This window comes from Blautia sp. 2227st1_G12_2227SCRN_220401, assembly GCF_039062885.1.
GTDB classification, from domain to species: domain Bacteria; phylum Bacillota; class Clostridia; order Lachnospirales; family Lachnospiraceae; genus Blautia_A; species Blautia_A fusiformis.
The window spans coordinates 115,344-165,829 of record NZ_JBCLNI010000003.1; the positions used below are offsets into that span (position 1 = coordinate 115,344).

The window sequence follows — 50,486 nt, forward strand, 5'->3', positions numbered from 1 at the left end:
AAGAGAATGAGGTTTACCGGTGTAAGTATTGCGAGGAGAAATATAGAGGTAAACGGAATAAATAGAGTTCATATGAGCATGATTAACAAACGGACGCGTCCGGTCCCCGCTTCGATATTTGGCTGTTTCGGAGCCTAGTAATACTAAGCCTGCGAAAGACTGCTAAAAACATTTTCCAAAATCATGAACTCGCTCCTGACGTCGCTCAGACAGCATGATTTTGAAAAATAACGCAGTCTCCCGCAGACCAAGTATTACTACGGCTCCTGTAAAGGCCTGAATATCGACGCGGGGACCGGGCGCTGTGTTTTCATAGATTTTGAAATGGTGGGTTTCTGCTCATTGCTCCTCTGTTTTTTTATTGTTGACTTTTTGTGTTAGATATTTTATTCTTTTAGAAACAGATTTGCATTTCCGGAAAGGATTGTCTGTATTACATTTTTTAGTTTTTCTATTTCTATTCTTATTATAATCTACCGATTCTGGTATTTTTTCATTTTATCAAGTTTACATACACATAGCTGTTGCGCAAAGGAAAATGTATTGTCTGTTTTTATTTTTTCTGTTATATTGTAATCAGACAATTTCTTTCTGATTTCCTTTTGCAGGAAGGATTTTTTATGACACAGAAAGAAATGATTACAAATGATAAAATCGGTTCTGCAACTGTATTTCAGCATGAAGATACGGTTCTAAAGACTGCCGCTCAATTCTTTGCCGAGGAGCTGATTCCTTATCTTGGCATTGATGGAAAGGTTGTATCTTCTGCTCCTACAGAGTCCATTGTTCTTAATCTTAAGAAATTCTATGAAGATATCAATCTCATCATGGAAGATGGTACGTGGAAACACTTTGAATTTCAGAGTAAGAATGAAGGGATTCCCGGTTTGAAGCGTTTTCGATCCTATGAAGCTGTGACCAGTTATCAGTATGGCGTTTCTATCACCACATACGTTCTTTATTCGGGAAATATCCGAAATCCGGTCACTTCATTTACTGAAGGAATAAATACTTATCGTATTATTCCGATCATAATGAAGAATCACAATGCAGATAGGCTGATTGAAACGCTGAAAGAGAAATTTTCCTCTGAAGACATTCTTACAAAGGCTGATCTCGTTCCGTTAACACTTATCCCTCTGATGGATGGTCAACTTTCTCAAAAGGAACGATTCATTCAGGCATTCTCTCTGACCGAAAATACAAAAGATATTCCATCGGAAGATCTGCAAAAAATTGAGGCAATGCTCTACACTATGGCAGATAAGTTTCTTGAAAATGATGATTTTGAACATGTAAAGGAGTGTATTCGTATGACACGTTTGGGTCAGATGCTGTTTAATGATGGTTTTAATGATGGTTTCAACAATGGTTCCCAGAAAAAGCAGCTTGAAATTGCCCGAAATCTGATAGGAAAACTCAGTGATACTTCTATCGCTGAAACTACCGGTTTGTCTTTGGATGTGATTTTGGAGCTGAAAAAAGAAAAAACTATGAAACTATAAAAAGCTGTCATTCTTTATCAAAAAAGCAACTGGTATTTCACAGATCAGATCTGCAAAATACAGTTGCTTTTATTATGTGCTTATTATCATACACAGTCAGACCGATAAGCCGGGTTATGTCGTTGGGTGATCATCTATCTAGGCCTTCCGTTGCCAGAAGGCTCCAGCGACCTACCTGAAAGCACGACGGGCCGCCGTATGGCTTTCTTCTCGGTCTTGCTTCGAATGGAGTTTACATGTGCCCGCTCTGTTACCACAGCGGCGGTAGTCTCTTACACTGCCTTTCCACCCTTACCCCGCAAAACGGGGCGGTTTATTTCTGTTGCACTGGTCTGGGAGTTACCTCCACCGGACGTTATCCGGCATCCTGCCCTGTGAAGCCCGGACTTTCCTCGTCTGGACCCTTTCGTCTGTCCAGCCGCGATCACCTGGCCTGGCTGCGCACCTGCTATTTTAACACAGGTGTATAGACTTGTAAAGTTGGAATTTTCTTGGTCTCCTATGTCTTTTACATGGAAATCCATCCAAATGCATTTGCCACAGAACTGAAAAGAATGATCGCCGCAAAGATTGGGCAAAGATACTGGATCATAAAATTAAAGATTCTTTTTCTGCGGAAAGTACCACCTTCCTGCAGTACTTCCTCTTCAATCTTCTTTGTACCAACTACTCTGGATATCAGAAGACAGGTAGCAATCGCTGCGATCGGCATCATGACAGAGTTCGTCAGGAAATCAAAGAAATCAAGGAACTGCATTCCAATGATCTTAACACACGCCAGAGGACCATAGCCAAGAGAAGAAAGACTTCCGAGAACAACCATGATAATTCCGACAAATACTGTTGCCTTCTTGCGTCCCCATTTCAGTTCATCCTGAAAAGTAGATACTGCACTCTCAGTCAATGCAATAGAACTGGTCAAGGCTGCACAGAGAACCAGTACAAAAAACAGGATTCCAACCAGAGTTCCAAATCCCATGCTTGCGAATACCTTCGGAATCGTAATAAACATCAGTGCCGGTCCCGCCTGTAACGTATCCGGATCTCCACCGGAGAATGCAAACACAGCCGGAATGATCATCAGACCTGCCATCATTGCGATCGCTGTGTCAAAAATTTCTACATTTTGTGTAGACCCTTCAATAGATACATCCTTTTTCATATAAGAACCAAAAGTTACCAGAATACCCATTGCGATCGACAGAGAATAAAACATCTGTCCCATTGCCGCAACCACTGTCATCCAGGAGAAGTTTTTGATATTTGGTATCAGAAAATATTTCACACCTTCCAGTGCTCCTGGCCTCGTTACCGAATAAATGACAATGACCACAGACAAGAATACCAGTATCGGCATCATTAATTTGGAAACTCGTTCCACGCCATTCTGCACACCTGCATAAATGATCACCAGCGTAAGCAGTGTAAAAAACAGGAAACAGGTTTCTGTAGAAAATCCATCCGCTATAAAAGCAGAAAAATATCCGTCTTCAGCAAGAGTCTGACTGCCTCCCTTTACATACTCCACCAAGTATTTAATTACCCAGCCACCGATCACGGAATAATACGGCACGATCAGAACCGGTATGATCGCATTGATCCAACCGCCCAAAGACAGCCACTTTGATTTACCAAAAGTTCCAAACGCACCTACCGGACTTTTCTTTGTCATACGTCCCAGAGCTGTCTCTGCCACGATCATAGAATATCCAAAGGTCAATGCCAAAATGATATAGATCAGTAAAAAAATTCCACCGCCGTACTTTGCCGCCAGATAAGGGAATCTCCATATATTCCCAAGCCCTACCGAAGCACCAGCTGCAGACAGTACAAATCCAATCTTCCCGGAAAATGTACTCCTCTCATGTTTATGTTTCTCCATAATTCTTCCTTTCCCGTCACATATTTGTTTTTCATATTCTTTATGTCTTCTCAATTTCCGCTCATATGATAATACCATGCTTTTATCCCTCAGGCAAACAATATATTAAAAAAATGCAGAGCCTATATTTCCTGAATTACTGTTCACTCCATTCTCAATAACACGCTTCGCGATGCTCAGAATTTATGCTAATCACATAAATTCGCACAGTATGGCTCGGGTTTTCTGTGACCTTCGCTCACAAAAAACACCTCGCGGAATATTACCAGTGAGCAGTAACTTTCCTTCTCTGCATCTCACAACCATACTCTCCGCACATTTTATGTTTTTCCTACCAGTTGGATGCACCAGCCTGGGGGAGAGGATATCGGTTTGGGCTGCTGCGGAGGAGGGGTGATAACTACTTGGGCTGCGGGAGTCGGCGTTATTGCGGCAGGGTCAGCTGTCTGAGCCAACGGCGAGTTCTGGCCCTGCCACAATGCTTTTAGCCGACTCACGGAGTCCTAGTAGTATCCCCCGACGGAGTCCCTGCCCGGACCGATATCCTCTCCCCCAGGCGTCCGTCGTCCGCCATCCACCATCCGTCATTCTGCTACCACCACTTTCCCCAGCAGTATCCCCCTACGCAACCATCCACTCTGACGTTATCGTCCAAACATTTGTTCGTAAATTAATTTCCTACCGGAGCACCAACGTCCACTCCTGCCGATCCACAACCTCACCGATCACCCCAGCCTGCAGACCAGCCGCATCCAGCCGCTTCATGATCTCCGGCACATCCCTCTCCGGAACCGCCGCCAGCAATCCCCCAGAAGTCTGCGGATCAAACACCAGATCCTCCCGCCAGAGTACCGCCGAACTCTTCACTCCGGTTTTCTCAGCAAACTCCCGGTTCCTGTAAGCCCCACCCGGAATCAATCCCATAGAAGCAAACTCCTTCACATCCGGAAGCACCGGCAGCTTCTCCGTATCGATCACAACCGTCCGGTCACTGGCCACAGCCATCTCCGTAGCATGTCCCCCAAGACCAAACCCCGTCACATCCGTACAGGCATGAACCTCAAACTTTTTTAAAACCTCACAGGCATCCCGGTTCAGTTTCTTCATGGAAGCCAAAACCGCCTTACGTGCACCTTCCGTCACCAGATCCGCCTTGATCGCCGTATTCACGATCCCCGCACCCAGCGCCTTCGTCAGGATCAGCTTATCCCCGGTCTGCGCTCCAAAATTCTTCCAGAACTTCCTCGGATCTACAAAACCCGTCACACTGAGCCCATACTTTGGTGTATCATCCTGGATCGTATGGCCACCGGCAAGAACCGCACCAGCCTCCATCACCTTATCTGCACCACCACGCAGGATCTCCCCGAGGATCTCCACATCCATATCCTTCGGAAACGCCACAATATTCAAAGCTGTCTTCGGAGTTCCACCCATGGCATATACATCACTCAATGCATTTGCCGCCGCGATCTGCCCGAAATCATAAGGATCATCTGCCACCGGAGTAAAAAAATCCAGTGTCTGGATCAGTGCCAGATCTTCGGAAACCTTATAAACGGCAGCATCATCCGAAGTGTCTGTTCCAACCAGAAGATCCGGATCAGAGAACTTTGGCAGCCCTCCAAGAACTCCCGCCAGAGTCCCCGGTCCTACCTTAGCTGCACAGCCACAGTTTGGAGCCAGTTTTGTCAGTTGTACTTTTTCTTTCATGATCATTTTCCCTTTCCTTTAAGCCCTGTAAATCCCGTTATCCATCCGCAGCACCACAGAAAACTTTAACTTTTCCGATTCACACTCAAAAGGCTCCACACACCACAGATCCTATGCACAGAGAAATCCTAATCTTCTCATCTTTGCGCCAACCGATATCTGCACTGCATAGAGCCTTATATCTACACATAGCTTTTTTTATTCATACAATTAATTTATACATTAAAACAACTACCGCCAATAAACTCCCTCAGAAGCGAATTAAACGGAACACCCTCACTGGGCACCGACACAAAATAATCCAGGAACTTCAAAAGCCGCTTCGCCTCCTGATACTCCGGTTCACTCTTGTCAATTCCAAAAAGCAGCGGTTCCGCATAAACCTTCAGGCAGGCAAGCTCATACACAAGAGCAGAATTAAACATCACATCTGCTTCCTCCTGGAACGGAAAAATATTCTGCTCCTCGCCTCTCCGTACAGAAGGCCACCTTGCAATGGTATCCTTTGCGGAAGTTCCACGTGTACGTGCATCACGGACAATCCGGCGGATCAGCCTTCCATCCGTTGTGGGGATCCGGTTATGCTCATCAATGTTCAGCTGTGTCAACGCACTGATATAGATCTTAAACTTACTCTCTTTTGGAAGGGCATAACTCAGCTTGTCATTAAGCCCGTGAATGCCTTCGATGACCAGGATATCATCTTTTCCAAGCTGAAGCTGGTCTCCCCGGTATTCCCTGCATCCGGTCTTGAAATTAAATGTAGGAAGATCCACGGTTTTTCCCGAAAGGAGATTCAGCATATCTTCATTAAACTGCTGCGTGTCAATGGCTTCCAGACACTCATAATTCTTTTCTCCGAATTCATCCAGCGGCGTATGTTCACGATCCACAAAATAGTTATCCACAGCAATGGGATGCGGCTTCAGACCATGAGCAGAAAGCTGAATAGATAATCTGTGAGAAAAACTGGTCTTTCCGGAAGAAGACGGACCTGCGATCATTACGAACTTTACATTGCCCCTTCTCCGGATCTCCTCGGCAATCGAAGAAATCTTGGCCTCATGGAGTGCCTCCTGAATCAGCATCAGGCTCTGCACACCTTCTCTTGTGATCCGGTCATTGAGATCTCCTACAGTGGCAACATCCAGCTTATCGCCCCACTCTTCCGATTCCTTCTGCACATGGAAGATCTTAGCCTGGGGTTCAAAAGGCTCCAGCACATCCGGGTTCTTCTGCCTCGGAAGGATCAGCACAAAGCCTTCATCATAAAGCTGCAGATCAAAATACTTCACATAGCCGGTATCTGGTGCCATAAATCCGTAAAAATAATCCTCGAAATTTTCCAGGCTGTAAATATTCACTCTGGAAACCCGTCGATAACGGAACAGCTTTTCTTTATCATACATATGATGCCTGTGGAACATGGAAACAGCATCATCCGTGCTGACACTGCGTTTGCAAATCGGAAGCTTCCGTTCTACCAGTTCCCGCATCCGCACTTTTACCCGGTCAAGAAGCTCCTGATCCAGGGTAGCACTGCCTTTCATGGTAAAATAAAGAGCATTTCCAATAGAATAATGGATCACAACATGATCCACATTCTCTTTTCCAGCTACATCAAAAATTGCCTTCAAAAGAATAAAGATCGCACTTCTCCGATAGGTTTTTCGACCGGCACTGTCCTTTGCGGTTATAAATCCCAGTGTACAGTCATGCTGAAGCTTCTTGTGAAGCTCACGGAGCTTTCCGTTCTCAGTCACAAGGATCACCGGATACTCTGTTTTGCCCTCATAATCCCTTATGATCTCAGAATACGGTGTCATTTTGGGGTATTCCCTTGTTTCTCCGTTTATGGTCACTTTAATCATTGTCTGTTCCATAACGATCCCCTCCACAGGCTTATATATTTATACAGCTGCCCGATTTTTCGGACAGCCATGTGTTTCACAATTCATTTTTCCGAAACGGATAATCGTATTCCGTCCCACTACATATTCATGAATACAAACACTTTTTTGCAATCCGCTTTTACAAAACAATATATGGATTTTTCACACTGGCGCAGGTTGTCTTAAGCGCAGGGAATGCCGCATTCAGCTCCTTCTCCATAGCTTCCGCAAAAATATACTCCGTACCGTAATGTCCGGCATCTACAATCGCCAGACCATCTGCCATAGTATCAATGGCAGTATGATAATCAATATCTCCGGTCACATATACATCCGCACCGGCGGCCATTACATCACCGATCATACTCTTTCCGCTTCCTGTACAGATCGCCACAGTCTCGATCTTCCGATCCAGATCACCGTAAACCCGCACATCCGGAAGATGATTGCATTCTTTTACATATTTTCCAAACTCACCAAGAGTCATAACATGGGGAAGCTTTCCCACTCTTCCGAACCCCTCCGGCTGCTCCCCGGATCCATCGGTAACTGTAAGCACCCTTGTATCCTGAAGCTTCAGATGCTCTGCACTTAAATCTGCCATTCCGATCACATCATAATTGGTATGCATGGCAAAATACGGGATATCCTCCTTTATCAGACGGAGGATCTTTCTTCCGGTAAAGGTATGATTGTTGATCTTTTTGATCCCGGAAAAGATCATTGGGTGATGGGTAAGGATCATATCCGCACCAGCAGCCACCGCCTCATCCAACACCGGTTCCGTAAGATCCAGCGCAAGAAATACATGGGAAATCTCTTTCTGGTCATCTCCCACCAGCAGTCCCACATTATCCCAGTCCTCCGCAAATTTTTGCGGATGGTGCTCATTCAGCCATTCGATCAGTTCATATGCTTTCATATCGTTTCAGAGCTGTATGGATCAGCTCCATTTCCTCCTTTACTTCTTCCAGACGAGTTTTTGCGGAAACAGACTCTGCCCCGGAAAGACCGGCAAGTAGTTTCTTACGGATCATTTCCTCCCGTAGAAGATACTCTTTAAGGACCGGGTGACATTTTTTCAGAAGGAGAGGTCCAAACCAGGCCTCTTCCTCTGTGTAAACAGTCTTTTCTCCCGAATTGTTACGTACCGCTTTCATCATAGGATAAAATTTTCCGTCTTCTTTTATCATTTCTTCCCTTACGATCTCCCAGCCGATCTCAGAAAGAAAATGCCGGAAATGAGGAAGGTCCGACTGAGGCTGCAGGATCAGTTCCTGAAACCCCTCCCGGACCTTCGCTCCATCCTTTAATATCCTTTCCATCAGAGGACCACCCATTCCCGCGATCACCAGGGTATCACCTTCTCCCGGCTCAAGCTTCGCAAGCCCGTCGCTCAAACGGGTCTCTATGTAATCTTCAAGGCCATAACGGGTAATATTCTCCCTGGCTCTTGAAAGCGGTCCCGGACGTACATCCATGGCAATGGCTGACGGAACTGTTTTTTCACTGACAAGCCAGATCGACAGATAGCCATGGTCACATCCTACGTCTGCCAGCCGGTTTCCTTTTGTTACCATACCGGCAATGGCACGAAGACGCATGGAAAGCTGTACGGATATATTTTTATCAGTCAAGATAATCCTTCAGCTTGCGGCTGCGGCTGGGATGACGCAGCTTGCGCAGAGCTTTTGCCTCGATCTGACGGATACGCTCTCTTGTGACATTGAACTCTTTACCAACTTCCTCCAGAGTTCTGGCACGTCCGTCGTCCAGTCCGAAACGGAGGCGGAGAACCTTCTGTTCACGGTCAGTAAGCGTACTTAAGACTTCTACCAGCTGCTCCTTCAGAAGTGTAAATGCAGCTGCATCTGCAGGTACCGGAACATTATCATCCTGGATGAAATCGCCAAGATGACTGTCTTCCTCCTCACCGATAGGAGTTTCCAGAGATACCGGCTCCTGGGAGATCTTAAGGATCTCACGTACACGGTCTACCGGCATGTCCATCTCCTCAGCGATTTCCTCCGGCGTAGGTTCACGTCCAAGCTCCTGGAGCAGCTGACGGGAAACACGGATCAGCTTGTTGATAGTCTCAACCATATGCACAGGGATACGGATGGTACGTGCCTGATCTGCAATGGCTCTTGTGATAGCCTGACGGATCCACCAGGTTGCATAGGTACTGAACTTGTAGCCTTTTCTGTAATCAAATTTTTCAACAGCTTTGATAAGGCCAAGATTTCCCTCCTGGATCAGGTCGAGGAACAGCATTCCACGTCCAACATAACGCTTTGCAATGCTGACAACAAGACGGAGATTGGCCTCTGCCAGACGTTTCTTGGCAGCTTCATCCCCCTTTTCCATTCTCTTGGCAAGCTCGATCTCCTCATCTGCACTTAACAGACTGACTTTACCGATCTCTTTCAGGTACATACGGACCGGATCCTCGATGCTGACACCTTCCGGTACAGAGAGGTCGATCTTATCAAGCTCTACCTCTTCTTCATCTTCCATCCCATCCATATCCATATCGTTATCAAGGAGGAGTTCGTCACCGCTGTTTTCTGTGATACGGAGAACGTCCACACCGCTGGCCTCCAGGAAGTCAAAAACCTTCTCCATCTGATCCACTTCCAGTGGAGAGTCCTTGAAAAAGTCGCTGATCTCCTGATATTCCAGCACATTCTTTTTCTTTTTTGCAAGTTCAAGAAGCTCTACAAGTTTCTCGCTGAATTTTGCCATATTCATTTCCATAGGTGCTCTATACCTCCATATAGTGTTTATATTTTATCCTTAATTGAAAGAAATATGCAGCTGCTGCCTCTTTCTTCCAAGGTCTTCCAGTTCTTTTTTTGCTTTTATCAGTTCCTGAAGCCCGGCCATGTCTGACGGGTCCCAGGTACGGTTTTTTTCTTTGAGGCTTTCTTCCTTGATCCGCAGCAGCGCATCGGAAAAAGCCCTCTGCTGTTCTCCTTCGTTTTCCAGATGGATGGTAGCGTTAAAAAGAGATGCCACCTCCCGCTGCTCCTCACTGTCTGTAAAGGCATTGAGAAGCTTCCCCGGATTGGTCTCTCCCTCCTTATGCTGTTCAAACAGCATCTGGGCTACCTCTTTATACAGCGGTACCACAAAATCGGAAGGGGAAATGTATTTTTCCACCTGTTCAAAAATACCCGGATAATTTACAAGCCAGGTCAGCATCAGCTTCTGTGCTTTGTCTGCGGCGGATTCCTTTTTCTTTGTTTCCGGAGTCCCGGACTTTGGCTGGATCCGTTTCTCTGCAGGCGTTCCCTTCAGAGCCAGCGTGTTGACCCTTTTCCGGATATCCTCCGTGCCCACTCCATAGCGACCGTATTCCTTTACGATGGCTTCTATATAAAGATTCCTCTCCAGTTCATCGGAAAGCTCCAGAAGCATCCCGGCACACCGCTCAAAAAACTGATTCTGTCCCTGGGGTGCATCCATGGCAAATTCCTGTTCCGCAATATGTACACGAAACATAAAGCTGTCCATGGCCCGGTTCAGACGTTCCTCAAAGGCCTCCGCTCCTTCATTCTTGATGAACTCGTCCGGATCCTTCCAGGGCTTCAGGCTTACTACCCTGGACGTGACTCCCGCCTCCCGCAGGATCGGGATTGCACGAAGTGCCGCCCGGATCCCTGCACCGTCACTGTCATAAAGAAGCAGGACTTCCTTGGTGTAACGTTTCACAAGACTTGCATGTCCAGAGGTCAGTGCAGTTCCAAGCGACGCCACTGCATTGGTAAAGCCTGCCTGATGCATGGCGATCACATCCATATATCCCTCACAGAGGATCAGATAATTCTTCCTGGTGGTCCTGGCCACATTCAGCCCGTAAAGATTCCGGCTCTTATCAAAGATCTTCGTCTCCGGTGAATTCAGGTACTTGGGCTTGCCATCTCCCATGACACGACCTCCGAAACCAATGACCCGGTTGTTTACATCCATGATCGGGAAGATCACACGGTTCCAGAACTTATCATACATGCCTCGCCGCTCATCTACATTGAACAGGCCGGATTCCCGGAGAAGTTCATCACTGTAGCCCTTACCCTTAAGATATTTGTACAGATCATCACTATACTTATCCGAATATCCAAGACCGAATTTACGGATGGTTTCCTCGGAAAGACCTCTTCCTGTCAGATATCCGTAAGCCGTCTTTCCGCCTTCTCTCCGGAGCTGATAATAAAAGTACTGTGCTGCCAGCTTGTTGATCTCCAGAAGATTTGCTCTCTGTTCTGCTTTTTCTCTGGCTTCTCTGGAATACTCGATCTTCGGAAGCTCTACCCCTGCCCGGTCAGCCAGATGTGACAGCGCCTCACCAAACGAGTAATTCTCATATTCCATGATAAAATTGTATACGTTTCCTCCTGCCCCGCAGCCAAAGCAGTAATACATCTGCTTGGATGGTGTTACGGAAAAGGAAGGGGTTTTCTCATTATGGAAGGGACACAGCCCAAAATAGGAACTCCCCCTCCGTGTCAGTTTCACATACTGGGATATCACGTCTACAATGTCATTTTTCATTCGGACTTCTTCTATGATGTCATCTGAATAACGCATGCTTATCCCTCTTTTCCATTTAATAGACCTCCCAGGCTCTCGGTATATAGATCTCCCTGAATTTCTCCATGGAATACTGATCCGTCATTCCCGAAATATAATCACATACTGCCTGTTCCTTAGGTACTCCCCGGTATTCCACCAATTCCCTGTATTCCCGGGACATTGCCTCCGGATGGTCAGTATAATATCCGTACAGTTCACTCAGCATCTGGATCACTTTATCCTCTTCCTTCCTGGCAACCGGATTCTCATAGACATTCCGGAACATCAGCGCCCGAAGCTCCATCATCGCCTCAAAAACATCCGGCGACATGGAGATGCTGTCTTTCCCCATACTGTTCTCTATAATATTATGTACGAAAGTATTCAGCCGTTCTCTCGTGGTATAGCCCAGAAAAGTTCTCATTGTGACAGGAATATCATCTTCTGTGATGATCCCTGCCCGCTGGGCATCGTCCATATCATGGTGGATATAGGCGATCTTGTCAGAAAAACGTACCACCTGTCCTTCCAGTGTGAAAGGATTTCCGCTGGTGCGGTGATTCATGATCCCATTTCGGACTTCCCAGGTAAGGTTCAGCCCGTTTCCGTTCTTCTCCAGTACTTCCACAACCCGGACGCTCTGCCTATAGTGTGCAAAGCCACCCGGATGTACCTGATCCAGTGCTCTCTCTCCTGCATGTCCAAAAGGCGTATGCCCCAGATCATGTCCCAAAGCGATTGCTTCCACCAGATCTTCATTTAGGCGAAGTGCCTTGGCAATAGTCCGGGCGATCTGCGATACCTCCAGTGTATGTGTCAGCCTGGTACGGTAATGATCTCCCTGTGGTGCCAGAAACACCTGTGTCTTATCCTTCATACGGCGAAAAGCCTTACAGTGAAGGATCCTGTCTCTGTCTCTCTGATACGTTGTCCGCACATCGCATTCCTCTTCCGGGTGCTCCCGGCCTCTGGTATCTGCGCTGTGAGAAGCATAAGGGCTCAAAAGCTCCCGTTCTCTCTGTTCCATGCTCTCTCTGATGTTCATAAGCATTTCCTCCACAGTCTGACAAACAGCGGCGACAAAATACCCTCTGTTAATTATATTCTACACAAAACCACAAATTCCTCTTTTCTGAAAAAATAATTCAAAAAATATTGGAGTTACGGTCTGATCAGCCCTTAAGATGTCCAAAATTATCCTATTGTATATGAAACGAATACAAATATATCACGCAGATCTTCCCATTTCAGCTTCTCACCAGTGCAGGCATGCAATAATTTACTTTCATATAGCCAAAAACAGAGCTGCAATTCACAGCTCTGTTTTAAAGTCATGCGGAAGATGGGACTTGAACCCACACAAGCGCAATGCTTACAAGATCCTTAGTCTTGCTCGTCTGCCAGTTCCGACACTTCCGCATATCGCATTTCATTGGAAATTTCCAATGCGGAAGATGGGACTTGAACCCACACGAGCGCAATGCTCACAAGATCCTTAGTCTTGCTCGTCTGCCAGTTCCGACACTTCCGCATGACCGCATTTCCTTGGGATTTTTTATTTTCTCCCTCGCGACAAGTGATAGTATAGCAAAGTGGATCTTGTATGTCAACACCTTTTTTCAAAAGTTTTCTATTTTTTCGGTTTTTCTGTTATTTTGTCACGATTATCTTTGGTCCGGCACCCTTTGCACGGAGGAGTTTTTTGTATGCACTTACCCTGGAAGCCGGTACTTTAAATCTGCAGTTGGAACGGATCCCCTTAAATGCATTGGCTCCTGTCTTCGCTGTCGTAAGCTTTGTGCTGAAGATCGTTACATTGGAGAGTTTACTGCAGCCGCAGAAGGCTTTCGCACCTACTGTCATTATATTCGCTCCGATTTTCACTGTTGTCAGCTTCTTCGCTCCGGACATTGCAGAGGTGCCAATGGCTGTTACACGAAAGCTCTTTCCACCAATCTTTACTGTCGTCGGGATCGTAAGTGTCTTTCTTGCTGCCTTATCCGTAGCTCCGGTAAAGACTACGGTTCCCTTGCCGGATGTGTCTGCATTGGATATCTTATATTTCAGCCTGCTGACTGTATAGACTGCGTTTTTCTGAACCGTGATCCGGAATTTTTTTGTAACAGAACCGTTATATTTTCCTTTTCCTTTGATCGTAACGGATGCAGTTCCGATGTTTTTATTATTCTTCCAGGTAAGGGTGTAATCCCTTCCGTTTACAAGCTTCTTACCGCCGTAGGTTATGGTGAGTGCCTGGGTCAGCGGCTTTCCGGTAAAGGCCCCGGTCTTAAGTGCGGATATCTTTGTTTTGCTGATATTGGTAACCGCTGCAGTCTGTCCACCAATGGAAACAAATTTCACATCTTTAAAAAATACATGATATAAATTTTCACATTGATGCATTCTCTTTACATATCGTTCCGCTGCCGAGCCTGTATAACCTTCTACTGTAAAACCACCGGGAATAACTTCCTCTGCACCATTTCCCCTGTTATAACGTATTCCTAATGCCAGTCCACCAATATCTGTAACTGATTTCGGAATACGGATCTTTTTCAGCTTAAGGCAATCATGAAACGCCCCATCTTCGATCTTCGTCAGTCCCTCATGTAAGGTCACACTGGTCAGCCCGGTATTGCAAAATGTATCAGGCCCGATCTGCGTCAGACCGGCAGGTATGTCAATCTTATCCAATGATGTACAATTTCTGAATGCATCTGTCCCTAATTTATTTAACTGAGCCGGAAGCTGGATCTGTGTCAGATTTTCGCAGTTAAAAAATGCACCCTCACCCAGCTCTTTTAATTGAGGCGGAAGCTGTACCTGCTTCAGATTTTTGCAGTTACAAAATGCCCCTCCTCCTATCAGCGTCAGTTTTTCCGGAAGCTGGATATTTCTGAGTCCGGTCTCGAAAAATGCATTCCTTTCTATTTCTGTTACGGAATCCGGTAACACAATAGAACTCAGCGCACTGCAGCCCCAAAATGCTCCGTCACTGATTTTTTCCAATACTGTATTCTCAAATATCACACCCTCCAGACTGCTGCAATCTCGAAAGGCATCCTCTCCAATAGACCTCACTCCATTTTTTAATGTAACCTTTTTCAGCCCGGTACATTTTCCAAACATATCTCTCGGCACATCCACTGCACCGGATATCACCACACTCTCTATATTTGGCACATCGTAAAAGCATTGCTCCGGCATATTCATGCCTGCATTTCCATGGATTTCCAGTTCCTTAATATATTTTTTCAGATTCCACATGCCCCATCTATCAAAGCCTGTGATCCCATTCCCGATTACAAGCTTATTTACTCTAGAAAAATCGATGCCTGCCTTCTCCAAAGCACTTTCAGATATCTCATTTTTTGTCAACTCCATGTTATTTCCCGTAATGGTCAGTGTTCCATTCCCGTCCAGTACCCACGTAAATTTTCCATCAGAGTATTCTGCGGATGCCTGCACTGCATCCTTCGTTCCATCATCAAAAGCTGCGTTTTCTTCTGCCTGTTCGCATTCCTCCAACGCTTCCTCTTCATCCATTGCCGCTTCCGGAGCCTCCAGTTCTTCCTCTTCCGCAGTACCCTCTGGCGCTTCTTCACCAGGCTCCATTACGCCGGTTTCCGCATTCTCCTGTACGTTGTTCCCGGTATCTGTATCTGTGGTTTCCTGCTCCTCTATGGCAGCTGATCCATCTGTGATCTCTGTTTCCGTCTCTGCAGTATCTTCCGGATCTGAGGATGCAGTATCTCCACTTTCTTCTGCCAAAAATGCTGCTTCCTCACCCTCTGGTTCCATTTCTGCCGCCACTGTCAGCTCTGCCGGAGTCAGCGCCAGGCTTGCCGCTATAAGTACGGCCATGAGCTTTTTTCCTGCACTTTTTCTTCTCATATGACTATGCTCCTTCCATTTTCTTCTATCATAACATATAAACACGATATATTCTATCCGGATTCCTTTTTTACAGATATTTTTAGGTAACAAAAAAACCTGCATCCGTTTCCAGATGCAGGTTTCCTAAATAAAAAATGCGGAAGATGGGACTTGAACCCACACGAGCGCAATGCTCACAAGATCCTTAGTCTTGCTCGTCTGCCAGTTCCGACACTTCCGCATATCGCATTTCTTCGGGATTCTTTATCTTCTCCCTCGCGACAAGTGATAGTATAGCAAAGTGCTTTTTGTATGTCAACAGTTTTTTTCTAAAAAAATCCAAAAATATTTTTTGTTTATACAATTAATACATTTCGTTTAATAACAATCTGAGACAGAGAATCTTTCATCCCAGAATTTATACTCCGACACAGGTTACGCCTCAGTCGTAAAAAGAGCAGCCTCTTCAAAAAGGCTGCCCTTCTGTCTCACTTCTGTTTTCTTCTATATGGATCAGTCAAAAATGATCAGTGCCATGAACACAAGATCTGTGTCGCCTGTATTGGTAAGACCGTGTCCTTTTCCATCTGGTGTGATGGTGATGTCGCCGGCCTTTACCGGGCGTTTCACGCCGTTATCGTCGTACTCGCCTTCACCGCTTAAGATATAATAGGTTTCTGTCTCGCCATGATGCTCATGGTATCCCAGAGAACATCCTTTTTCGATGGTAACCTGTGCGTAAAGTCCGCATTTCCCTTTCAGCTCGTCTCCCTCAAGAATGTCTTTGATGATCACATGGCCTTTACCGCCGCACATATTTTCTACTCTTCTGATACCCATGATAAAATCCCCTTTCGTGATTGCGTAAATTTGTGAAATTTTATGAACACAGGCTTTCTGCGGCCTGTGCCTCACTTCCTGTACAATTATAAATGATATGATAAATTTTCGCAATCCTTATTGTTATTTTCACAAATTAACTTACAGGCAAATTTTTCCCACTGCTTATTGCTTTTCGCAACCCTGCCGGGAGCTTCTATTCGCAATTGAAGCAGGATACTTCTTTGATCTGGTTAAAAAACGAAGCAGCTCTTTTCCAAAGACCTGCTCCGCAATTTATACTCATATTACAGATTTTTAATTCTCTCAATTGCCTCAAGAGTATTCTCATAGCTTCCGAATGCTGTCAGACGGAAATATCCCTCACCATGTGCACCAAAGCCTGAACCTGGTGTTCCTACGATGTGTGCTTTCTCAAGGAGATAATCAAAGAACTCCCAGGAGGTCATCTGATCCGGTGTTTTCAGCCAGATATATGGAGCATTTTTTCCACCGGACACGGAAAATCCTGCTGCGGAAAGTCCCTCCAGGATCGTCTTTGCATTACGCATGTAATAAGCGATCTGCTCCTTCAGCTGTGCTTTTCCCTCCGAAGAGTAAACAGCCTCGCCTGCTCTCTGTACAATGTACGGAGCACCGTTAAACTTGGTTCCGTGACGTCTTGCCCAGAGACTGTGAAGCTCTACACCATCACGCACCAGTTCCTTCGGAACAACGGTAAAGCCAAGACGAACGCCTGTAAAGCCTGCATTTTTGGAAAAGCTTCGAAGCTCGATGGCACAGGTTCTCGCACCCTCGCACTCATAAATGCTGTGCGGGACATCCTCCTCGGAAATATATGCCTCATATGCTGCATCATAGATGATCACGCAGCCGTTTTTGTTGGCGTAGTCGACCCACTCCTGAAGAGCTGCCTTTGTGATAGCACCGCCGGTAGGATTGTTCGGGAAGCAGAGATAGATCAGATCCGGTACTTCATCTGCCGGTATCTCCGGAAGGAAACCATTCTCCTCTTTGCAGGGCATGTAGATCACACCGTCAAAGTTCTCACGCTCTTTGTTATAAAGACCAGTACGTCCGGCCATAACGTTGGTATCTACATATACAGGATAAACTGGGTCGCAAACTGCAACCTTGTTATCCAGTCCGAAGATCTCCTGGATGTTTCCGGAATCACTTTTTGCTCCATCGGAAACAAAGATCTCGTCTGCGCTGATGTCGCAGCCTCTGGACTGATAATCATTTTTTGCAATGGCACTTCTTAAGAATTCATATCCGAGATCCGGAGCATATCCGTGGAAGGTTTCTGCGTGTGCCATCTCGTCTACGGATTTATGAAGGGCATCGATGATCGCCGGTGCAAGCGGCTGTGTCACATCACCGATTCCAAGACTGATCACAGAATCCTTAAATTCCGGATTGGCCTCCTTATATGCGCTTACCTTCTTTGCGATATTGGAAAACAGATAGCTTCCCGGAAGTTTTAAATAATTCTGATTTACTGTAACCATAGTATTTTATCTCCTTCTCTCAATTTCCTCTGCCAGTGCTTTTCTGACGCTGTCAGGATTTGCCTTGCCTTTCAGTTCTCTCATCAGCTGTCCTACAAAAAATCCCATAACCTTATCCTTGCCGCCCAGAAGCTCTGCCAGCGGTCCAGGGTTTGCATCTACGATCTTTTTCACAGTTTCGGTGAGAAGTCCTGTATCTTCTACGATCTTAAGACCATTCTCTTCTATATATACAACCGGATCAATATCCTCGTCAAACACTTTTTCAAATACTTTCTTGGCATTCTGTGCGCTGACCTCTTTTTTCTCCACCATGGAAAGAAGGTCTGCCAGATGCTTCGGGGTAAAGCTTACCCTTTCCGGATCAAGGCCCTTGTCCTTTGTCAGGCGGAGAACCTCCACCATAAACCAGTTTGCCACCTTTTTCGGGTTTCCGAGAAGAACTGCTGTCTCCTCAAAAAGTCCTGCCAGATGTCTGGATTCGGTCAGGATCCCTGCATCATAAGCCGGAAGCTCATACTCCTTCTGATAACGCTCCATCTTGGCTTCACGAAGCTCCGGAATGGAAGTACGCAGCTCTTCGATCCATGCATCGGAAATGTGGATCGGCGGAAGATCCGGGTCCGGGAAGTAACGGTAATCCTTTGCATCCTCCTTGGAACGCATAGCATGGGAAGACTCTTTGTTATCGTCCCATCTTCTTGTCTCCTGTACAACGGCTCTTCCTTCTTCCAGAAGCTCGATCTGACGTTCTCTCTCTCCTTCGATTGCTCTCGCAATGGCCTTAAAGGAGTTCAGGTTCTTCATCTCTGTTCTTGTTCCGAAGGTCTCACTTCCCACCTCACGGACGGAAAGGTTGACATCGGCACGCATGGAGCCCTCCTGGAGCTTACAGTCAGAAACTCCAAGATACTGCATGGTGCAGCGGAGCTTTTCCAGATATGCGATAACCTCCTCGGAGCTTCTCATATCCGGCTCGGATACGATCTCGATCAGCGGTACCCCACTTCGGTTGTAGTCAACCAGGGAGCAGTCTTCCCACTCATCATGGATCAGCTTACCGGCATCCTCCTCCATATGCATCTCATGGATACGTACAGTCTTTTTGCCTGCGGAAGTCTCGATCTCAACAGCTCCGTCATAGCAGATTGGCAGATACAGCTGAGAGATCTGATAGTTCTGGGGGTTATCCGGGTAAAAATAGTTCTTACGGTCAAACTTACAGTACTGATGGATATGACAGTTTGCCGCAAGACCTGCCTTGATGGCAAACTCTACCACTTTTTTGTTGAGGACCGGAAGAGAGCCCGGCATACCGGTGCAGACCGGGCAGGTATGTGTATTTGGTGCGCCTCCGAATTCTGTGGAGCATCCGCAGAAGATCTTTGTTTTTGTGGCAAGCTCCACATGCACCTCAAGTCCTATGACTGTCTCATACTGTTTCATGCCTTTTCTCCCCCTTCCATTGCTGTTCCGAAATCACCGCGTTTTTTCTCATAGGCGTGTGCTGCGCGGAACAGGTTGTTTTCTTTGAAGCAGTCACCGATCATCTGGATCCCGATCGGAAGTCCTGCTGCGTCTTTTCCGCATGGAACTGTGATTCCGGGAAGTCCGCACAGGTTTACTGCTACCGTATAAATATCGCCAAGATACATGGCAAGAGGATCTTTCAGACTCTCTCCCAGCTTCGGCGCCGTAAAGGGTGATGCCGGGGCAAGAAGAACGTCATATTTAGAAAAGGCCTGATCAAATTCCTTTTTGATAAGGGCTTTTGTGCGAAGTGCTTTCAGATAGTAAGCATCGTAGTAACCGGAGCTTAACACAAAGGAGCCAAGCATGATACGGCGTTTTACTTCCTCGCCGAAACCTTCAGTCCTTGTCTTCTTGTACATATCATGAAGTCTCTCGTACTCTTTTGCACGGAAGCCGTACTTCACACCGTCAAAGCGCTCCAGATTGGAGCTGGCCTCTGCGCTGGCAATGATGTAGTAGGCAGGGATCATATATTCTGTTGTCTTCATGGAGAAAAATTCTACCACTGCGCCCATCTCGGTAAGGCTCTTCAGCGTATTCATAAAGGTTTCTTTTACCTCCGGGTTCAGTCCCTCTGAGAGATATTCCTTCGGCACGCCGAATTTCATTCCCGCAATCTTATCCGTCATAGAAGCGGAGAAATCAAGATCCTCTCTCTTCATGGAGGTGCTGTCCTTGGCATCGTGTCCGGCAATGATCTCAAGAAGTGCCGCACAGTCTGCAACATCCTTTCCTACCGGCCCGATCTGATCCAGAGAGGATGCATAGGCAACCAGTCCGTAACGGGATACTGTTCCGTAGGTCGGTTTGATTCCGGTAACACCGCAGTAGGAGCTTGGCTGACGGATGGAACCGCCGGTATCAGAACCCAGTGCCAGGTAAGTCTCTCCTGCTGCCACTGCCGCACAGGAACCGCCGGAGGAGCCGCCCGGAACATGCTCCAGATCCCACGGGTTTCTGGTGACGCCGTAAGCGGATGTCTCTGTGGTACTTCCCATGGCGAACTCATCCATGTTTGTCTTTCCGATGATCACAAGACCTGCCTGTTCCAGACGGTCAATAACCTCGGCATTGTACTGCGGCACAAAATTCTCAAGGATCTTTGATGCACAGGTAGTTGTTTTTCCCTTAATGCAGATATTATCCTTAATTGCAATAGGTACACCGGCAAGAGGTCCTGTATAGGTTCCATCCTCAATGCCCTTCTGTACCTCTTTTGCTCTTGCATAGGCTTCTTTTTTGTAAGTATCAAGATAAGCGTGGACCTTGTCCTCTTTTGCTTCGATCTGATCAAATACGTATTTCACACCGTCCAGGACGCTTATCTGATGCTGCTTGATCTTTTCCGCAAGCTGTAATGCGGTTAATTTTCCCAAATCCATGTCCTGTCTCCTGTCTTATCCAATTGTTTTCGGAACCTGATACTGGTTTTCTTTCTGTTTCGGTGCATTGGCAAGCATCGCCTCATGATTGTCTCCGTTTGTCACAATATCTTCACGAAATACATTTTCGTCCTCAAAAATATGGGACATGGGCTCTACGGAAGAAGTGTCAAGTTCATCCAGCTTGTCTACATAATCCAGCATCTTCTGCATGTCCTCTTTTGCTTTTTCCTTTTCATCCTCTGTCAGAGAAAGTTTTGCAAGGATGCAGACATTTTCCATTGTTTCATCATCGATTATCTTTGCCATCTTTTTTCTCCTTATTACGGCTCAAGTCTGTTCATATCACGTGGGAACAGACAGGTCTCACGAACGTTTTCTTCTCCGAGGATCTGCATGGTAAGACGTTCCAGTCCGATTCCAAGTCCTCCATGAGGCGGCATTCCATGCTTGAAGGTATCCAGGTACTGCTCCATACCCTCTTCATCCATACCACGGGCTGCGATCTTATCCTTCAGCATCTGATAATCATGGATACGCTGTCCGCCTGTAGTTACCTCAAGTCCCTTGAACAGAAGGTCAAAGCTTAATGTAAATTTCTCATCTGACGGATCATCCATTGCGTAGAACGGACGCTTCTTAGACGGATAATGTGTGACAAAAACAAAATCAGCATCATATTCTTCTTTGAAATATCTTCCGATCAGCGCTTCTTCCTCCGGCTCCAGATCATATGGGTTGCGGATCTTACGATTATATTTTTCAGCTACCAGCTCTTTGGCCTTGTCAAAACGTACTGCCGGGATCTTGTCCACCTTCGGAAGCTCCACCTTCAGAATGGAAAGCTCATGAGCGTAGTCTTTCTTAAGAAGTTCTACCGCATACTGGAGAAATCCGGTTTCCATCTCCATGATATCCTCAAATCCGTTGATATAGCCCATCTCAAAATCAAGACTTGTATATTCATTCAGATGACGTTTTGTGTTATGCTTCTCTGCACGGAATACAGGGCCGGTCTCAAATACACGATCAAAAACACCTACCATCATCTGTTTATAAAACTGCGGGCTCTGTGCCAGAACTGCCGGTTTATGGAAATAACTCAGCTTGAACAGGTTTGCACCACCCTCTGCACCTCTGGCTCCGATCTTCGGTGTGTGGATCTCGGTGAACCCCTTCTCATAGAGGTAATCACGAAATGCCCGCACCAGAGCCTCCTGGATCTTGAATTTTGCACGCTCCTGCACATTACGCAGGGCGATAGGACGATAATTCAGCTTTGCCTCCAGGGAAGTGTTCAGCTTCCATTTGTCGATGGCCAGCGGAAGAGGCTCTGCAGGTGAGGAAAGGATCTCCACATGGCTGATGCGGAGTTCTCTTCCGTGAGGCGCTCTTTCTTCCTCATGAAGAGTTCCTGTGAGGCGCACACACATTGCCTCCTTCAGATCATGAATGGAAACATTTGTCTTGTCGTTTTCATATACGGTCTGAAAAAGCCCTTCTTTTTTTCGAAGTATCACAAATGCCACGTCACCCATATTACGGATGCTGTGTATTGCACCTTCCACTGTTGCTTCCTGGTCTTTCATGCTCTCAGAAAGAAGCACATCCCAGGCACATTCTCTAGTCTTACAGATTCCATCCATAAATTCCATTCCCTCATCCTCCAATTCAAAGTAGTTTCACCGAATCAGGAAATCCCCTGCGGAATTTTTCCCGATCCGGTGTGATATCGGGCATTCAGAACAGATCATTCCTGTCCGCTCTGCTGTTTTTTGTTGTTTTTTACACAGAATCATATAAAAGCATCAGAACCATCTGGGCCGTCTCCACCATATTGGTCCCGGAATCCATACTGCATTTCTGGATATAGCGGTATGCGTCATCCTCGCTCAGGTGATTTCTTTCCATTAAAAGCATCTTTGCATTTGAAATATAATTCTGTTCTTTCCATGAACGCTGCTTCGGCTTTTTCTTATCTTTTTTCCAGCGCCTTTCGATCTGGGAAAGCATCATGCTTACCGTATTTACCAGATCTCCGACTTTCAGAGGCATTCCCACGCATAAAATGGATGTTGGCGCCTCACTGATCACTCCCCGGGAGGCCATAAGCAGCATTTCAAAATAATCCGGCATATAGTCCAGAAGATCACGGTAGTACATATCCTGGAGATGATAACCGCAAAGCAGAACGCCGCCATCAAGCTCCGAGATACTGGCAAGGGCATTGGCACCTGAATTGCATACTGCCGCCACCGTGAATCCATATCGGTTAAGGACTGTGCGGATCTTTTTGGCATCTTCTATTTTCGGTAATGCAATCACGATACTCGTGTTCATAAGCCGCCACTCTCTTTCGTCCCATTATGCCTCGTTCATCAGATCCGATACAGATACTCCTCGATCTCCCAGTCGGAAATCTCCTGGGAATAACGCAACCACTCTTTTCTCTTTGCCTGCGCATACTGTTTGCAGAAAGCTTCTCCAAGGATTTCCTTCATCCAGCTGCTGTCCTCAAACAGTGTGATCGCTTCCCGCAGGTTCTCCGGTAAATTCTCGATACCCTGTTCCTTCTGATCCGACTCGGAAAGAGAACGGTTAGAAGCTTTTGTAGGATAGATCTTCTTCTGGATTCCATCCAGGCCCGCTGCCAGGCATACCGCAAAAACAAGATATGGGTTAGATGCAGCATCCGGGCTTCGAAGCTCGATCCTGGTATCAGCACCATTGACTCTCGGGATCCTTACCAGTGAATTCTGGTTATTTCTCGTCCAGGTCAGCTCTGTAGGCGCATCAAATCCAGGTACAAGACGCTTATAAGAATTTACAAGCGGATTGGTGATCAGAGTCATCTCACGGCTGTGAGCCAGAAGACCTCCGATAAAATAGTATGCCTCTTCACTTAATCTGGACGGATCCTCCGGATCCACGAAAATATTTTTTCCATTTTTAAACAGCGAAAAATGGATATGCATGGCTGAACCGTTTACTTCCCGTCTTGGCTTCGGCATAAATGTCGCATGAAGTCCATGACGTTTGGCTACAGTTCTTACCGCCATCTTAAAGGTTATAACTTCGTCTGCCATCTCACGCGCTTCCCCGTAATGAAGGGCGATCTCATGCTGTGCAGGTGCTGTCTCATGATGAGAGGATTCCACCTCAAATCCCATATCCTCAAGAGTCAGTACCATGTCACGTCTTGCATTTTCGCCTAAGTCCACCGGACTTACATCCAGATATCCGGCCTTTTCGTGAGAAACCGTTGTAGGCATTCCGTTATCATCAATATGAAACAGGAAAAACTCGCATTCCGGGTCAACATAACAGGTATACCCTGCCTCCTCTGCTGCCTGCGCTGTTTTTTTCAGAATATATCTGGAGCTCATCTCATGCTCTGATCCGTCTGCACGGCGCATATCACAGATCAGTCTTGCAACCTTTCCCTGCTGAGGACGCCATGGAAGAATTGAAAAAGTATTATAATCCGGATACAGAATCAGATCCGGCTCCTTTTCTCCCACAATGCCCGCAATATGAGAGCCATATACAACGCACTGGTTATCCAGGGCTCTTGGAAGCTCTCTTGCTGTGATCGCAATATTTTTCAGAGTTCCAAACATATCTGTAAACTGGAGGCGGATGAACTCTACGTCTTCCTCCTCTGCCATTGCAAGAATCTCTTCTCTGGTATAATTCCCCATAGTATTCTCTCCTTTATTTCCTCATCACACAAAATAATTACCCTCAAAATCAGAAAAAGGGTGCACTTCAGAGAGCTTCCGCTCCTGAAGAACACCCTTGTTCATGGACGTAATTATAGCAATCGGTCAATTCTTTGTCAACCATTTTTTAAAAGGGGCAAAAGTTCAAAAGCTTTATCGCGGAAATACGAACAGTTTTTTTGACCTTTTGCCCCTGGTATCTGTTATTTTACTGTAAATATGAATAGCTCATCAGTGATTCGTCCACTGCTTTCGCAGCCTCACGTCCCTCATGGATCGCCCATACGACAAGGGACTGTCCACGATGCATATCACCTGCTGTGAACACACGATCTACGCTTGTTGCATACTGCTCCGGTTTTGTTTCCACATTGGTTCTTGGTGTAAGCGCTACACGGAAAGCATCTGTCACATATTTCTCGCTGCCAAGGAAGCCTGCCGCAATAAGGACCACATCTGCAGGGATCACTTCCTCACTGCCCTCGACCGGTACCATATTGAATCTTCCGGTCTTTTCATCCTTTACGCTTTTCAGTTTTACGATCTTGGCCTTGCAGACATTTCCTTTTTTGTCCTTGATAAACTCGGTAACGGTTGTCTGATAGATCCGAGGATCATGGCCGAATACTGCAATAGCCTCTTCCTGGCCGTAATCAGTTTTCAGGACCTTCGGCCACTCCGGCCATGGATTGGAAGGAGTTCTTGCTGCAGGAGGCTGCGGCATCATCTCAAGCTGTGTTACAGATTTCGCCCCCAGACGGATGGATGTTCCCACACAGTCATTACCAGTATCACCACCGCCAATGACCAGAACATTTTTGCCCTTTGCAAGCTCATATGGGAATTTTGCAAAATCTGTATCCAGAAGACTTTTTGTTACCTGCTTCAGGAAATCCACTGCAAAGTAAATTCCCTTGGCATCTCTTCCCGGAACCTTGATATCTCTCGGATGAGAAGCTCCACAGCAGAGAAGGACACGGTCATAATCCTTCAGAAGCTGTTCTGCCGTGATGTCAACACCAACATTGATATTGGTAACAAATTTCACGCCTTCCTCTTCCATCAGCTTCAGTCTGCGGTCAATGATCTTTTTCTCCAGCTTCATGTTCGGAATGCCGTAGCGGAGAAGTCCTCCGATACGGTCGTTTCTCTCAAATACGGTTACGCTGTGGCCACGGCGGTTCAGCTGCTGTGCTGCTGCCAGTCCGGAAGGACCACTTCCGATGACTGCGATCGTCTTTCCTGTGCGGACAGGCGGGATCTGCGGTTTTACCCATCCTTCTGCATAGGCTGTCTCAATGATCGCTTTCTCATTCTCCTTTGTGCTGACCGGATCTCCGTTCAGGTTACAGGTACATGCAGCTTCGCAAAGTGCTGGACACACTCTGGATGTAAACTCCGGAAAGCTGTGTGTCTTGTTTAAACGAAGGAATGCCTGCTTCCAGTTTCCTGTGTACACAAGGTCATTTGTCTCAGGAACCAGGTTGTGCAGCGGGCAGCCGGAAGCCATTCCGCCGATCATCATACCTGACTGGCAGAAGGGGACGCCGCAGGCCATGCAGCGTGCTCCCTGAAGTTTCTGTTTTTCTTTATTTAATGGAATACGAAATTCGTTGAAATTCTGAATACGTTCCTTTGGCGGCAGAACCTTTGCCGTTTCTCTTTCATAATCTAAAAATCCAGTTGGCTTTCCCATTTCCTCATCCTCCTTAATGTTTCACGCCGATGCTCTCATAGAACGCTTCCATCTGTGCCTGCTGGCTGGTCAGACCTTTTTCTTCCAGCTTTGCACTTAATGTGATCATTCTCTTGTACTCATCCGGAATGAGTTTTTTGAAGTGAGGCAGATAGGAATCAAAATCAGCCAGCACCTTCTTACCGATCTCAGAGCCTGTTGCTTCCACATGAGCCTCGATAAGATCACGAAGCTCTTTTTTATCATATTTATTATCCACTTTTTCAATGGAGATCATTGCTTTATTGAGGTTCTTGTAAAGAACATTATCCACATCAAGGACATAAGCGATACCGCCGCTCATACCTGCTGCAAAGTTCTTTCCTGTTTTTCCAAGAACTACCACACGGCCGCCTGTCATGTACTCGCAGCCATGCTCGCCAACACCCTCAACAACTGCAACCGCACCGGAGTTACGTACTGCAAAACGCTCACCGGCAACACCGTTGATAAATGCAGTTCCGCTGGTCGCACCATAGAGTGCCACGTTTCCGACGATGATGTTCTCTTCAGCCTTGTATCCGGCCTTCTCTGGAACCTTAACGATCAGCTTTCCACCGGAAAGGCCTTTTCCGAAGTAGTCGTTGCTGTCACCGGTCAGTTTCAATGTCAGTCCTTTCGGAATAAAGGCACCGAAGCTCTGTCCGCCTGCACCTGTACAGTTTACAGTTACCGTATCCTCCGGAAGTCCATCCTTATGATTTCTTGTGATCTCAGATCCGAGGATGGTACCAAATGCACGGTCTGTATTGGTAACATTTACATCAACAGAAACTTTCTCACCCTTCTGGATCGCCGGTGCACATTTCTTGACCAGAACTTTTTCATCCAGAGTTTTCTCAAGATTGAAATTGTATACAGCCTTCGGATCAAAGGTTACTTTGCCCTTTCCTACATATGGGTTATTCAAGATGGCACTTAAGTCAACCTTACCCTTATGCGGCTCCTGCACACTGTCAGAAACTGTAAGAAGGTCTGTACGACCTACCATCTCATCGATGGTGGCAACACCAAGGCGTGCCATGTACTCTCTCAGCTCCTGTGCAATAAAGCGCATGAAGTTCTCCACATACTCCGGTTTTCCGCGGAATCTCTTACGCAGCTCCGGGTTCTGTGTAGCCACACCTACCGGGCAGGTATCCAGATTGCAGACTCTCATCATCACGCAGCCCATCGTTACAAGCGGCGCTGTTGCAAAACCGAATTCCTCTGCACCGAGAAGTGCTGCAATGGCAACGTCACGGCCGCTCATCAGCTTACCGTCTGTCTCGATACGTACACGGTTACGAAGTCCGTTCATGATCAGCGTCTGGTGTGTTTCTGCAAGTCCAAGCTCCCATGGAAGTCCTGCATTATGGATAGAGCTTCTTGGCGCTGCTCCTGTACCTCCGTCATATCCGGAGATCAGAACAGTCTGTGCACCGGCCTTTGCAACACCGGCTGCAACCGTACCAACACCCGCCTCAGAAACCAGCTTTACGGAAATATCCGCATATTTATTGGCGTTTTTCAGGTCATAGATCAATTCTGCCAGATCCTCGATAGAATAGATATCATGATGTGGCGGCGGAGAGATCAGGCTGACTCCCGGTGTGGAATGACGGGTTTTTGCGATCCACGGATATACCTTCTTTGCAGGAAGATGTCCGCCCTCACCCGGCTTTGCACCCTGTGCCATCTTGATCTGGATCTCTCTTGCGGAAACCAAATAACGGCTAGTAACGCCGAAACGTCCGCTGGCTACCTGTTTGATCGCAGAGCAGCGGTCATTGTCTGTTCCTGCTGAATCCAGACGCTCATCACTTTCACCACCCTCACCGGTATTGGATTTTCCATGGAGATGGTTCATGGCAATAGCCAGTGTCTCATGTGCTTCCTGGGAAATAGAACCGTAGGACATGGCACCTGTCTTAAATCGTTTTACAATATCCTCAACACTCTCAACCTGGTCAATCGGAATAGGCTCCTTGGCAAACTTAAAGTCCAGAAGACCTCTTAAGTTTCCATGACCCTCGTCATCTACCAGTTTTGTATATTCCTTGAACATCTCATAGCTGCCCTGTTTTGTGGACTGCTGGAGAAGATGAATGGTACGCGGGTTATATTTGTGCTCCTCACCCTGGCTTCTCATCTTATGGGCACCTACGCTGTCCAGAGTAAGATCTGTGGCAAGTCCAAGGGGATCAAATGCCTCAGAATGAAGTTTTTCTACATTATCCTCGATATCTTCCAATGTGATTCCGCCTACACGACTTACGGTTCCTGTAAAGTAACGATCGATCACATCCTGGGAAATTCCGATTGCCTCAAAGATCTGAGATCCCTGATAGGACTGGATAGTGGAAATACCCATCTTGGAAGCGATCTTTACGATACCGCTGATCACCGCATGATTGTAATCATCAACGGCTGCGTAATAGTCCTTATCCAGCATATGTGTATCGATCAGCTCATGGATCGTATCCAGTGCCAGATACGGATTGACTGCACTTGCACCATATCCGAGGAGTGTTGCGAAATGATGTACCTCTCTCGGCTCACCGGACTCCAGGATCAGGGCAAGGGAAGTGCTCTTCTTTGTTTTTACAAGATGCTGATGTACTGCGGAAACCGCCAGCAGGGACGGGATCGGCATATGGTTCTCATCCACACCGCGGTCAGAAAGGACCAGGATGTTTGCTCCCTCACGGAAGGCTTTGTCTACCTCTACGAACAGACGGTCAATGGCACGTTCAAGCTTTGTGCTCTTATAATATAATGTAGAAAGTGTTACAACCTTGAAGCCGTCCTTTTTCATATTCTTGATCTTCAGCATATCGGTGTTGGTCAGGATCGGATTGTTGATCTTCAGCACCTGACAGTTCTCCGGCTTCTGGATCAGAAGATTTCCGTCTTTTCCTACATATACACTTGTAGAAGTAACGATCTCCTCACGGATCGCATCGATCGGCGGGTTTGTTACCTGTGCAAAAAGCTGCTTGAAATAATCGAACAACGGATAATGTTCCTTGGAAAATACCGCAAGGGGAGTATCATGTCCCATGGCTCCGATGCTTTCTGCGCCGTTTAATGCCATATTTCGGATCGAAGTACGGTACTGCTCATAAGTATATCCGAAGGCTTTCTGAAGGCGCGCTCTCTCCTCCGGAGTGTATTCGACAACTCTCTGATTCGGGATCTTGATATCACGAAGCTGTACCAGATTGCTGTCCAGCCACTCACCATAAGGCTGTTTTTTCGCATATTTTTCTTTGAGCTCATTGTCATCAATGACACGACCCTGAACGGTATCAACCAGAAGCATTTTTCCCGGATGAAGACGTTCTTTTAATACGATCTTCTCCTCATCCACAGGAAGAACACCAACCTCGGAGGAAAGGATCATATAGCCATCCGATGTGATATAGTATCTGGATGGACGAAGACCGTTTCTGTCAAGAACCGCTCCCATCACATCACCATCAGAGAACAGAATGGACGCAGGACCGTCCCATGGCTCCATCATAGTCGCATAGTACTGATAAAAATCTCTCTTCTCCTGAGAAATCGTATCGTTGTTTGCCCATGGCTCCGGAATCGTGATCATCACTGCAAGTGGAAGATCCATTCCACTCATAACCAGGAATTCCAGGGTATTGTCAAGCATTGCAGAGTCAGAACCATTGCGGTTAACTACAGGAAGGACCTTGTGAAGCTCATCCTTCAGATACGGAGACTCCATGTTTTCCTCACGTGCAAGCATCTTATCGGCGTTTCCGCGGATCGTGTTGATCTCACCGTTATGTACGATGAAACGGTTCGGATGTGCTCTCTCCCAGCTTGGATTCGTGTTGGTACTGAAACGGGAATGTACCACTGCAATGGCAGACTCGTAATCCTGGCTCTGAAGATCGCCAAAGAAGGTACGGAGCTGTCCTACCAGGAACATACCTTTGTATACGATGGTACGGCTGTTCATGGAAACTACGTAAGTATTATCATTACTCTGTTCAAATTCACGACGTGCGATGTAAAGCATACGGTCAAAGGCAAGACCTTTTTCCACATCCTCCGGTTTTTTAACAAATGCCTGCATAATGCACGGCATGCACTCTTTCGCTTTATGACCAAGAACCTCCGGGAAGACCGGTACTGTACGCCATCCAAGAAGCTCCAGACCCTCTTTTTCCACGATGATCTCGAACATCTTCTTTGCCTGGGCACGTTTGATCTCCTGCTGCGGGAAAAAGAGCTGGGCTACACCATATTCTCTCTCTCCGCCGATATCAAAGCCTTCTTTTTTACAGACCTTCTTAAAAAATTTGTGGGAGATCTGAAGAAGGATACCGACACCATCACCGGTTTTTCCTTCTGCATCCTTACCAGCACGATGCTCAAGATTCTCTACGATCTTAAGAGCATTGGCAACTGTATCATGTGTTTTCTTTCCTTTTATATTAACAACGGCTCCGATACCGCAGTTATCATGTTCAAATTCAGGGCGGTAGAGGCCCTGCTGCTGATTTGCTACTTCTCTCATTTTTCTCATCCTTTCATTGCAGCTTCTTCTGCCGTCTTTTTATCAACTGCCGCCTGCACAAATCCACGAAACAGTGGATGTGCATGGTTTGGCCTGGATTTAAATTCCGGATGTCCCTGTGTTCCCACAAAGAACGGATGTCCGGCAATTTCGATCATCTCAACAATGTGAGCATCCGGGGATGTTCCTACAATGGACATTCCCTTTTCGTCCAGTTCCTTACGGAATGCGTTGTTTACCTCATAACGATGTCTGTGACGTTCCTGGATCTCTTTCTTTCCAAAAAGCTCATAGGATCTGGAGCCTTCTGCAAGCACACACGGATAACTTCCAAGACGAAGAGTTCCTCCAAGATCTTCCACATCCTCCTGATCCGGCATCAGGGCAATGACCGGATGTGTTGTTTCCGGTGCCAGCTCAATACTGTTGGCATCTTCATATCCAAGCACATGGCGGGCAAATTCCACAATAGCCATCTGCATTCCCAGGCAGATCCCAAGGTATGGGATTTTATGAACTCTTGCATACTGTGCCGCAAGGATCATTCCTTCTGTACCACGGTTTCCGAATCCTCCCGGAACCAAGATTCCATCTACAGAATGAAGAGTCTGATCCAAATTTTTTTCATTGAGTTCTTCGGAGTCCACCCAGGTGATATCAACCTTTGCACGGCAAGAGATCCCGCCATGCTTCAGTGCTTCCACAACACTCAAGTATGCATCATGAAGCTGTGTATATTTACCAACCATGGCGATTTTCACAGTTTTATCCGGGTGGCGGAGATTTTCTACCATATTTTCCCAGTCTGTAAGATCTGGTTTGCGATTCTCCAGTCTTAAGCTCTGCAGTACTACGTCTGCAAGCTTTTCTCTCTCCATTGCAAGAGGAGCTTCATATAAATATTCCACATCCAGATTCTGAAGCACATTGCTTACAGGCACATTACAGAACAGGGCGATCTTTCCACGGATATCCTCGGTAAGAGGATATTCACTTCTGCATACCAGGACATCCGGCTGGATTCCCATTCCCTGAAGTTCTTTTACACTGGCCTGGGTGGGTTTGGTCTTCATCTCTCCGGAAGCACGGAGATACGGGATCAGAGTTACATGGATAAGGATCGCATTGTCATGTCCCACATCATGCTGGAACTGACGGATGGATTCCAGGAACGGCTGGCTCTCAATATCACCGACTGTACCACCAACCTCGATGATGGCAATTCTGTCTTCGTCTGCGGATTTTGCTCTGTAAAAACGGCTCTTGATCTCATTGGTAATATGCGGGATCACCTGAACGGTACCTCCGCCGAAATCACCATGACGCTCTTTCTGAAGAACAGACCAGTAAATCTTACCGGTTGTCACATTGGAATTTTTGTCAAGGCTTTCATCAATGAAACGCTCATAATGTCCAAGGTCAAGGTCAGTCTCTGTACCGTCATCCGTTACAAAAACCTCTCCATGCTGAATGGGATTCATAGTTCCCGGGTCAATATTAATGTAGGGATCAAATTTCTGCATGGTCACCTGATACCCTCTGGCTTTCAGAAGGCGCCCAAGAGACGCTGCGGTAATTCCTTTTCCCAGACCGGAAACAACTCCACCTGTTACAAAAACATACTTTACTGCCATCTTCGATTTCCTCCTCCATTTTGTGTCCCACAACAAAAAGGCGTCCGGAACAGATTCCAAGGGGTGAGAATTCCCCTGTGGTATCCGTTCCTGACGCCTTTGTCAGTTATCTTTCATATAAAATATGGTTTACTATAAACTATTTTTTTTTATTTGTCAATAACTGATTTTTCATATAGTCTGCGGAATTTCTTCCTATGAAATGGATGCGAAGAAAAAACAGACGCCTGCTGAGGATTTCAAACTGATCTCCTGTCTCTGCAGTCACGTCTGCCTTTTCTTTTTATGTCTTTCATATCTTGTCTGTCTCTGCACTGTCTGTCAGGCAACTGCATATTTCTGAAGGAAACGATCAAACTCATGATCCTCGCCATGACAGGTTACTGTAAGAACTCTGGTCAGATCCATGCTGAGGATTCCAAGAATAGATTTTGCATCAATTAAAATTCTATTATATGAAATATCTACATCAAAATCACATTTACTTGCAGCCTTAACAAATTCTTTAACATCCTCTGTCGCATTCAATCTAATTTTTTTAGACATAAATATCATCCTCTCTTTTATCTCGGCAAAAAACCGGCCTTTTTTCGGCCTTGCTGTTTTCCTGTATATTCCAGACCAGCGGCCTTTTTCATCTGGCTGTTCCACATTATGTCTCATGTTGTCAGATTTGTCAAGTTGATGTTTTTTATCGTTTTTAAGAGTCTTTCTATAAAAACCCGGATTTTATATGACAAAATCCGGGTTTTTTATATATTTATTGTGCAGTTTTTACATTTTCGTTTTTCAATCCATTATTTTTTACTGTGAGATTAATTCCACATAGTTCATTAATCCTGTTTGATTTCTGCCGGTATTTCCATCGGATAATTGCCATCAAAACATGCTTTACACAGCGGAAGTCCACCTGCCATGCCTTCCAGATAATCGATCTGCATATAACCCAGGGAGTCTGCACCGATCATCTTACGGATTTCTTCCGTGCTGTGCTGTGCTGCGATGAGCTGGTCATTGGACGGCACATCGGTACCAAAATAACAGGGATGTAAAAATGGCGGGGAGCTGATACGTACATGGACTTCTTTTGCTCCTGCTTCTTTCAGCATGTGGATCAGATTGGCAATGGTAGTTCCGCGGACAATGGAATCATCCACCAGAACGATTCTCTTCCCCTTCACCACGGATTCCAGAACGCTCAGCTTCAGATGGACACTGGACTCTCTCTCCTGCTGTGTAGGCTTGATAAAAGTTCTTCCAATGTAACTGTTTTTATAGAACGCAAAGCCAAACGGGATTCCGGATTCCTCAGAATAGCCTTTTGCTGCCGGAAGTCCGGATTCCGGTACACCGGTCACCAGGTCCGCTTCTACCGGATAGGATTTTGCAAGAGATTTTCCTCCACGGATCCTTGCATCATAGATTTTCACGCCATCCATGGTGCTATCCAGTCTTGCAAAATAAATATATTCAAAAACACAATGAGCATGCTTTTTCTTCTCAGTCAGTTTACTGGATTTCAGTCCGTTCTTGGTGATCGTGACGATCTCACCCGGTTCAATATCACGGATAAATTCCGCTCCTACAGATGTCAGCGCGCAGCTTTCAGATGCAAGGACATAGGCATTATCTCTTTTTCCAAGACAGAGGGGTTTCAGTCCGTAAGGATCACGGGCACCGATCAGCTTCCGGGGGCTCATGATCACAAGAGCATATCCTCCGCGGATCTTCTCTACGGTTTTATGTACTGCTTCCTCTACAGTGGCAGAATGCACACGTTCTCTTGCGATATGGAACGCGATAACCTCTGAGTCGGTAGTTGTATGGAAAATTGCGCCTGTCTGAATCAACTCCCATTTCAGAGCTTCTGTATTAACCAGATTTCCGTTGTGCGCAAGTGCCAGACTTCCCTTGATATAAGAAAGTACCAGCGGCTGTGCATTCTCTGCGACAGATTCTCCGGTGGTGGAATAACGAACATGTCCGATTCCAATATCACCATTCATATTATGTACAACATCTTTTCGCAAAACTTCGCTTACCAGTCCGAGATCTTTATGGAACTGTACGTTTCCTCTTTCTCCGTCCGTCCTTGAAACGGCCATTCCGCAGGACTCCTGTCCCCTGTGCTGCAGCGAGGTAAGACCATAATAAATAGATGGTGCAATATTCCCTCCATCCAGATCATAAATCCCGAATACGCCACATTCTTCCTTTACTCCTGACATATTTCCCTCCATCTGTTCTTTCCGTATTGTACATCTTTGTCACTGGTCAAAAAGCTTCTTTTGCCTCAATCACTTATAGCGATTGCTGACTTTTCGACTGTATAACTACGATATCAGATTATAATAAAAGGACAAGATTTGTCAACCCTGCCTATTTTCCGACAGTCCGATCGCCCTGGTCAATTTTTTAGATTTTTTCAAAAAAGCTCTTGACAATATTTTATTTTGGTGTATACTGCAACACATAAAGCAAAGGCGCTTTGGATACGGCAAGTATCTGAAGCGCTTTTTTTGTTTTCCGGTCCGTTTATACCCGGTTCTTCCGGCAGCGGTCCTTATAAAATAATTAAAAATTATAATGAATGAGTGAAATCGAAAGGAGTGTACCTATATGGCACAGAGTATCCCTGAAATGTATGGCAGCCTTGTATTCAATGACAAAGTGATGCGAAGCAAACTGCCAAAGGACATGTACAAAGCATTAAAGAAAACAATTGAAAACGGAACTCATCTGGAACTGGACGTTGCAAATTCCGTAGCAGTTGCAATGAAAGAATGGGCTACTGAAAACGGTGCGACACATTACACACACTGGTTCCAGCCGATGACAAACGTAACTGCTGAGAAGCATGACAGCTTCATCTCCCCTACAGGTGACGGACAGGTGATCATGGATTTCTCCGGTAAAGAGCTGGTAAAAGGTGAGCCGGATGCATCCAGCTTCCCGTCAGGCGGACTTCGTGCTACTTTTGAAGCAAGAGGATATACAGCATGGGATCCTACTTCACCTGCATTCATTAAAGATAAAACTCTTTACATTCCTACTGCATTCTGTTCCTACAGCGGAGAGGCACTGGATAAGAAAACTCCTCTTCTTCGTTCCATGGATGTTCTGAACAAAGAAGCGGTTCGTATTCTTCACATCCTTGGAAACAAAGAGGTCCGTCACATCGACACAACCGTAGGACCTGAGCAGGAATATTTCCTGGTTGACAAGGATCTTTACAAAAAGAGAAAAGACCTGATCTTCTGCGGCCGTACTCTTCTGGGCGCTTCTGCACCAAAAGGACAGGAAATGGAAGATCATTACTTCGGAGCCCTGAAGCCTCGCGTTGCTGCTTACATGCATGATCTTGACGAAGAACTTTGGAAGCTTGGCATTCCAGCAAAAACAAAACATAACGAGGTTGCTCCTGCACAGCACGAACTGGCTCCTGTATTTGATACCACAAATGTTGCTGTTGACCACAACCAGCTGACCATGGAGATCATGAAGAAGGTTGCCGACAAGCACAACATGGTCTGCCTCCTTCACGAGAAACCATTTGAGGGAATCAACGGAAGCGGTAAACACAACAACTGGTCTATGAGCACAGACACAGGTGTAAACCTTCTTGATCCAGGAAAAACACCGGCAGAAAATACACAGTTCCTGGTATTCCTGGTAGCTGTCATCAAAGCCGTTGACGATTATGCTGATCTTCTCCGCGTATCCGTTGCAAGCGCCGGAAACGATCATCGTCTTGGAGCAAACGAGGCACCTCCTGCGATCGTATCCATCTTCCTTGGAGATGAGCTGACAGACGTACTGAAATCTATTGAAAACGATACCTTCTTCAGCAATAAGCATGCGGTACAGATGGATATCGGAGCAAAGGTACTTCCGCACTTCATAAAGGATACCACAGACAGAAACCGTACTTCACCATTTGCATTTACCGGAAACAAATTTGAGTTCCGTATGCTTGGTTCTGCAGCATCTGTCGCAAACCCGAACATCGTACTGAATACCGCTGTTGCAGAGGTTCTTGCAGAATTCAGCGCAGCTCTTAAGGATGTTCCGGAAGAAGAAATGGAAAGCGCAGTACATGCACTTCTTAAGAAGACCATTGAAGAGCATAAACGCATCATCTTTAACGGAAACGGATATACAGACGAATGGGTTGAAGAAGCTGAGAAACGTGGTCTCTACAATCTGAAAACAACTCCGGATGCACTTCCGCATTTCATTGCTGAGAAGAACATTGCGCTGTTTACAAAGCATGGCATTTTTACAAGGGAAGAGCTTTTCTCCCGTTACGAGATCTGGCTTGAGAACTATTACAAGACCATCAACATCGAGTCCAACACTCTGGCTGAGATGATCCAGAAGCAGGTAATTCCTTCTGTATATACATATGTTGAAAAGCTTGCAGATACTGCAGCTGCAAAGAAATCCGTAGTAGCTGATATTTCTGTAGCAAGTGAAGCTGCTCTGATCTCCAAACTTAGTACACTTGCAGACACCATGGCAAAAGATCTGGAAACTCTGAAAGCAGATACAGCAAAAGCTCTTGCTTCTTCTGACGATGTACTTGCATGCTCCAAGGCTTATCAGGAAACTGTTCTGGAAGACATGGAAACTTTAAGAAAATCTGCAGATGAGGCAGAGGCTCTGATCCCGGATGAGTTACTTCCTTATCCGACCTACGACGAGCTGTTATTCTCCATCTGATCACGGATATCAGATAACAATTTCATACGGTAAATACAGGGGATATCCCTTATGAACTCTACTTCATAATTCATTATCGATTTCCTCATCCATTAATCACACGATACAGATATCCCCTGTTTTACATATACTAATTTTGATTTCGTAAAGGCGCGGAAGAGAATTTCCTCTCTCCTGCGCTTTTTCGTTATACTGATACTGGATAAATTCTATCTGTTTTTTTCTGTCCGGTATTACAAAAATTCTTTCTATACATAATAAGAAAGAAAAAAATTGGGAAAGGGAGTGTTACTATGTATTCTTCAGTAAACACAACTTGGGTCCTCGTCGGTGCAGCACTGGTCTTCTTCATGCAGGCTGGATTTGCAATGGTCGAAACAGGATTCACAAGAGCAAAAAACGCAGGAAATATCATCATGAAAAACCTGATGGACTTCTGTATCGGTACACCGGTCTTCTGGCTGGTTGGATTTGGCATCATGTTCGGTGCAGGAAACGGTTTCTTCGGCAAGATTGGCGGAATCGCCTCAGAGGCAAACTACGGAAACGCAATGCTTCCGGATGGAGTTCCTTTCTGGGCATTTCTCATCTTCCAGACTGTATTCTGTGCTACTTCTGCTACCATCGTATCCGGTGCCATGGCAGAGCGTACTAAATTCATCTCCTACTGTATCTACAGTTTGCTGATCAGTCTCGTTGTATATCCGGTATCCGGTCACTGGATCTGGGGCGGCGGATTTATCAGCCAGATGGGATTTCATGATTTTGCAGGTTCCTGTGCTGTTCATATGGTTGGTGGTGTTGCTGCACTCATCGGTGCCATCATCCTCGGACCTCGTATCGGAAAATATTCCAAATCCGGTAAATCCAGAGCGATCCCGGGACATAACCTTACTGTTGGTGCGCTTGGTGTATTCATCCTCTGGTTCTGCTGGTTCGGTTTCAACGGTGCATCTACTGTCAGCATGGAAGGCGACGCCATTGTAAGCGCCGGAAAAATCTTCGTAACAACAAACCTTGCCGCTGCTGTCGCTACTGTAACAGTCATGCTGATCACATGGATCCGCTACAAAAAGCCAGATGTTTCCATGTCCCTGAACGGTTCTCTTGCAGGACTGGTAGCCATCACCGCAGGCTGCGATACCGTATCTCCTACATCTGCAGCTATTATCGGAATCCTCTCCGGATTCATTGTAGTATTTGGTATTGAATTTATTGATAAAGTTCTCAAAATTGATGACCCGGTTGGTGCTGTTGGCGTTCACGGTCTTAACGGTGCTTTCGGAACTCTTGCTGTAGGTCTTTTCTCCGACGGTGCAGGTACCGGATGGAAAGGTCTTCTCACAGGCGGTGGTTTCCATGGCTTCGGTGTTCAGTTTATTGGTATGGCTATCACGATCGCATGGGTTGCTGTTACTATGACAATTATCTTCCAGGTGATCAAACACACTATCGGACTTCGTGTTTCCGCTGAGGAAGAGATCGCAGGTCTGGATATGAAAGAGCATGGCCTCGCAAGTGCATACGATGGATTCTTTGTACAGGATACTATGACAAAGGCTCCGACTCCAATGGGAACTTCCGTAAAAGCCCCTGTTGTAAAACATGCTCCTTCTGCTCCTGCTGAATCTGTTCCTGAGATTCCTGCAGACGGCGTACATAAACTGACAAAGGTTGTTATCATCACACGTCAGAACAAGCTGGATGAGTTTATGCAGGCTATGAACGAGATCGGCGTAACCGGTATCACTATCACAAACGTTATGGGATGTGGTGTTCAGAAGGGTGCTCCAACCTACTATCGTGGTGTTGAGGTTGACATGAACCTCCGTCCGAAGGTTAAGATCGAGATCGTTGTAAGTCTTGTACCGGTTCAGAAGGTTATTGATACTGCCAAAGAAGTTCTTCATACCGGTCAGATCGGTGATGGTAAAGTCTTCGTTTACGATATCGAAAACGTTGTCAAGATCCGTACCGGCGAGGAAGGCTTCCTGGCTCTGCAGGATACAGACGCATGATTCTCTTATGAGAGGAACAGATAAAATCTTCTACGCAATATAAACCAAATAAAAGCCAAAAAGCTCCGGAACATTATTCCTTAAATGTTCCGGAGCTTTTCATATCTTTTTTTATTCTCTTCTCAGTCTCGGCAGATTCCACCGGTAATGTGCCGCCAGGTACCGGATCAGGATCACTACTACCGTTCCGATCACCATGGCCGGCACTCCGCCCCACAGCCTGTATATCCAAACACAGGCAATGGCCCCTACAATAGACGCACAGGCATAAATATGGCGCACAAAAATATATGGCGGTACTCCTGCCATCATATCACGGATAAGGCCGCCTCCAACTCCTGTGACAGTTCCAAGAAATACAAGAAAAAATGTTCTTTCCATATACCCCTGGGAAATCCCCTTATCAACCCCCATGACAGTAAACACACCAAGGCCAACCGTATCCATCACCAGCATCACCTTATCATAGACCAGCCGGTTCCCGCCTTCCAAAAGCTCCTGCTTCCAGTACATCACTGCAAAAACAATACAGGACGTCACGGTTGCCACAATGGTATACAGCGGATCCTGAAACATCCCCGGCGGCACGATTCCCAGGATAATATCCCTGGTAGCTCCTCCGCCCACTGCAGTCACCACTCCAAGAACGCAGACCCCGAAAATATCCATTCCTCTCTGCGCCCCCACCATAGCTCCGGAAGCAGCAAACGCAATAGTTCCTGCCATCTCCAGCATAAATGTAAACATACTCTGATAATCCATTTCCCCCTCCATGCATATCAAGCCGTATTTTTTCTCACCCTCATATCTGCATCCTGTTTTCCCTGTCTGTACATTTCCACAAGGTGCACATTTCCGCAGGGTGCAAGAAGGAACCCTGCCATGCAGGATTCCTTCTCCTATTTTCGTGATCACTATATTTTCATATTAACAGAATTTTCTCATTCTGTATATCTTTTCTTTTTATATCTGACTTCTGCTATTCTGCTTCGATCAGAAATCCTCGCCGTTTCAGCATATCCTGGATCATATCCAGGATTTCCTCGGATTCTGCTTCTACTTTATGATAATGATAATCCGATGTGATATTCTTCAGAGGACTGGACTTGCCGCTTCGGATATCCTCCATAAAATTCTCAACCTGGTGTCTGGAGCTGATATTCAGTTCTGCCTCGATATGTCCGTAAACTCTGTGATTCACCATTACGTTGATCACTTTTCCGCCAAGATCCACAATCCCGCAGAGCTCGTTCTCCAGATCCGCATCTGTATGATGCACCTTGAATATCCGGCTCACAGTATGGGGAGCAGTAAAAATATATCCTCTGTTGGTGGAGATCACATCATTCCCCTCCGCGCGTATCAGCGCAATATCCTGCACGATCACCTGTCTGCTGACCTGAAATGTTCTGGCCAGAGCACTTCCTGAGACCGGCCGTTCACTGTTTTTAATTTGATCCATGATCGCTGTCCTGCGTTCTGAACCAGTCATTTAAGTTCCCCTTTCCTGGCTGTACCTGTACTTTTTATTCCGATATCTGTCCCCTTCATTCTCGCGATATCTCCCACCCGGTTCAGATATTACCTGTTATGCCTCTGCTTCCGACAATTCTCGCTTCTTTTTTTCTGATATTCCGGATATTTCCTGTCACAGCACTCGGTATTCTGTAAAATCCTGCATTTTTCAGGAAAGCGGATGAAGATTCTTAAGCGAAATATCAAGGATCGGTGCAGAATGCGTTAATGCACCACTTGATACATAGTCTACACCAACATCCCTGATCTTTGCAATGTTTTCTTTTGTAACATTTCCGGAACATTCAGTTTTTGCTCTTCCATCGATCAGCTGCACCGCCTCTTTCATCATCTCCGGAGTCATATTATCAAGCATGATGATATCTGCGCCGGCCTCAACAGCCTCTTTTACCTGATCAAGAGTTTCTACCTCAACTTCGATCTTGCGGACAAAAGGAGCGTACTCCTGCGCCATTTTTACAGCATTCGCAACGCTTCCTGCTGCTCCGATGTGATTGTCTTTCAAAAGAACTCCATCTGAAAGATTATATCTGTGGTTCTGTCCGCCGCCTACACGAACAGCATATTTCTCAAAAATACGCATATTCGGCGTTGTTTTTCTGGTATCCAGCAATGTGATCCCTGTTCCCTCAAGAAGTGACGCAACCGAATGTGTATAGGTTGCGATCCCGCTCATTCTCTGAAGATAATTCAGTGCCACACGCTCGCCGGAAAGAAGCACCCGGATATCTCCTGTAACTTTTCCCATTTTCTGACCTTTTTTTACTTCATCGCCGTCCTTGCAGAACAGCTCCACTTTTGTGTCAACATCCAGAAGCGTAAATACACGGCTGAAGATTTCCAGTCCCGCAATGATTCCATCCTCTTTACAGATCAGATCTACCTCTCCCGGAACTGCTTCTTTCATAACAGAGTTTGTGGTAACGTCTTCGCTTGAAATATCTTCCTTTAAAGCCTCCAGGATCAGGTGATCTACCTGAAGTGTCATTGTGATCTTATTCATTTTACAATCCCTTCTCTTTCTTAATTATCACAGCAGCCCTGTTCTCCAAAGCAAGGCTGCTCCTGTCTTTCATAATACGGATATTTATATTCCGGCTGCATTCACGCAGCACCTGCAGCACTTTTCTTTTCTGCTGAGATTGCTTTGGCTGCACGTTTTGCAAATACAAGGCTCTCCAGCAGGGAATTACTTGCCAGTCTGTTCGCGCCATGTACACCGTTGCAGCTGGTTTCTCCCACTGCATAAAGCTGGTCCATGCTGGTCTTGCTGTCAGAATCCACCCAGATACCGCCCATGAAATAATGCTGAGCAGGAACAACAGGGATGCATTCTTTTGTCACATCATAGCCTTCTTCCAGGCATCTCTGATAAATATTCGGAAAATGATTCAGGATCGTATCTTTATCAATATTTTCCATGGAAAGCCATACATGGTCTGTTCCTTCTTTTTTCATTTCTTCCCGGATCGCATTTGTTACTATATCTCTTGGAAGAAGTTCATTGACAAAACGCTCTTTTTTGCTGTTATAAAGCACTGCACCTTCTCCTCGAACCGATTCTGAGATCAGGAATCTGCGGCCCGGTTTCTTGGAATACAGCGTTGTCGGATGGATCTGCACATAATCCAGATGTTCCAGACGCACATTGTGTTTTTTTGCAATATCAAGAGCATCCCCTGTAAGATGCGGATAGTTGGTGGAATGCGCATATCTTCCTCCGATCCCGCCGCTGGCCAGGATCGTATCCTGTGCATAAATCTCTACCTGGATCTCTCCGCCCGGCTGGATCTCTTCCTGGGTTTTCACTGCTTTTCCGGCTTCCATAGCTTCAAGACGTGCCCTGTTCGCTTCTGCGGAAACTGCCTTCAGACCTGTACATTTGCCATTTTCCACAAGAATATCCTGCATGGTAGTATATTCCAGAATTGTTACATTTTCAAGCTTCAGAACCTGCTGGAGCAGTTTTTCGGAAATTTCTTTTCCTGTGATATCCTCATGATAAAGGATCCTCGGTCTGGAATGTGCACCTTCTCTTGTATAGGCAAAATCATCTCCATCCATCTTGAAATCCACACCATATCCGACAAGGTCATTAATGATGTCTCTGGAGCCTCGGATCATAATGTCTACCGACTCTTTTCTGTTTTCGTAATGTCCCGCCTTCATGGTATCTTCAAAATAGCTGTCGTAATCGTTTTCATCACGAAGCACACAGATTCCCCCCTGCGCCAGGAAAGAATCACTACTCCTCATATCCTCTTTTGTAATGATCACGATCTTTTTGTCCCGCGGAAGCTTTAAGGCACTGAACATACCCGCAACACCTGTTCCCACGATCACTACGTCTGTTTTAATTCTCATTGCTTTTCGCCTCTCTGTCTTGATTTCTCTTTTCAGCCAACTCAGACAAATCTTTTATACAAATGTGTTTTATTTATTTTGCCAGTTCCAGCATCCGCTCCAGCGGTCTCTTCGCGTTTTCACGTGTCTCGTCTGTTACATGAACCTCATTCTCCCCTGTTTTCAGAACGTGGAGAACTTTTTCCAGAAATACTTTTTTCATGTTTTTGCAGACCGGTACGGTTTCTGTGAAGTAGAATTTTTTATCCGGGCAGGTAGTTTCCAGCTTGTACTGAACGCCACATTCTGTGCAGATGATAAACTCTTTATTGTCACTTTCCTGTGCATATTTAATGATTCCGGATGTGCTTCCGATGTAATCAGCCTGTTTCAGAACTGTCTGAGGACATTCCGGATGTGCCAGAACCAGTGCATCCGGGTGCGCTTCTTTTGCTGCTTTTACTTCTTCCGGATCCATAAATTCATGGACAATACAGAAACCTTCGTTATAAATAAAGTTCTTCTCAGGAACCTGTTCTGCAATAAAATGTGCAAGATTTCTGTCCGGGATAAAAAAGATGTTTTTGTTCGGAAGCGCTTTTACGATCTTTACTGCATTTGCGGAAGTAACACATACATCAGAAAGCTCCTTCAATGCTGCTGTGGAATTAATGTAACAGACAACTGCCACATCGTCATATTCCTCTCGCACCTTGCGGATGCCTTCTTCTGTTGCCATATGAGCCATCGGACAGTCTGCATCCATGGCAGGCATCAGAACAGTTTTATCCGGACTTAAGATCTTGGCGCTCTCTCCCATAAATCCTACTCCACAGAACACGATCATCTTCTCTTTCGCGCTGGCTGCGATCTTGCTGAGATAAAAGGAATCTCCTATATAGTCAGCTACATCCTGCACTTCAGGACGCACGTAGTAGTGTGCAAGGATGATGGCATCTTTTTCTTTTTTTAATTTCTGGATTTCTTCTGCAACTGTCATTATCTTTCACCTTTCCTGCAGGATTTCTTTTTTGAGTTCCTGCTTTTGCTTTCTAGTACAGCGAATATTAAGTAACCGCCATATTGACTTGTCTGATTTCTTCATCTGCTGCGTCAATATAGCAGAAACTTAATTTTCGCTGTACTAGTCTTTATTATGCAGATGCTTCTGATCTGCTTTTTTTATTATCATGTAACTTTTTTCAAAACATCTTACACATAATACCACAGTCCTTTACATGTGACAAGACAGTTGTTTGATATATGTAAAGTTTTTTTTATAAAGAAAGACATCAAAAAACACGGTTTCCACAATGAAACTTTCATCCTGGAAACCGTGTTTCTGCACACATTCATTATTTTATCAGTCTTATTCACCGTTCTGCGTACTGTCAGCTGCTCATTTATTACAGTTTTCTTTCTGATCTGCCGCAATCACCCGATCATTTCCCCAGCAGTTCTCTCTCAATCCGCTCTCTTGCTTCCGGTGCCTGCTTATCCATCTTTTCCGGAAAACCAAACATGGAAACGCAGGCAATGTTATCGCCGCCAGCTTTCGGTGCATCCGGTTTCAGCTGCTTGCTGGCAAAATCCATTTCTCTCAATGTTTCAAAAATACCATCAAAATCCACATCACCCTCACCCATTGCAAGATGCTGATGCACCGTCACATCCGCTTTTCCACGGCCATTCAGCCACGGCGGATTTAAAATGTATCTGCAGTCCATGGTCTGGTTAAAGGTATCCGCAAAAAGTACATGGGTCAGTTCATCTCCCGCATATTTCAGCATGGACCGCACATCTCCTTTGCCCTCATCGTAGAAGAAGCCGTGAGGAGAAGAATACACATAACCAAGATTTGGAGAACGGAAGGATTTCACCATATCACAGGTCTCATTATTCAGCTCACAGAAATCATAAGGATGAGACTGGATCTCCACACGGATACCCTCACGCTCGATCAGCGGAAGCAATTCCTCCATGGATCTAAACCACATTCCATTGCAGATCTCCTGCTGGTTCGGATCACCCGAAAGCTCTGTATTGATAACCTTCACTCCCATATCTCCGGCGATCTGGATCATCCGTTTCCAGTTTGCAACTGCAAACTGTCTCTGTTCCTCCGTCGGACCAGACCAGCGATACACCACGATAAAGGACGAAATCTCAACGCCAGTCTCTTTAAGAGCCTGTCTGTATTCCTGTTCACATTCTTTTGAAAACAACGGATGCTTATAGAACGGATTGATCCTCGGATGCGGAGACTGTTCAATATATTTATATCCCCAGTCCGCCACCTGATGGACTATACGGTTGATATCCATCTGTTTTGCAAGAACATCTACGTCAAATGCGATCTTCATGATGCATTCCCTCCTTTTTCCTCTTCTTTATTCCGGATATAATCCAGGATCAGGCTGGCCGCTCCGGCTACACCTGTTTTGGATACATTGATCACCATATCGTAATAATGGGGATCGTCTCTGCGGATTCCGGTAAACTTCTCATAATATTCATTTCGGATCTGATCACGTTTCTTCAGTTCTCCAAGAGACTGGCCTTTATAATATTCCTGGCCCTCTTTTTCCCGGTAAGCATCATCTGCATAAACGAAAAAGCTGTATGTATGCGGCTCTCCACGAAGCACATAGTTAGCACATCTTCCCAAGAATACACCTGGTCTTCTCTCAGAAAGCTCACGGATGATCCGGCTCTGCACCTCAAACATCTGAACACCTGTATAATCTGCTGCCGCACCTGCCGATGAATGTCCATACGGGGAAAATGTAAGCTCAGAATCCTCATAATTGTAGGAATCCAGATACTGCCTTACACTTTCCAGATCTGCTTTTTCCATACCGAACTTTTCTGCCATAAGACAGATGATCTGGCGATCATAAACCTTGCAGTCCAGTGCTTTTGCAACATCCTCGGCGATCTTTCTTCCACTGCTGCCATACAGTCTTCCAATTGCCACGTTGATCCGGTTTCCGGAAGCTTCCGGTAACGGCATGGACTGAATCTCGCCCGGCACAGAACCGCTTTCCTCTCCCGATTCTCGCTGGATCAGTTCACGCATCATTTTGTCATAAACTTTGTCCAGCTGGTAGCATGCTGCGATCACAAACATCACTACCCAGATTGCTATCGGAACATACAGATAAAATCCCTTGATCACGCGGATTGCCTCTGCAGACTGCTCTGCCGCTGTCGCCTTTGTTCCGTCAAAGTATGCCGCCGAAAGAATTCCTCCCATAATAGCAGAAGTCAGTCCGGAACCGGCTTTCTGACCCATGCTCATAGATGAGAACATCAGACCCTCCACACGCTTGCCTGTTTTCCACTGGCCATACTCAATAGCATCGCTTGGAAGAGAATACTGCACACCATAGAATGGGGCGATTCCGATACCTCTCATGATACAGGTTACAACACCAAGCGAAACACTGGTAATATTCATCAGAAACAGAAGCTGTCCTGCAACGCCCAGGATACAGCCGGCACAGATGAGATTTCTTTTTCCATAGCGGGGAAGCGCCTTCGGCAGAAGGGCAATTCCTGCCACAGTTGCCAGTTTCTCAGCTGCGGAAAGAGGCATGACGAGGTCTACATTTCCGAGTACATACTGGCAGTAATAGGTAAGGTCCGTTCCGATAATGATCTGATATGCGGTATAAAAGATCATCAGCCCCAGAGCGATAAGGAAATACCGGTTGGTAACGGTTGCTTTAAATGCTTCCACAAAAGGAATATCTTCCTTTTCCTGTTTTGCTGCAGAAACACGCTCTGTACAGACCATATAAGTATTCACAAGTACACCGACAGAAATGATCGCATAGCCGGCAGTTACCAGGATCCAGGCCATCTGCTGATTGCCGGTAATATTCGCTACGATGTTGATCAGCGGCAGTGTGAACGCAGTAATGATCATACTTGCTGTGATCGACAATACCATGCGGATGTTACAGATCACATCACGTTCACGACGGTCACGGCTCATCAGAGATCCCAGTGCATGGAATGGCTGGCTGATAGCAGTGTATACAACCGTATTCATGATATTATAGGTAACAAAAGCATAGATGATCTTTCCCATATTTCCCATTGGCGGCATGGTGAACAAAAGCACCGCTGCCAGCGCATAAGGAACCGCAAGTCTTAAGATCCAGATCCTGGCTTTTCCATACTTGGAATGAGTCCGGTCGATAATAGTTCCCATCAGCACATCGGAAAATCCATCAAAAACACGGGACAAAAGCATGATCATTCCTACCGCACCTGCTGATATTCCAACAACGTTGGTATAAAAATAGATCAGCAGAGTTGTAGTCATGGTATACATCAAGGTCAGTGCCGGATCACCAAAACAGTATGCCAGCTTTTCCGACAACGGAACCTTGATGAATTCATTCAAGTCTTTCCCCTTCTGCTTGTAATTCAACAATTCAGGGATTCCCTTACCAGCCATAGTATCTACCTCCTATCGGTTTAAGGTCGGACCTTTCTGAATGAATTATCCGAAATATTTCTGCACAAAGTCTCTGGTAACTTCCGCAGCCTTTTTCACGTTGTCCTCATGGCTCATTGCATAGTATTCCGGACGGAACTCTTCGATGGTGCAAACGCCATCAAAACCAATCTCCTTCAGTGCAGCTGCGATTCCTGCATGATCTACAACACCCTCACCCGGCCACAGTCTCTTGTCGTCTCCGCAGGAGCCAAGCGGAAGATCCTCACAGTCATTTAAATGGTATGCAAAAATCTTCTTGCCATCAGCAGCTCTCAGGTCCTCAAGGCGGGAGCACATCTCATGGAAATGGAAGGTATCCACGGTAACGCCTACATTATCTCTGTCTACTGCTTTTACCACATCATAGGCTGTTCCAAACTGGTTGATGGAGCAGTTCGGTGCACCACAGAACTCCAAGGAGATCTTCATATCCGCGCCAACCTTATCGGAAAGATAACGAAGACGTGCAACTGCTTCTTCTTTGATCTCACTGACAGATTTGTCTTTTACATCAAAGCTTGGAACGGTGATCAGCATTTTCATTCCGATTGCTTTGGAAACCTTCAGGATAAAATCAACTTCTTCGTCAATCTCTTTTTCCCCTGCCTCATCTCTCTGGTTAAAGAAGATCAGAGTGTTGTATGCCCATGGTTTCAGATGATGATTCTTAAACCAGTCTGCAAGTTCTTCCAGTGTATGCTCTTTGAGATAGTCCTTTATGCAGTCAAAGCGGATCTCAATATAATCAAAACCATATTTCTCGCACATCTCCAGGTCTGCCATAAGAGACTGTCCTTTGCATTCCAGTGCAGTTGCTTCATTAAATCCTAATTTCATCTTCAATACCCTCCATATGTTTTTACTTTTCAGCCAATTTTTCCGGTTAATCTCACCGGCAGGTTTTCCACTGCAGTTTCAACAAAGCCGAAGCGGAATCGGATCCTGCCGGTAACTGCCGCCGCAGACTCATTGGGGAAGTCTGTAGCAATAAGTTGGTATGATAACTCACACTTGATGAGGTGGAGCTCATAAAATATATTTATTTATAAAATTCCGGCTTCTCAACTGCTGAAACGATCTTCTCGATCTGTCCGGTTTCCTGCGCTTTTACAAGAGCATCTGCTGTGATCGCTGCCAGGTATCCATCCCATGCATTCGGTCCTGTGATCACTCCTGCCTCTGCGTTATCAACCCAGTCCTGAACCTCTTTATCATAAGCGTCTTTAAATCTTACGAAGCAGTCTGTGTCAATAGCAGTGGACACTGCCGCATTCTTGCGGATAGACGGATAAGCCGGCTGTGCCATTTTCAGTGCACCGTCCTCACATACAACTTCACAGTTGATGTCATATCCAAACTTGCAGTTTACAAATACTTCTACATCAATGCATACACCTTTTTTAGTACGGAGCATCATGATCTGCGGATCCTTCAGCTCAGAGTGGGAATATTTCGTCACTTTTGGCATTACTACCTGTGCTGATTCATACTCATCATCTACAAGCCAGTGAAGGACATCGATCTCATGGATTGCGGTATCGTGCACAGCCATTGGTGTATTGTAATTGGTACCTACCTCCGGATTTCTGTGTGTACAGTGAAGGATCAGCGGCTCGCCGTATTCTCCGGTTGCAAGTGCTTCCTTGATCTGCTGATATCCCTTGTCATAGCGTCTCATAAATCCAAGCTGGATGAGATGTTTGCCGGCTGCCTCCTCTGCCTTTACTACTTTCAGGCAGTCCTCAGCAGTTGTACATAATGGTTTCTCACAGAAAATCCTCTTGCCGGCCTCGATTGCCTGAAGAAGAGAATCTACATGTGCAAAGCCCGGAGATACGATAAATACTGCATCTACGTTCTCTGCATTGATGAGCTCCTTACTGTCTGCATAGACTTTTGCTCCGCAGATCTCGGCTGCTTTCCTGGCACTTTCCTCAAATACATCGGAAACAGCTACTACTTCTGCTCCCTGAATCTTCTCTGTCAGTCTTCTGATATGATCTCTTCCCATTCCGCCGCATCCGATAACTCCTACTCTTAACATTTTAAATTCCTCCGTTCATTTTTTATTGTTTTCTGTTTTTGTGTTCTTTTTGATGATGTTATATTATCATTTTGTGCACGTGAACGCAATGTCTTTTTTGTACAAAATTTCCATTTTGTTTTTATGCGATTTTCACTATTTGTTACTTCATTCACATATTTTGTTTGTTTTACAGTATTTTTTCGGCATTCACTCACATTTTCGCATCTATAAAATGACTTACTATGCTTATTATAAACGTTGATCATATAGCGTTTTATTATGTGCACCAGAACGCAATATTTCATTTCCCTTATACCCTAGTAGAGTTTATGTAGAATATTATTGTATTTCAACACATAAAGAGTTATACTTGTATGTAGTTTTATTTAAAATACACAAATGCATTTTTCATACTTTATTTAACCGAACTGTAAGGATCAAAGCTTCCCTCAGAAATCCCTGAAACGCAGGCAAACTTCCCTGATTCGGTTAAATTCATACGAAAAACACAGCAGAAAGGACTTATCCCTATGAGCGACTATAATTTAGAAACTAAATGTATCCACTCCGGCTATACCCCATCCAAGGGCGAGCCCTGTGCACTTCCTATCTATCAAAGCACTACTTACAAATATGACACCACTGACGAAATGGGCCAGTTATTTGATCTGAAGGCAGACGGATATTTTTACACCCGTCTCCAGAACCCGACCAACGATGCCGTAGCTGCAAAGATCGCAGATCTGGAAGGCGGTGTTGCTGCGATCCTAACTTCTTCCGGACAGGCAGCCAACTTCTACGCAGTATTTAATATCTGTGAGGCAGGCGATCACGTTGTTGCCGCTTCTACCATTTACGGAGGAACCTTCAACCTTCTTGCCGTCACCTTCAAGAAGCTTGGCATTGACTGCACCTTTGTTGATACCGATGCAACAGAAGAAGAGATTGCTGCCGCATTTAAACCGAACACAAAGGTTCTTTTTGCAGAAACCATCGCCAATCCGGCTCTGGT

Annotated in this window: 36 protein-coding genes, 3 tRNA genes and 1 other RNA gene (1 of these 40 only partly in view); 5 read left to right on the top strand and 35 right to left on the bottom strand. The window is 45.8% G+C overall.

Annotation, left to right across the window (positions count from 1 at the left end):
• Both ABCM67_RS02565 and ABCM67_RS02570 read left to right on the top strand, forming a co-directional pair.
• Positions 1-65, top strand: the end of a protein-coding gene (locus tag ABCM67_RS02565; RefSeq protein ID WP_015525765.1) for an aspartate carbamoyltransferase regulatory subunit. 373 nt of this gene lie to the left of the window's left edge; only the last 65 of its 438 coding nucleotides appear in the window; the start codon falls outside the window, past its left edge; its stop codon occupies positions 63-65.
• A gap of 555 nt (positions 66-620) precedes the next feature.
• Positions 621-1,505: a hypothetical protein gene (locus ABCM67_RS02570; RefSeq protein WP_059085225.1), complete on the top strand. Its 885-nt coding sequence runs from the start codon at positions 621-623 to the stop codon at positions 1,503-1,505.
• A gap of 89 nt (positions 1,506-1,594) precedes the next feature.
• On the opposite strand, the gene rnpB is transcribed toward ABCM67_RS02570, so the two are convergent.
• From rnpB to purF, 26 genes are all read right to left on the bottom strand, one after another.
• An RNA gene (gene rnpB, locus ABCM67_RS02575) (RNase P RNA component class A) lies at positions 1,595-1,945 on the bottom strand.
• 68 nt (positions 1,946-2,013) lie between these two features.
• Complete coding sequence (locus ABCM67_RS02580; protein WP_092069463.1) at positions 2,014-3,387, bottom strand: sodium-dependent transporter; 1,374 nt, start codon at positions 3,385-3,387, stop codon at positions 2,014-2,016.
• A 678-nt stretch (positions 3,388-4,065) separates the two neighbouring features.
• A complete protein-coding gene (gene selD / locus ABCM67_RS02585) occupies positions 4,066-5,100 on the bottom strand; it encodes a selenide, water dikinase SelD (protein WP_330389301.1) in 1,035 nt (344 codons plus the stop codon).
• A 215-nt stretch (positions 5,101-5,315) separates the two neighbouring features.
• Positions 5,316-6,983: a nucleoside kinase gene (locus tag ABCM67_RS02590; protein WP_175442942.1), complete on the bottom strand. Its 1,668-nt coding sequence runs from the start codon at positions 6,981-6,983 to the stop codon at positions 5,316-5,318.
• Between the two features lie 148 nt (positions 6,984-7,131).
• A complete protein-coding gene (locus ABCM67_RS02595; RefSeq protein WP_092069324.1) occupies positions 7,132-7,914 on the bottom strand; it encodes a Nif3-like dinuclear metal center hexameric protein in 783 nt (260 codons plus the stop codon).
• Entirely contained in the window at positions 7,901-8,629 is a 729-nt protein-coding gene (locus tag ABCM67_RS02600) for a class I SAM-dependent methyltransferase (RefSeq protein ID WP_330389300.1), read from the bottom strand. Before ABCM67_RS02600 ends, ABCM67_RS02595 begins: the two co-directional genes overlap by 14 nt.
• Entirely contained in the window at positions 8,622-9,749 is a 1,128-nt protein-coding gene (rpoD, locus tag ABCM67_RS02605) for an RNA polymerase sigma factor RpoD (protein WP_021651146.1), read from the bottom strand. Before rpoD ends, ABCM67_RS02600 begins: the two co-directional genes overlap by 8 nt.
• Positions 9,750-9,788: 39 nt before the next feature.
• Positions 9,789-11,582: a DNA primase gene (gene dnaG, locus ABCM67_RS02610; protein ID WP_110102026.1), complete on the bottom strand. Its 1,794-nt coding sequence runs from the start codon at positions 11,580-11,582 to the stop codon at positions 9,789-9,791.
• Between the two features lie 19 nt (positions 11,583-11,601).
• Complete coding sequence (locus ABCM67_RS02615) at positions 11,602-12,612, bottom strand: deoxyguanosinetriphosphate triphosphohydrolase (protein WP_015525757.1); 1,011 nt, start codon at positions 12,610-12,612, stop codon at positions 11,602-11,604.
• A 289-nt stretch (positions 12,613-12,901) separates the two neighbouring features.
• Positions 12,902-12,986, bottom strand: a tRNA-Leu gene (locus tag ABCM67_RS02620).
• 27 nt (positions 12,987-13,013) lie between these two features.
• Positions 13,014-13,098: transfer RNA gene (locus ABCM67_RS02625), tRNA-Leu, on the bottom strand.
• A 119-nt stretch (positions 13,099-13,217) separates the two neighbouring features.
• Complete coding sequence (locus tag ABCM67_RS02630; protein WP_278654718.1) at positions 13,218-15,461, bottom strand: leucine-rich repeat domain-containing protein; 2,244 nt, start codon at positions 15,459-15,461, stop codon at positions 13,218-13,220.
• Positions 15,462-15,599: 138 nt separating this feature from the next.
• Positions 15,600-15,684: transfer RNA gene (locus tag ABCM67_RS02635), tRNA-Leu, on the bottom strand.
• A gap of 272 nt (positions 15,685-15,956) precedes the next feature.
• A complete protein-coding gene (locus ABCM67_RS02640; RefSeq protein WP_015525755.1) occupies positions 15,957-16,283 on the bottom strand; it encodes a cupin domain-containing protein in 327 nt (108 codons plus the stop codon).
• Positions 16,284-16,570: 287 nt separating this feature from the next.
• Complete coding sequence (locus ABCM67_RS02645) at positions 16,571-17,794, bottom strand: LL-diaminopimelate aminotransferase (protein WP_195634919.1); 1,224 nt, start codon at positions 17,792-17,794, stop codon at positions 16,571-16,573.
• Positions 17,795-17,800: 6 nt separating this feature from the next.
• Positions 17,801-19,240 carry an Asp-tRNA(Asn)/Glu-tRNA(Gln) amidotransferase subunit GatB gene (gene gatB, locus ABCM67_RS02650; protein ID WP_092069315.1) on the bottom strand — a complete coding sequence of 480 codons (1,440 nt, stop codon included), beginning with the start codon at positions 19,238-19,240 and terminating at the stop codon, positions 17,801-17,803.
• The gene (gene gatA, locus ABCM67_RS02655) at positions 19,237-20,709 is read right to left on the bottom strand and encodes an Asp-tRNA(Asn)/Glu-tRNA(Gln) amidotransferase subunit GatA (protein ID WP_342992467.1); all 1,473 of its coding nucleotides are present in this window, start codon (positions 20,707-20,709) and stop codon (positions 19,237-19,239) included. Before gatA ends, gatB begins: the two co-directional genes overlap by 4 nt.
• Positions 20,710-20,724: 15 nt before the next feature.
• Entirely contained in the window at positions 20,725-21,018 is a 294-nt protein-coding gene (gene gatC, locus ABCM67_RS02660; RefSeq protein ID WP_110102034.1) for an Asp-tRNA(Asn)/Glu-tRNA(Gln) amidotransferase subunit GatC, read from the bottom strand.
• 14 nt (positions 21,019-21,032) lie between these two features.
• Positions 21,033-22,364 (bottom strand): aspartate--tRNA(Asn) ligase, encoded by a 1,332-nt coding sequence (aspS, locus tag ABCM67_RS02665; protein ID WP_059085246.1) that lies wholly within the window; start codon positions 22,362-22,364, stop codon positions 21,033-21,035.
• 130 nt (positions 22,365-22,494) lie between these two features.
• Positions 22,495-23,049, bottom strand: a complete 555-nt coding sequence (locus ABCM67_RS02670; RefSeq protein WP_015525749.1) for an ANTAR domain-containing protein — start codon at positions 23,047-23,049, stop codon at positions 22,495-22,497.
• A gap of 38 nt (positions 23,050-23,087) precedes the next feature.
• On the bottom strand, positions 23,088-24,410 hold the full coding sequence (glnA, locus tag ABCM67_RS02675; protein WP_021651138.1) for a type I glutamate--ammonia ligase: 1,323 nt from the start codon (positions 24,408-24,410) through the stop codon (positions 23,088-23,090).
• 229 nt (positions 24,411-24,639) lie between these two features.
• Positions 24,640-26,127 carry a glutamate synthase subunit beta gene (locus ABCM67_RS02680; protein ID WP_173759092.1) on the bottom strand — a complete coding sequence of 496 codons (1,488 nt, stop codon included), beginning with the start codon at positions 26,125-26,127 and terminating at the stop codon, positions 24,640-24,642.
• 13 nt (positions 26,128-26,140) lie between these two features.
• Positions 26,141-30,694 (bottom strand): glutamate synthase large subunit, encoded by a 4,554-nt coding sequence (gltB, locus tag ABCM67_RS02685; protein ID WP_173759093.1) that lies wholly within the window; start codon positions 30,692-30,694, stop codon positions 26,141-26,143.
• Positions 30,691-32,319 (bottom strand): CTP synthase, encoded by a 1,629-nt coding sequence (locus ABCM67_RS02690; RefSeq protein ID WP_022426745.1) that lies wholly within the window; start codon positions 32,317-32,319, stop codon positions 30,691-30,693. The genes gltB and ABCM67_RS02690 overlap by 4 nt, the downstream gene beginning before the upstream one ends.
• 321 nt (positions 32,320-32,640) lie before the next feature.
• Positions 32,641-32,865 (bottom strand): HPr family phosphocarrier protein, encoded by a 225-nt coding sequence (locus ABCM67_RS02695; protein ID WP_022426744.1) that lies wholly within the window; start codon positions 32,863-32,865, stop codon positions 32,641-32,643.
• Positions 32,866-33,152: 287 nt separating this feature from the next.
• Positions 33,153-34,547, bottom strand: coding sequence for an amidophosphoribosyltransferase (gene purF / locus ABCM67_RS02700; RefSeq protein ID WP_015525743.1), 1,395 nt, complete (start codon positions 34,545-34,547; stop codon positions 33,153-33,155).
• Between the two features lie 391 nt (positions 34,548-34,938).
• Between purF and ABCM67_RS02705 the strand changes: the two genes are divergently transcribed.
• Both ABCM67_RS02705 and ABCM67_RS02710 read left to right on the top strand, forming a co-directional pair.
• Positions 34,939-37,041 (top strand): glutamine synthetase III, encoded by a 2,103-nt coding sequence (locus ABCM67_RS02705; RefSeq protein WP_015525742.1) that lies wholly within the window; start codon positions 34,939-34,941, stop codon positions 37,039-37,041.
• 293 nt (positions 37,042-37,334) lie between these two features.
• Positions 37,335-39,059 (top strand): ammonium transporter, encoded by a 1,725-nt coding sequence (locus ABCM67_RS02710; RefSeq protein WP_138276358.1) that lies wholly within the window; start codon positions 37,335-37,337, stop codon positions 39,057-39,059.
• A 111-nt stretch (positions 39,060-39,170) separates the two neighbouring features.
• Here ABCM67_RS02710 and ABCM67_RS02715 read toward each other — a convergent pair whose 3' ends face one another.
• From ABCM67_RS02715 to ABCM67_RS02755, 9 genes are all read right to left on the bottom strand, one after another.
• Positions 39,171-39,821, bottom strand: a complete 651-nt coding sequence (locus ABCM67_RS02715) for a trimeric intracellular cation channel family protein (RefSeq protein ID WP_022426741.1) — start codon at positions 39,819-39,821, stop codon at positions 39,171-39,173.
• A gap of 217 nt (positions 39,822-40,038) precedes the next feature.
• Positions 40,039-40,551 (bottom strand): transcription repressor NadR, encoded by a 513-nt coding sequence (locus ABCM67_RS02720; protein WP_147603627.1) that lies wholly within the window; start codon positions 40,549-40,551, stop codon positions 40,039-40,041.
• Between the two features lie 192 nt (positions 40,552-40,743).
• Positions 40,744-41,598 carry a carboxylating nicotinate-nucleotide diphosphorylase gene (gene nadC, locus ABCM67_RS02725; RefSeq protein WP_147603626.1) on the bottom strand — a complete coding sequence of 285 codons (855 nt, stop codon included), beginning with the start codon at positions 41,596-41,598 and terminating at the stop codon, positions 40,744-40,746.
• A 101-nt stretch (positions 41,599-41,699) separates the two neighbouring features.
• Positions 41,700-42,959: an FAD-binding protein gene (locus ABCM67_RS02730; protein WP_147603625.1), complete on the bottom strand. Its 1,260-nt coding sequence runs from the start codon at positions 42,957-42,959 to the stop codon at positions 41,700-41,702.
• A 73-nt stretch (positions 42,960-43,032) separates the two neighbouring features.
• Positions 43,033-43,938 (bottom strand): quinolinate synthase NadA, encoded by a 906-nt coding sequence (gene nadA / locus ABCM67_RS02735; protein WP_147603624.1) that lies wholly within the window; start codon positions 43,936-43,938, stop codon positions 43,033-43,035.
• A gap of 442 nt (positions 43,939-44,380) precedes the next feature.
• On the bottom strand, positions 44,381-45,301 hold the full coding sequence (locus ABCM67_RS02740) for a sugar phosphate isomerase/epimerase (RefSeq protein ID WP_147603623.1): 921 nt from the start codon (positions 45,299-45,301) through the stop codon (positions 44,381-44,383).
• A complete protein-coding gene (locus tag ABCM67_RS02745) occupies positions 45,298-47,406 on the bottom strand; it encodes a cytidylate kinase family protein (RefSeq protein WP_147603622.1) in 2,109 nt (702 codons plus the stop codon). The genes ABCM67_RS02740 and ABCM67_RS02745 overlap by 4 nt, the downstream gene beginning before the upstream one ends.
• A 45-nt stretch (positions 47,407-47,451) precedes the next feature.
• Positions 47,452-48,285, bottom strand: coding sequence for a sugar phosphate isomerase/epimerase family protein (locus ABCM67_RS02750; protein WP_147603621.1), 834 nt, complete (start codon positions 48,283-48,285; stop codon positions 47,452-47,454).
• A 202-nt stretch (positions 48,286-48,487) separates the two neighbouring features.
• Positions 48,488-49,492, bottom strand: coding sequence for a Gfo/Idh/MocA family oxidoreductase (locus tag ABCM67_RS02755; RefSeq protein WP_015525730.1), 1,005 nt, complete (start codon positions 49,490-49,492; stop codon positions 48,488-48,490).
• 512 nt (positions 49,493-50,004) lie between these two features.
• Here ABCM67_RS02755 and ABCM67_RS02760 point away from each other — a divergent pair.
• The coding region (locus ABCM67_RS02760; protein WP_342992470.1) for a PLP-dependent transferase at positions 50,005-50,486 on the top strand (482 nt) is incomplete at its 3' end.

Coding starts and splice junctions, on each gene's coding strand:
- ABCM67_RS02570 (WP_059085225.1), top strand. CDS start 621: ATGACACAGAAAGAAATGATTACAAATGATAAAATCGGTTCTGCAACT.
- ABCM67_RS02580 (WP_092069463.1), bottom strand. CDS start 3,387: ATGGAGAAACATAAACATGAGAGGAGTACATTTTCCGGGAAGATTGGA.
- selD (WP_330389301.1), bottom strand. CDS start 5,100: ATGAAAGAAAAAGTACAACTGACAAAACTGGCTCCAAACTGTGGCTGT.
- ABCM67_RS02590 (WP_175442942.1), bottom strand. CDS start 6,983: ATGGAACAGACAATGATTAAAGTGACCATAAACGGAGAAACAAGGGAA.
- ABCM67_RS02595 (WP_092069324.1), bottom strand. CDS start 7,914: ATGAAAGCATATGAACTGATCGAATGGCTGAATGAGCACCATCCGCAA.
- rpoD (WP_021651146.1), bottom strand. CDS start 9,749: ATGGAAATGAATATGGCAAAATTCAGCGAGAAACTTGTAGAGCTTCTT.
- dnaG (WP_110102026.1), bottom strand. CDS start 11,582: ATGCGTTATTCAGATGACATCATAGAAGAAGTCCGAATGAAAAATGAC.
- ABCM67_RS02615 (WP_015525757.1), bottom strand. CDS start 12,612: ATGAACATCAGAGAGAGCATGGAACAGAGAGAACGGGAGCTTTTGAGC.
- ABCM67_RS02630 (WP_278654718.1), bottom strand. CDS start 15,461: ATGAGAAGAAAAAGTGCAGGAAAAAAGCTCATGGCCGTACTTATAGCG.
- ABCM67_RS02640 (WP_015525755.1), bottom strand. CDS start 16,283: ATGGGTATCAGAAGAGTAGAAAATATGTGCGGCGGTAAAGGCCATGTG.
- ABCM67_RS02645 (WP_195634919.1), bottom strand. CDS start 17,794: ATGGTTACAGTAAATCAGAATTATTTAAAACTTCCGGGAAGCTATCTG.
- gatB (WP_092069315.1), bottom strand. CDS start 19,240: ATGAAACAGTATGAGACAGTCATAGGACTTGAGGTGCATGTGGAGCTT.
- gatA (WP_342992467.1), bottom strand. CDS start 20,709: ATGGATTTGGGAAAATTAACCGCATTACAGCTTGCGGAAAAGATCAAG.
- gatC (WP_110102034.1), bottom strand. CDS start 21,018: ATGGCAAAGATAATCGATGATGAAACAATGGAAAATGTCTGCATCCTT.
- aspS (WP_059085246.1), bottom strand. CDS start 22,364: ATGGAATTTATGGATGGAATCTGTAAGACTAGAGAATGTGCCTGGGAT.
- ABCM67_RS02670 (WP_015525749.1), bottom strand. CDS start 23,049: ATGAACACGAGTATCGTGATTGCATTACCGAAAATAGAAGATGCCAAA.
- glnA (WP_021651138.1), bottom strand. CDS start 24,410: ATGGGGAATTATACCAGAGAAGAGATTCTTGCAATGGCAGAGGAGGAA.
- ABCM67_RS02680 (WP_173759092.1), bottom strand. CDS start 26,127: ATGGGAAAGCCAACTGGATTTTTAGATTATGAAAGAGAAACGGCAAAG.
- gltB (WP_173759093.1), bottom strand. CDS start 30,694: ATGAGAAAAATGAGAGAAGTAGCAAATCAGCAGCAGGGCCTCTACCGC.
- ABCM67_RS02690 (WP_022426745.1), bottom strand. CDS start 32,319: ATGGCAGTAAAGTATGTTTTTGTAACAGGTGGAGTTGTTTCCGGTCTG.
- ABCM67_RS02695 (WP_022426744.1), bottom strand. CDS start 32,865: ATGTCTAAAAAAATTAGATTGAATGCGACAGAGGATGTTAAAGAATTT.
- purF (WP_015525743.1), bottom strand. CDS start 34,547: ATGTCAGGAGTAAAGGAAGAATGTGGCGTATTCGGGATTTATGATCTG.
- ABCM67_RS02705 (WP_015525742.1), top strand. CDS start 34,939: ATGGCACAGAGTATCCCTGAAATGTATGGCAGCCTTGTATTCAATGAC.
- ABCM67_RS02710 (WP_138276358.1), top strand. CDS start 37,335: ATGTATTCTTCAGTAAACACAACTTGGGTCCTCGTCGGTGCAGCACTG.
- ABCM67_RS02715 (WP_022426741.1), bottom strand. CDS start 39,821: ATGGATTATCAGAGTATGTTTACATTTATGCTGGAGATGGCAGGAACT.
- ABCM67_RS02720 (WP_147603627.1), bottom strand. CDS start 40,551: ATGACTGGTTCAGAACGCAGGACAGCGATCATGGATCAAATTAAAAAC.
- nadC (WP_147603626.1), bottom strand. CDS start 41,598: ATGAATAAGATCACAATGACACTTCAGGTAGATCACCTGATCCTGGAG.
- ABCM67_RS02730 (WP_147603625.1), bottom strand. CDS start 42,959: ATGAGAATTAAAACAGACGTAGTGATCGTGGGAACAGGTGTTGCGGGT.
- nadA (WP_147603624.1), bottom strand. CDS start 43,938: ATGACAGTTGCAGAAGAAATCCAGAAATTAAAAAAAGAAAAAGATGCC.
- ABCM67_RS02740 (WP_147603623.1), bottom strand. CDS start 45,301: ATGAAGATCGCATTTGACGTAGATGTTCTTGCAAAACAGATGGATATC.
- ABCM67_RS02745 (WP_147603622.1), bottom strand. CDS start 47,406: ATGGCTGGTAAGGGAATCCCTGAATTGTTGAATTACAAGCAGAAGGGG.
- ABCM67_RS02750 (WP_147603621.1), bottom strand. CDS start 48,285: ATGAAATTAGGATTTAATGAAGCAACTGCACTGGAATGCAAAGGACAG.
- ABCM67_RS02755 (WP_015525730.1), bottom strand. CDS start 49,492: ATGTTAAGAGTAGGAGTTATCGGATGCGGCGGAATGGGAAGAGATCAT.